Annotated in this window: 60 protein-coding genes (1 of these 60 only partly in view); 32 read left to right on the top strand and 28 right to left on the bottom strand. The window is 49.6% G+C overall.

Annotation, left to right across the window (positions count from 1 at the left end; translation table 11 throughout):
- From MPL1_RS03940 to MPL1_RS03915, 6 genes are all read left to right on the top strand, one after another.
- Window positions 1–182 carry the 3' portion of an inositol monophosphatase family protein gene (locus MPL1_RS03940; protein WP_009725835.1) on the top strand. 685 nt of this gene lie to the left of the window's left edge, so the window shows 182 of its 867 coding nt (coding positions 686–867); its start codon lies beyond the left edge, outside the window; its stop codon occupies window positions 180–182.
- Window positions 179–916: a peptidoglycan editing factor PgeF gene (gene pgeF, locus MPL1_RS03935; protein WP_009725834.1), complete on the top strand. Its 738-nt coding sequence runs from the start codon at window positions 179–181 to the stop codon at window positions 914–916. The genes MPL1_RS03940 and pgeF overlap by 4 nt, the downstream gene beginning before the upstream one ends.
- A gap of 493 nt (window positions 917–1409) precedes the next feature.
- On the top strand, window positions 1410–2219 hold the full coding sequence (locus MPL1_RS03930; protein WP_009725833.1) for a ZIP family metal transporter: 810 nt from the start codon (window positions 1410–1412) through the stop codon (window positions 2217–2219).
- Between the two features lie 4 nt (window positions 2220–2223).
- Window positions 2224–3258, top strand: a complete 1035-nt coding sequence (gene waaF, locus MPL1_RS03925; RefSeq protein ID WP_009725832.1) for a lipopolysaccharide heptosyltransferase II — start codon at window positions 2224–2226, stop codon at window positions 3256–3258.
- A 15-nt stretch (window positions 3259–3273) separates the two neighbouring features.
- A complete protein-coding gene (locus tag MPL1_RS03920; RefSeq protein WP_009725831.1) occupies window positions 3274–4026 on the top strand; it encodes a lipopolysaccharide kinase InaA family protein in 753 nt (250 codons plus the stop codon).
- A gap of 39 nt (window positions 4027–4065) precedes the next feature.
- Window positions 4066–5166: a glycosyltransferase gene (locus MPL1_RS03915; protein WP_009725830.1), complete on the top strand. Its 1101-nt coding sequence runs from the start codon at window positions 4066–4068 to the stop codon at window positions 5164–5166.
- Between the two features lie 20 nt (window positions 5167–5186).
- Here the strand turns inward: MPL1_RS03915 and MPL1_RS03910 are convergent, their stop codons facing one another.
- Both MPL1_RS03910 and MPL1_RS03905 read right to left on the bottom strand, forming a co-directional pair.
- Complete coding sequence (locus MPL1_RS03910; protein ID WP_009725829.1) at window positions 5187–6320, bottom strand: O-antigen ligase family protein; 1134 nt, start codon at window positions 6318–6320, stop codon at window positions 5187–5189.
- Window positions 6310–7431 (bottom strand): glycosyltransferase, encoded by a 1122-nt coding sequence (locus MPL1_RS03905; RefSeq protein ID WP_009725828.1) that lies wholly within the window; start codon window positions 7429–7431, stop codon window positions 6310–6312. Before MPL1_RS03905 ends, MPL1_RS03910 begins: the two co-directional genes overlap by 11 nt.
- Before the next feature lie 266 nt (window positions 7432–7697).
- Here MPL1_RS03905 and MPL1_RS03900 point away from each other — a divergent pair, with 266 nt between their 5' ends.
- Together MPL1_RS03900 and MPL1_RS03895 are read left to right on the top strand one after the other, a co-directional pair.
- A complete protein-coding gene (locus MPL1_RS03900; RefSeq protein ID WP_040576862.1) occupies window positions 7698–8615 on the top strand; it encodes a DUF6625 family protein in 918 nt (305 codons plus the stop codon).
- A 63-nt stretch (window positions 8616–8678) separates the two neighbouring features.
- Entirely contained in the window at window positions 8679–10403 is a 1725-nt protein-coding gene (locus MPL1_RS03895) for a carbamoyltransferase family protein (protein ID WP_009725826.1), read from the top strand.
- Between the two features lie 133 nt (window positions 10404–10536).
- Here the strand turns inward: MPL1_RS03895 and MPL1_RS03890 are convergent, their stop codons facing one another.
- The 4 genes from MPL1_RS03890 to rfaP are packed head-to-tail and all read right to left on the bottom strand — an operon-like array spanning window position 10537 to window position 14514.
- Window positions 10537–11154 (bottom strand): YrbL family protein, encoded by a 618-nt coding sequence (locus MPL1_RS03890; protein WP_009725825.1) that lies wholly within the window; start codon window positions 11152–11154, stop codon window positions 10537–10539.
- Window positions 11151–12293: a glycosyltransferase family 4 protein gene (locus tag MPL1_RS03885; RefSeq protein WP_009725824.1), complete on the bottom strand. Its 1143-nt coding sequence runs from the start codon at window positions 12291–12293 to the stop codon at window positions 11151–11153. The genes MPL1_RS03890 and MPL1_RS03885 overlap by 4 nt, the downstream gene beginning before the upstream one ends.
- A complete protein-coding gene (locus tag MPL1_RS03880; RefSeq protein ID WP_152417574.1) occupies window positions 12290–13720 on the bottom strand; it encodes an RIO1 family regulatory kinase/ATPase domain-containing protein in 1431 nt (476 codons plus the stop codon). Before MPL1_RS03880 ends, MPL1_RS03885 begins: the two co-directional genes overlap by 4 nt.
- A complete protein-coding gene (rfaP, locus tag MPL1_RS03875; protein WP_235045522.1) occupies window positions 13675–14514 on the bottom strand; it encodes a lipopolysaccharide core heptose(I) kinase RfaP in 840 nt (279 codons plus the stop codon). The genes MPL1_RS03880 and rfaP overlap by 46 nt, the downstream gene beginning before the upstream one ends.
- Before the next feature lie 78 nt (window positions 14515–14592).
- Between rfaP and MPL1_RS03870 the strand changes: the two genes are divergently transcribed.
- Genes MPL1_RS03870 through MPL1_RS03860 form a run of 3 tightly spaced genes read left to right on the top strand, consistent with a single transcriptional unit; the run spans window position 14593 to window position 17149 of the window.
- Complete coding sequence (locus MPL1_RS03870) at window positions 14593–15156, top strand: D-sedoheptulose-7-phosphate isomerase (protein WP_009725821.1); 564 nt, start codon at window positions 14593–14595, stop codon at window positions 15154–15156.
- Window positions 15153–16349, top strand: a complete 1197-nt coding sequence (locus MPL1_RS03865) for an FAD-dependent oxidoreductase (protein WP_009725820.1) — start codon at window positions 15153–15155, stop codon at window positions 16347–16349. Before MPL1_RS03870 ends, MPL1_RS03865 begins: the two co-directional genes overlap by 4 nt.
- Entirely contained in the window at window positions 16346–17149 is an 804-nt protein-coding gene (locus MPL1_RS03860; RefSeq protein WP_009725819.1) for an aldo/keto reductase, read from the top strand. The genes MPL1_RS03865 and MPL1_RS03860 overlap by 4 nt, the downstream gene beginning before the upstream one ends.
- Window positions 17150–17884: 735 nt before the next feature.
- Here the strand turns inward: MPL1_RS03860 and MPL1_RS03855 are convergent.
- Window positions 17885–18181 carry a type II toxin-antitoxin system RelE/ParE family toxin gene (locus MPL1_RS03855; RefSeq protein ID WP_009725818.1) on the bottom strand — a complete coding sequence of 99 codons (297 nt, stop codon included), beginning with the start codon at window positions 18179–18181 and terminating at the stop codon, window positions 17885–17887.
- Complete coding sequence (locus MPL1_RS03850; RefSeq protein ID WP_009725817.1) at window positions 18181–18420, bottom strand: type II toxin-antitoxin system ParD family antitoxin; 240 nt, start codon at window positions 18418–18420, stop codon at window positions 18181–18183. Before MPL1_RS03850 ends, MPL1_RS03855 begins: the two co-directional genes overlap by 1 nt.
- 922 nt (window positions 18421–19342) lie before the next feature.
- Between MPL1_RS03850 and MPL1_RS03845 the strand changes: the two genes are divergently transcribed.
- Window positions 19343–20020, top strand: a complete 678-nt coding sequence (locus tag MPL1_RS03845) for a hypothetical protein (RefSeq protein ID WP_152417573.1) — start codon at window positions 19343–19345, stop codon at window positions 20018–20020.
- A gap of 128 nt (window positions 20021–20148) precedes the next feature.
- Here MPL1_RS03845 and MPL1_RS03840 read toward each other — a convergent pair whose 3' ends face one another.
- On the bottom strand, window positions 20149–21018 hold the full coding sequence (locus tag MPL1_RS03840) for a LysR family transcriptional regulator (RefSeq protein ID WP_009725815.1): 870 nt from the start codon (window positions 21016–21018) through the stop codon (window positions 20149–20151).
- A gap of 108 nt (window positions 21019–21126) precedes the next feature.
- Here MPL1_RS03840 and MPL1_RS03835 point away from each other — a divergent pair, with 108 nt between their 5' ends.
- From MPL1_RS03835 to MPL1_RS03815, 5 genes are all read left to right on the top strand, one after another.
- On the top strand, window positions 21127–22011 hold the full coding sequence (locus tag MPL1_RS03835; RefSeq protein ID WP_009725814.1) for a cation transporter: 885 nt from the start codon (window positions 21127–21129) through the stop codon (window positions 22009–22011).
- Window positions 22012–22140: 129 nt separating this feature from the next.
- The gene (gene fldB / locus MPL1_RS03830; RefSeq protein ID WP_009725813.1) at window positions 22141–22668 is read left to right on the top strand and encodes a flavodoxin FldB; all 528 of its coding nucleotides are present in this window, start codon (window positions 22141–22143) and stop codon (window positions 22666–22668) included.
- Window positions 22669–22862: 194 nt separating this feature from the next.
- A complete protein-coding gene (locus MPL1_RS03825; RefSeq protein ID WP_009725812.1) occupies window positions 22863–23732 on the top strand; it encodes an MOSC domain-containing protein in 870 nt (289 codons plus the stop codon).
- A gap of 206 nt (window positions 23733–23938) precedes the next feature.
- Window positions 23939–24970: a hypothetical protein gene (locus MPL1_RS03820; protein WP_009725811.1), complete on the top strand. Its 1032-nt coding sequence runs from the start codon at window positions 23939–23941 to the stop codon at window positions 24968–24970.
- Window positions 24971–24995: 25 nt separating this feature from the next.
- Entirely contained in the window at window positions 24996–26045 is a 1050-nt protein-coding gene (locus tag MPL1_RS03815; RefSeq protein WP_009725810.1) for a DUF2235 domain-containing protein, read from the top strand.
- Between the two features lie 8 nt (window positions 26046–26053).
- Here the strand turns inward: MPL1_RS03815 and hldE are convergent, their stop codons facing one another.
- The 4 genes from hldE to MPL1_RS03795 form a co-directional block, all read right to left on the bottom strand.
- On the bottom strand, window positions 26054–27496 hold the full coding sequence (gene hldE, locus MPL1_RS03810) for a bifunctional D-glycero-beta-D-manno-heptose-7-phosphate kinase/D-glycero-beta-D-manno-heptose 1-phosphate adenylyltransferase HldE (protein ID WP_009725809.1): 1443 nt from the start codon (window positions 27494–27496) through the stop codon (window positions 26054–26056).
- Window positions 27497–28112: 616 nt separating this feature from the next.
- Complete coding sequence (gene waaC / locus MPL1_RS03805; protein ID WP_009725808.1) at window positions 28113–29150, bottom strand: lipopolysaccharide heptosyltransferase I; 1038 nt, start codon at window positions 29148–29150, stop codon at window positions 28113–28115.
- Window positions 29151–29182: 32 nt separating this feature from the next.
- Window positions 29183–30133, bottom strand: a complete 951-nt coding sequence (locus tag MPL1_RS03800; protein ID WP_009725807.1) for a homoserine kinase — start codon at window positions 30131–30133, stop codon at window positions 29183–29185.
- A gap of 25 nt (window positions 30134–30158) precedes the next feature.
- Window positions 30159–30491: a DUF2782 domain-containing protein gene (locus MPL1_RS03795; RefSeq protein ID WP_009725806.1), complete on the bottom strand. Its 333-nt coding sequence runs from the start codon at window positions 30489–30491 to the stop codon at window positions 30159–30161.
- A 93-nt stretch (window positions 30492–30584) separates the two neighbouring features.
- Between MPL1_RS03795 and polA the strand changes: the two genes are divergently transcribed.
- On the top strand, window positions 30585–33314 hold the full coding sequence (gene polA / locus MPL1_RS03790) for a DNA polymerase I (RefSeq protein WP_009725805.1): 2730 nt from the start codon (window positions 30585–30587) through the stop codon (window positions 33312–33314).
- Window positions 33315–33559: 245 nt separating this feature from the next.
- Here the strand turns inward: polA and xerC are convergent, their stop codons facing one another.
- The 5 genes from xerC to lptM are packed head-to-tail and all read right to left on the bottom strand — an operon-like array spanning window position 33560 to window position 37379.
- The gene (gene xerC, locus MPL1_RS03785; RefSeq protein ID WP_009725804.1) at window positions 33560–34465 is read right to left on the bottom strand and encodes a tyrosine recombinase XerC; all 906 of its coding nucleotides are present in this window, start codon (window positions 34463–34465) and stop codon (window positions 33560–33562) included.
- The gene (locus tag MPL1_RS03780) at window positions 34455–35171 is read right to left on the bottom strand and encodes a DUF484 family protein (protein ID WP_009725803.1); all 717 of its coding nucleotides are present in this window, start codon (window positions 35169–35171) and stop codon (window positions 34455–34457) included. Before MPL1_RS03780 ends, xerC begins: the two co-directional genes overlap by 11 nt.
- Window positions 35147–35995 (bottom strand): diaminopimelate epimerase, encoded by an 849-nt coding sequence (gene dapF / locus MPL1_RS03775; RefSeq protein WP_009725802.1) that lies wholly within the window; start codon window positions 35993–35995, stop codon window positions 35147–35149. Before dapF ends, MPL1_RS03780 begins: the two co-directional genes overlap by 25 nt.
- A gap of 6 nt (window positions 35996–36001) precedes the next feature.
- The gene (gene lysA, locus MPL1_RS03770; protein WP_009725801.1) at window positions 36002–37252 is read right to left on the bottom strand and encodes a diaminopimelate decarboxylase; all 1251 of its coding nucleotides are present in this window, start codon (window positions 37250–37252) and stop codon (window positions 36002–36004) included.
- 10 nt (window positions 37253–37262) lie between these two features.
- Window positions 37263–37379, bottom strand: coding sequence for an LPS translocon maturation chaperone LptM (gene lptM / locus MPL1_RS13590; RefSeq protein ID WP_268743747.1), 117 nt, complete (start codon window positions 37377–37379; stop codon window positions 37263–37265).
- Between the two features lie 207 nt (window positions 37380–37586).
- Here lptM and pilB point away from each other — a divergent pair, with 207 nt between their 5' ends.
- From pilB to yacG, 6 genes are all read left to right on the top strand, one after another.
- A complete protein-coding gene (gene pilB, locus MPL1_RS03765; RefSeq protein WP_009725800.1) occupies window positions 37587–39305 on the top strand; it encodes a type IV-A pilus assembly ATPase PilB in 1719 nt (572 codons plus the stop codon).
- A 4-nt stretch (window positions 39306–39309) separates the two neighbouring features.
- On the top strand, window positions 39310–40551 hold the full coding sequence (locus MPL1_RS03760) for a type II secretion system F family protein (protein ID WP_009725799.1): 1242 nt from the start codon (window positions 39310–39312) through the stop codon (window positions 40549–40551).
- 3 nt (window positions 40552–40554) lie between these two features.
- Complete coding sequence (locus MPL1_RS03755) at window positions 40555–41427, top strand: prepilin peptidase (RefSeq protein ID WP_009725798.1); 873 nt, start codon at window positions 40555–40557, stop codon at window positions 41425–41427.
- Window position 41428: 1 nt separating this feature from the next.
- Window positions 41429–42034 (top strand): dephospho-CoA kinase, encoded by a 606-nt coding sequence (coaE, locus tag MPL1_RS03750; RefSeq protein ID WP_009725797.1) that lies wholly within the window; start codon window positions 41429–41431, stop codon window positions 42032–42034.
- A gap of 64 nt (window positions 42035–42098) precedes the next feature.
- The gene (gene zapD, locus MPL1_RS03745) at window positions 42099–42869 is read left to right on the top strand and encodes a cell division protein ZapD (RefSeq protein ID WP_009725796.1); all 771 of its coding nucleotides are present in this window, start codon (window positions 42099–42101) and stop codon (window positions 42867–42869) included.
- Window positions 42870–42877: 8 nt separating this feature from the next.
- Window positions 42878–43057, top strand: coding sequence for a DNA gyrase inhibitor YacG (yacG, locus tag MPL1_RS03740; RefSeq protein WP_009725795.1), 180 nt, complete (start codon window positions 42878–42880; stop codon window positions 43055–43057).
- Here yacG and mutT read toward each other — a convergent pair.
- Genes mutT through MPL1_RS03710 form a run of 6 tightly spaced genes read right to left on the bottom strand, consistent with a single transcriptional unit; the run spans window position 43054 to window position 47531 of the window.
- Window positions 43054–43437, bottom strand: a complete 384-nt coding sequence (mutT, locus tag MPL1_RS03735; protein WP_009725794.1) for an 8-oxo-dGTP diphosphatase MutT — start codon at window positions 43435–43437, stop codon at window positions 43054–43056. The two genes, yacG and mutT, sit on opposite strands and share 4 nt — an antisense overlap.
- Window positions 43434–43628, bottom strand: coding sequence for a zinc-finger domain-containing protein (locus tag MPL1_RS03730; protein ID WP_009725793.1), 195 nt, complete (start codon window positions 43626–43628; stop codon window positions 43434–43436). Before MPL1_RS03730 ends, mutT begins: the two co-directional genes overlap by 4 nt.
- A gap of 13 nt (window positions 43629–43641) precedes the next feature.
- Window positions 43642–44754: a quinolinate synthase NadA gene (gene nadA / locus MPL1_RS03725; protein ID WP_009725792.1), complete on the bottom strand. Its 1113-nt coding sequence runs from the start codon at window positions 44752–44754 to the stop codon at window positions 43642–43644.
- A 17-nt stretch (window positions 44755–44771) separates the two neighbouring features.
- Entirely contained in the window at window positions 44772–46556 is a 1785-nt protein-coding gene (gene aspS / locus MPL1_RS03720) for an aspartate--tRNA ligase (RefSeq protein WP_009725791.1), read from the bottom strand.
- A 47-nt stretch (window positions 46557–46603) separates the two neighbouring features.
- On the bottom strand, window positions 46604–47254 hold the full coding sequence (locus MPL1_RS03715) for a DUF502 domain-containing protein (protein ID WP_009725790.1): 651 nt from the start codon (window positions 47252–47254) through the stop codon (window positions 46604–46606).
- Between the two features lie 7 nt (window positions 47255–47261).
- On the bottom strand, window positions 47262–47531 hold the full coding sequence (locus tag MPL1_RS03710; protein ID WP_009725789.1) for an FmdB family zinc ribbon protein: 270 nt from the start codon (window positions 47529–47531) through the stop codon (window positions 47262–47264).
- 148 nt (window positions 47532–47679) lie between these two features.
- On the opposite strand from MPL1_RS03710, the gene MPL1_RS03705 reads away from it, so the two are divergent.
- The 7 genes from MPL1_RS03705 to MPL1_RS03675 all read left to right on the top strand — a co-directional run bounded on the left by MPL1_RS03705 (window position 47680) and on the right by MPL1_RS03675 (window position 54028).
- On the top strand, window positions 47680–49446 hold the full coding sequence (locus tag MPL1_RS03705; protein WP_009725788.1) for an ABCB family ABC transporter ATP-binding protein/permease: 1767 nt from the start codon (window positions 47680–47682) through the stop codon (window positions 49444–49446).
- 314 nt (window positions 49447–49760) lie between these two features.
- Window positions 49761–50186 (top strand): plastocyanin/azurin family copper-binding protein, encoded by a 426-nt coding sequence (locus MPL1_RS03700; protein WP_009725787.1) that lies wholly within the window; start codon window positions 49761–49763, stop codon window positions 50184–50186.
- 177 nt (window positions 50187–50363) lie between these two features.
- On the top strand, window positions 50364–50960 hold the full coding sequence (gene petA / locus MPL1_RS03695; protein WP_009725786.1) for a ubiquinol-cytochrome c reductase iron-sulfur subunit: 597 nt from the start codon (window positions 50364–50366) through the stop codon (window positions 50958–50960).
- Window positions 50960–52189 carry a cytochrome b gene (locus tag MPL1_RS03690; RefSeq protein ID WP_009725785.1) on the top strand — a complete coding sequence of 410 codons (1230 nt, stop codon included), beginning with the start codon at window positions 50960–50962 and terminating at the stop codon, window positions 52187–52189. Before petA ends, MPL1_RS03690 begins: the two co-directional genes overlap by 1 nt.
- Window positions 52186–52896, top strand: a complete 711-nt coding sequence (locus MPL1_RS03685) for a cytochrome c1 (protein WP_009725784.1) — start codon at window positions 52186–52188, stop codon at window positions 52894–52896. The genes MPL1_RS03690 and MPL1_RS03685 overlap by 4 nt, the downstream gene beginning before the upstream one ends.
- A gap of 101 nt (window positions 52897–52997) precedes the next feature.
- Entirely contained in the window at window positions 52998–53615 is a 618-nt protein-coding gene (locus tag MPL1_RS03680) for a glutathione S-transferase N-terminal domain-containing protein (protein WP_009725783.1), read from the top strand.
- A 2-nt stretch (window positions 53616–53617) separates the two neighbouring features.
- Entirely contained in the window at window positions 53618–54028 is a 411-nt protein-coding gene (locus MPL1_RS03675; protein WP_040576860.1) for a ClpXP protease specificity-enhancing factor, read from the top strand.
- Between the two features lie 86 nt (window positions 54029–54114).
- Here MPL1_RS03675 and MPL1_RS03670 read toward each other — a convergent pair whose 3' ends face one another.
- Window positions 54115–54801, bottom strand: a complete 687-nt coding sequence (locus MPL1_RS03670; protein ID WP_009725781.1) for a hypothetical protein — start codon at window positions 54799–54801, stop codon at window positions 54115–54117.
- A 63-nt stretch (window positions 54802–54864) separates the two neighbouring features.
- Between MPL1_RS03670 and MPL1_RS03665 the strand changes: the two genes are divergently transcribed.
- Window positions 54865–55347, top strand: coding sequence for a DUF302 domain-containing protein (locus MPL1_RS03665; RefSeq protein WP_235045521.1), 483 nt, complete (start codon window positions 54865–54867; stop codon window positions 55345–55347).
- A 30-nt stretch (window positions 55348–55377) separates the two neighbouring features.
- Here MPL1_RS03665 and MPL1_RS13585 read toward each other — a convergent pair whose 3' ends face one another.
- The 3 genes from MPL1_RS13585 to MPL1_RS13400 all read right to left on the bottom strand — a co-directional run.
- Window positions 55378–55590 (bottom strand): hypothetical protein, encoded by a 213-nt coding sequence (locus MPL1_RS13585; RefSeq protein ID WP_152417568.1) that lies wholly within the window; start codon window positions 55588–55590, stop codon window positions 55378–55380.
- Window positions 55591–55597: 7 nt separating this feature from the next.
- Window positions 55598–56269 (bottom strand): MxaJ protein, encoded by a 672-nt coding sequence (locus MPL1_RS03660; RefSeq protein WP_152417567.1) that lies wholly within the window; start codon window positions 56267–56269, stop codon window positions 55598–55600.
- A gap of 144 nt (window positions 56270–56413) precedes the next feature.
- Window positions 56414–56805, bottom strand: a 392-nt coding sequence (locus tag MPL1_RS13400) for an outer membrane protein assembly factor BamB family protein (protein WP_009725779.1), incomplete at its 5' end; no start/stop codon positions are given.

The raw sequence follows: 56805 nt of genomic DNA, 5'->3' as shown, positions 1-56805 counted from the left end.
AATTGCTTTGGGACTACGCGGCAGCGCAGCTCATCATCAGTGAGGCAGGAGGCTATATCACTTCACTTGAGGGAAACAGCTTGTCAGAGCCGAGCCTGCAATCAAAATCGGCCTGTGCTGCCGTTGATGCGGAATTATTGTTGCAGTGGCGTAATTTTCTCTCGGGACATGCCAGCCGATGACCAGCAGTGCATTGATAGTGCCTGACTGGCCTGCTCCAGCCCATATCAAAGCCATCTGCACCACCCGGCAAGCGGGTTTTAGTCCCCCGCCCTATGACAGTCTCAATCTTGGCGACCATGTCGCAGATGATCCCAAAAACGTCCATCGCAATCGGCAGCAACTGATCACACTCGCCGACTTACCTGAAATGCCGCTCTGGCTCAATCAAACTCACAGTACGCGGGTGATTGACAGCGATGAGTGGCAAAGCGGGATCGAGGCAGATGCGATCATCAGTGAGCGGCCCGGCCATGTCTGTAGTGTATTAACGGCTGACTGCCTGCCCTTGCTGGTTTGTGATGTTCGAGGCAACCAAGTGGCTGCGATTCATGCGGGTTGGCGCGGCCTGCTTAGCGGCATTATCGAAACCACTGTCAAACGTTTTAACGCTCCAATGCAGGATTTGCTGGTCTGGCTTGGACCTGCGATAGGACCAAGTGCATTTGAGGTTGGTCCGGAAGTCTATCAGGCGTTTACCGCTCATCATGCCATTGCAGCTGAGGCGTTTACCGCATCTGAAAATGGTCATCATTACGCGGATATCTACCAACTCGCCAGACAGCGACTGCAACTGCGTGGTGTTCACAATATCTTTGGCGGCGAATATTGCACCTTTAATCAGGCGGATCAGTTTTTTTCCTATCGCAGGGATGGCGTGACTGGCCGAATGGCCTCGATTATCTGGCTGGAGTAGATCAACATCCAACTTCATCGTTTTTGCGGAAAATTTGGGGCCTTTGTTTGGAAGCTCTGCTGGCCTCAGATTCTCGCCTGCGCGGGAATGACGGGAGGGGGGATTGCGGGAATGAAAGGTGGGGATCGCGGGAATGACGGGTGGGGTGTCACGGGAATGACTCGGAGAATCGACATCCAACTCCACCGTTTTTGTGGAAAATTTGGGCCTTTGTCTGGGAGCTCTGCAGGCCTCAGATTCCCGCCTGCGCGGGAATGACGCAGGGTGAGTCGCTGGAATGTTGAGGAAGCTCACGGGAGTGTCACGGGAATGACACGGAGAGTCGCGAGAATGACGTGGAGAGTCGAGAGTGGCGGGTTTTGCGGTCATTGCCTGCTTATCGACAAGATCAGCGTCAGCCACGCGGTTGTCATGTCTGCTTGAGCTTGACGCTAGTGATATGGTGTATCAATTTAAGGTATGATCTTCCCCACTCACCCCTGATTGGATTGTTATGGAATTGTTACTCTGGATTGTAGGCTTCAGCCTGCTCGGCGGTCTGTTGAGCGTCATTATTGCTTCCTCGTTTCTTCTTCTTCCCGGCAAAACCCGCCATCATGCGGTGCCCCACTTGGTCAGCTTTGCTATCGGCGCCTTGCTGGGTGCCTCATTTCTCGGCTTGCTGCCTCATGCCATTGAGCATGAATTCATGGTCGACCCGCATGATCTCGGTCTGACCTTGCTGATTGGTTTGCTGGCGTTTTTCCTGCTGGAGAAAATGTTGCTCTGGCGTCACTGTCACAGCCATCACGGTCATGAAAATATTCCGGAACTGGGCACTGACCACCACAGCGAACATGCGCAGCAACACCAGGGCAAAGCCGCAGGGGCGCTGATTCTGGTTGGTGATGGCATTCATAATTTTGTTGATGGTGTATTGATTGCCGCAGCCTTTTTAACTGATGTTCATCTGGGTATCGTCACCGCCATCGCCATCGCCGCACATGAGATCCCTCAGGAACTAGGTGACTTTGTCATTTTGCTGCACAGTGGTTACAGCCGCAAAAAAGCACTGTTTTTTAATATTCTGTCCAGCCTCGGCACCGTGGTCGGTGCGGTGATTGCCTATTTTGCCCTGTCCTCCCTCGATCACCTGCTGCCGTATGTACTTGTTATCGCGGCTTCAAGTTTCATCTATGTCGCCGTTGCCGACTTGATCCCCAGTTTGCATGCCAAAGCGCAGCTCAGTGAAACACTGCAGCAAATGATTCTGATTGTTGCCGGAATAATCTTGATCTTTGTGACCCATTCAGCACTACACTGAGGGGATGACACAGCACAAAATTGACAAAATTCTGATCATCGGCCCGTCCTGGGTCGGTGATATGGTGATGGCGCAATCGTTGTTCATGGCCTTGCGCCAGAATAATCCTGACGTGCAGATTGACGTGCTGGCTCCGGACTGGAGTCGGCCTTTGTTGGAGCGGATGCCGGAAGTCCATCAGGCGATTTCCATGCCGGTCACCCATGGCATGTTTGCCTGGAAACAGCGTAAAGCCATCGGCCTGAAACTGCGCGATGAGAATTATGATCGCGCCATTGTGCTACCCAACTCCTGGAAATCCGCATTAATCCCCTGGTTTGCGAGGATTCCAGTCCGCACTGGCTGGCTGGGCGAAATGCGTTATGGCTTGCTCAATGATGCCCGCAAGCTGAATAAGCAGGCGCTACCTCTGATGGTGCAACGCTTTGTGGCGCTGGCACAACCTGCGGTAGAGGCCAGAAAAGCGCCAAGCTATCAAAAGCCGCACATGATTGCTGGCCAGTCGGCGACAGCAATTGATCCACCGCGCCTCAAACAGCAACAACGGCTGATTTTATGTCCGGGCGCTGAATTCGGGCCAGCCAAACAATGGCCTGCTGCACATTATGCTGATCTGGCCGTTGATTTTATCGAGATGGGTTGGCAAGTGTTGATCATGGGCTCAAAAGCCGATGCCAGCACCGGCGATGAAATTTGCTCACATGTTGACCCGGCGCTCAGATCATCACTGATCAACCTGTGTGGCCGTACCCAGCTGGCTGAAGCGATTGACCTTATTGATACCGCCGATGTCGTGGTCTCAAATGACTCTGGCTTAATGCATATCGCTGCCGCACTACAAAAACCGCTTATCGCCATTTATGGCCCCACCTCAACGGCTTTTACTCCGCCGCTTTCTGAGCTTGCACAGATCGTGCAGCTACCTATCGAATGCTCGCCCTGCTTCAAGCGGGAATGTCCGCTGGGCCACCACAAATGCATGAAAGATATACAGGCAGAAACCATTACCGCTAAAATCAAATATCACTTTGCCAAGTAATGCTCGTATTCCATCATGACTGAATTTCCAGATCGAAAAAGCAAACAGCTGTTAAGCAAACACAAACTGGATGATTTTGATTCACTGTGGACACTGAAAAGCGAATGGTTTGAAGCCCCTAACGAACGTCGCGGCGGCTGGAGTGGTGTCGTTAAATACGCGCTTGAAGATGAGCAAAATAAACAAGTCGTGTTTATCAAACGTCAGGAAAATCACATCACCCGCACCTGGCGGCATCCGTTTCGCGGCATTCCCACGTTTCAGAAGGAATACCGCAACATCCAGCGCCTGATCAACAAGCAGATCCCTACACTCGAACCGCTTTATTTTGGTCTGAATAAAATGCGCTCGATTCTGGTGACCCGATCACTGGAAAAATATCAGTCCCTGGAAACCATTGATCCCAACACATTGACTGGCAAAGAGCGCCGCCGACTGCTGAAAAAACTGGCTCGGGTGATCAGCACCTTGCACACCCACCACTATCAGCACAATTGCCTGTACCCGAAGCACATCTTTGTCCGATTTTCCAAAAAAGGTCGCTGGAAAATCCGCTTGATCGATTTGGAAAAAATGAAATGGACACCCTTAAAACGTCAGGCCATGGTCAGAGATCTGCAAACCCTGCACCGTCACTCAGGGCCTAACTGGAACTTGCGTGATCGGATCTATTTCATGCAAAAGTATTTCAACGAACCGCGTCTGTCTGCAAAAAGCCGCAGAATTTGGCAAATTGTTGACAGAAAAACCAACAAGAAAAACACCTGATCCAAAAGCAATAAAAATCTCTAGATTAAAGCTGAGAATATGAGCAAATACAAAACTCGATATGCCTTGATTCTGTGTAATGACTACAAGCCTCCCTTTTTTTCTGTTGCATGCCAATATGCTAGTTACTTCGACGGCTCTGAAATTCAACCGATAGTTGTCTTTATAAAAGGGGAAAAAAGCGAAAGCATCGCCTCAACACTAAAAGCTGAAGTGATTTTTCTAGAGGCGTCGAATAGAGAAACCAGCGGTCTCAAGCTGAAACTTAGCAAAGAAATCAAGAAGCTTCATGAGAAGTATCAATTTGAATTCGTAGTGGCTCACAGATATAGAGCAATATACATGGCCACCAAACTTAAAAATATACCCGTTTATGGAGTCTGTCACATAGACGGAAATTTTCGTCGCCTATCTCGAAGGCTTTATATCCGTTTTTGTAAAAACTTAACACTAATCGGAGTCTCAAAAGCTATTCGTGATGACATTAGAAAATCTCTTCCATTCATGCCTCGAGAAAGAATAGTACACCTATACAACTCACTAGACTTTCAAGGCATTAGAAATGGCATGCTATCAAGATCAGAAGCTCGAAAACGACTTTGCTTGACAGAAAATTACTCTTTTATAAATGTCGGAAGGCTACACTCCGATAAAGACCAGAAAACACTCATAGAAGCATTCTGCTTGGCATCAAAAAAAATGCCACTAGCACAGCTCTTCATCGCGGGAAAAGGTGAGCTGGAACAAGAATTAAAGGCATTGGTAGATTCTAAAAACATGCAGCACAAGATAAAGTTTTTAGGAGCTGTTCCAGATGTTTACAAGTACTTAAAAGGCTTTGATTGTTTCGTGCTGAGCTCGATTAGGGAAGGGCTTCCAATTGCACTGCTTGAAGCATATGCTGCTGAACTTCCCGTCATAGCAAGCTACTGCAATGGGAATCTCGAGGCAATCGATCAAGTAGCGAAAGGGTTTCCTATTGGTGATGCAGAAAGATTAAAAGAACTGCTTATTATTCAGTACAATGCTGATCTAATCAGTCTTAAATCATTAAAAAACAAAATAAACGATAAGGTTGAAAACAACTTCACCCACAACGTGGTAAGAGACAACTTCTGGAAGATTGTCAATGGCTCATAAAATATGACAAACTCAGTTTTTTATTGCTCTCTTTTTGGTGCATGATCTAAGTGCTTGTTTAAAATCAACCCCATTGGCAACCAGATAAGTAACCACAGCTCGTTTAGACTATTTACCACTAAGTGTCCATCAAAGTTCGATAGCACTAGCGCCATAGCAAGATAAGCGCCCCACCAATTTTTCTGCGCAACAGCCAGATAAAGTGTAGCCGTCATCATCAGGACAAACAGTATTAAAGGTAATATCCCCAGATGCACTCCCAGCGTTAGAAAAATGTTGTGAGGGTGAAGTATCTGTTGACCATTGACTCGATCTGACATCTCAAAGCCCAAACCACAACCACTGAACACACCACAATCTCGCCATGATGAGAGGAAATAAGCCCAAATTTCGAACCTCCCAGCATCTGCTCTAGCCACCAAGTTGAGTAACTTATCACTCTCCACTAACAGCCCACCTGCTAGGACAAAAGCAAAAGTCATCATAATGATTGCAAAAGCTAAACCAGCCAACCTGTACTTATAGGTCAGCCAAATACATACACAGATTGCCCACAGTCCAACGCCAACCAAGCCCGTTCGACTCTGTAAGATAAATCCAACACAAACCAGTACTAGAGTAGCCCCCAAGATAGCTTCAGTGTAATTTTTTCCGCGGACCCAAACAGGTGTTACCAGCACTAATACTGAAACAATTAACATGCTAGTAAATATGGGTCCTTGCAACCGAGAAGGAAGTTCGACTATACGATCGCCAAGCTCGTAAATACCATTTGCAGCATGAAATACCGCAGATAAAATTACATAAGAGATTAGCGCCCAAAAAGCTGTACGAATGACCTTTGGATTTTCAAAGAAATCCACATCTATCAATCTCGAAACAATAAACATAAATAAGGTTAAATACAGACAGTATTTGGCGAAGGAAAAGTCATGTAAAATTCCTATAGTAAAACAATACCCTATAAATGCAGCAAAACATAAATCTACATGACTCCATGATTTATAATTTTTAATATTAACTAGATAGAAAAAAACTGCAGGCACAGCAAGCAGCATATAAAAAATATTGTTAACTGACTTGCTGGAAGGCATCAACAAAAAACCTGCTAAGACCAATAGAATGGCATAACTGAAATATTGTTTAGCGATCATTAATAAGTCTCTCTACCAGCTGTCTATACGTAGCTTGGTAATAGTCAATATTATGATTTTGAATAAGATAATCATAAGCCGCAAGCCCGTTCTGCTTACGCTGTTCTTGGGTCATGGACAGATAAGCATCGAGTGCTTCAGTTAGCTCTTCAATACTACCTGGCGTACATGCGATACCACCTGCGCCATCGATCAATGGACGCATAGCTGGGATATCCGAAGCTATACATGGCAGACCAGCACTCATTCCTTCTAACAAAGCAAGCCCGAGTCCCTCGCTAAGAGATGGCATTGTCCAGATATCAAAAGCCTTGGTATATCTCACGGCACCATCAATTTCTCCCGGCAATTGAACTTTGTCTTGTATATTCAGCGCTCTAGCTGTGTCTTCCAAGGCTTTCCGTTGCGAACCCTCACCAATGATCAAAAGTTGCGCGTTTGGGTAGCGCTCTGTGAGACGTGCGAAAGCCTGGATGAGGTAAACATGACCTTTCACAGTCACTAATCTGCCAATAGCGCCAATAAGGGTTGCGTCGGCTTTTACTCCTAATTTTTTTCTGGCTTCATCCTTTTCATACTGCAGCTTTGCAATAGCAGCCATATCAATTGCATTAGTAATCGTCGATGTGTTTTTGACGCTAAAACCAGAGTTAAGCCTGATGAGATGCTCTCTCAGTGCATCTGAAACAGCAATGAAATGTGAGTGCGAGCTTGCATTTCTGCTGATGAAAGCAAGACGTGATCGGGCTCGATAATCACTAAAACTGTGAATTACGCTGATGCAATCAGGGTTCCCTACCCATTTTGCTAATCGTAAAATCATAGAAGTCGGTCTGAAACGATGACAAATAACGACATCAAACCTCTCCTCTTTCAGAAACTTCCAGAGCACGATTGTCGAACGAATACGTAAGCCACTCAAAGCTGAGCGAGGGAGATTGAAATAAACCGAGCGTTCGGCCAAGCTGGGTCTGTCGTTATCTCTTGGTCGTGAGCCCATGTACGCATTGACAAACTCATACTTGTCTTGAGGAAAAGCTTTAACAATCTGCTCATGCAAGTCTGTAGCAGAAAACATCCTGACGTTGTGATCATGCTGTAACTGCAGCACCTTAACTCTTCTCATTTTTCTAACTACCCAAAGTTCGTTAATAATTCTGGACAAACAACCAGCATCAAGGAAATTTCAAACTTCGGAGACTTGATAGGGAGACTGGCATACAAAGTTCATGTAACCGGATGAAACCAAAGTCACTAGAAATGAAGAATGAGGTTCTTTCACCCCATGAGCCGCGGGACTTATCCTTTGACAAATTGTTACCAGCAAGCCCTGATCGTATACTCAACATAAACTTTTACTGTCATTCGGATTTAGTATTGGCAACTCCATCTATCATCAAAATCATTCCATATTTTGGCCAATGGCCTGAGTGGTTCGACTTATACCTGCTGAGCTGTGAATATAACCCTGATATCGACTGGGTATTTTACACAGATTGCGCTCAACCTAAACACTCACCAGAAAATGTTCGTTTTGTGCAGCTCAGTTTTGCTGACTATAAAAAGTTAGTTAGCCAGCGCTTGGGCATCAAGTTCAATCCATCAAGTCCATACAAGCTTTGTGACTTGAAGCCGGCGTATGGCTTTATTCACAGTGAAGATATTCAAGGATATGACTTCTTTGCCATTGGCGATATCGACATCATCTACGGCCAAATCCGCCAATTTATCACTGATGAGATGCTGGAAGAGTATGATGTCATTGGCACACACAGTCGCCGATTATCAGGTCATTTCAGCCTATTCCGTAACACAGAACAAAACCGCGAAGCCTTTCGCAAAATTCCTGATTGGCAGCAACTGATGACCGCTGATCACCACATCGGCATTGATGAGTCAAAGTTTTCCAAAATTTTTGTTCGTCACAAGAACCACCCGCTCTGGCTGCGCAAAGTTTGGTCACTGACATCCCCCTATCAGAGACGCGTACTCTTCAAAGAACAATACAGCACTATTCTCTCGCCTATTCCTTGGTGTGATGGGCGCATGGATCATCCACAGAACTGGCTCTGGCGCGATGGACACCTCTTCAATGATCGAGATGATCGCGAATTTATGTATCTGCATTTTATGAACTGGAAATCCAGCCGTTGGCTGCCCAAATCGATTCGCGATAACGGCGCAGCATGGGAAAAGCTTGATGAGTTAGTCCATATCGATACACGCACCGCCAAGCTTTCCGGTTTTCAGATTTCGCCAAACGGTTTTACCCAGATTGAATCTGAGTTTCGCTAGGCCGAATCTTTTATCACTTGCTATACTGCCCGCTATTTCGATCACACTATTCAAGAAGCTTCTATGATTGTTTTGGGTCTGTCCGGCGCGGTAAGCCATGATGCTTCCGCTGCGATTTATATTGACGGCAAACTGGTTGCCGCAGCCGAAGAAGAGCGCTTTCTGCGCGACAAACATGCCAAAGGTAAAATGGCCTATGAGGCGACTAAATTCTGCCTGGAACAGGCCGGTATCCGCCCGGATGAAATTGATGTTGTGGCCTTTCCTTATGCGCAAATCGGCCTGAAATCACCCGCTCGCTGGCATTATGCTAAACGTCACTGGTATGCCCCGGATCGCGCCTTGACCGCCTTGTTTGCCGGTAACCGCCGTTACTGGCGTAATCATCGTCAGGTGATGAAATTGCTTGATGATTTGGGCATCGATTCCAAACGGGTCAAGTTCATGCCGGTGGAGCACCATCTAGCCCATGCCAGTAGCGCCTATCATCTAAGTGGCTTTAAGGAAAAAACCGCCATTATCGGCATTGATGGCAAAGGCGAATACGCCACCACGTTCTTTGGCTACGGCGAAAACGGCCAGATCCACAAAATCAAGGAATTCTACGATCCTGATTCGCTGGGCGGCATGTATGGCGCATTGACCGAATACCTCGGCTTTGAAATGCTCGACGGCGAGTTCAAAGTGATGGGCATGGCGCCTTATGGCGATGCCAAACGCTTTGATTTTTCGCCGCTGATTCACTGTAAGGACGGTGATTTTCGCATCAACACCAAACTGGTTAACACCGTCGGCTGGCGGCGTTACAAGAAAGACGGCAAAGGCTATTTCTTCAGCCCGGCCTTGATCGAATGGCTGGGCCCGATGCGTGAAGGCGATGAAAAAGACGAACCGTATATCGACTATGCCGCCAGCATTCAGGATCTGCTGGAAAAAACCGCATTACAGCTGATTGAGTATTATCTGGGCGACATCATTCGCGAAACCGGCAAAATCGCCTATGCCGGTGGTGTGGCGTTAAACGTCAAATTGAACCAGCGCATCATCGCCATGCCCGGCGTCAAGGAGCTGTTTGTACAACCGGCTGCCGGTGATGCCGGTACCGCCATTGGTGCCGCCAGCTATGCTTCACAAGTACTCGGCACGCCGGTCGAAAAAATGACCCATGTCTATCTTGGACCCAGCTACACCACCGAACAGTGTGTTGAAGCCTGTGAGAAATATGAAAAACCAGTCAGCTGGCAATATCTGAGTGATGTTTGTGCCGAGACAGCCAAATTGCTGGCTGATGGCAATCCCGTGGCCTGGTTTCAGGGCCGGATGGAATTCGGACCACGCGCCCTGGGTAATCGCAGCATTCTTGGTTCGCCCAGTCACTCCGGTGTGGCTGATCGCATTAACGAGCAAATAAAATACCGCGAACGCTGGCGCCCGTTTTGCCCGAGCATGCTCGACAAGGTGGCACCGGAGATTCTGCAAACCGCACATCCCAGCCCGTATATGACCTTCACTTTTGATGTGGCTGACAGCTGGAAATCACGTATTCCGGAAGTGGTGCATGAAGACGGCACAGCTCGGGCACAAATTGTCACGCGACACACCAATCCACGCTATTACGAACTGATTGAAGAGCTGGAAAAACTCACCGGCAATGCCGTGGTGCTGAACACCTCACTCAACCGACGCGGCGAACCGATGGTGTGTAGCCCGACCGATGCGCTGAATATGTTCTATGGGTCGGATCTGCAATATCTGGTGATGGAAGATATTCTGGTGACCAAACCATAGGAATAATCAACCACAGAGGCACAGAGGTCACAGAGTTTTTTTGAAGTACACAATCACCGATTCAGATATTGACGACTATTCGCCTGATGTAATCTCTGTGCTCTCCGTGTCTCTGTGGTTTGATTTGCTTTTTTCAGATGAACTTAAGCATGCGCAGCACTGCATCATTCATTGGATACATGCGTTTCAGGCGTCGCTCAAAGTCCTGCCATTTGCGACGAATCTTGATTCGACCGAACAAGGGCACGTAGGTCATCAGCGGGAGCCAGTCAGAATTGCCGATATTGTCGATGATCACGCAGCGCCACTGGTCGTCTTCGAGTCTCTGAAACACAATGTTTTTTGGCTTCAAGGACATGGTGATGATGTTATGTCTTAGCAAATAGCTTTTCAGTTGATTCAGTTCGAATATCAATTCCGCCTGATGTGCTTCGGTGATGGTAATTTGTCCGAAATAATACTCCAGCGTTTTGGAAACTTCGCCATCAGCATCACGGATTAAGTCAAACACCGCCGCCGAGCCAAGATTAGTTTCAACATTACCGTGAAACTTCGGAATACCCTCCCAGGGCACGCCACGCTTTGCCAGTAGCCGATAATAGGCCTGCTCGCGCTGCTCTTCCTGATCGCCACGATTAACCCGGTCACGATCAACACGTACTTTAAGGCACAAACCGGGGTTCTCAGGGTGCTGATACACATCACGGTGCAGTCCTTGGCCGACCAGCAGACTTTTATCGAGCATAATCATTGTTTGTTGCTCGCCTGTTGTTCAACCAGATGTTCAATGAGTGCGGCCGCCTTTTCGGGCATGCTGTACAAATCTTCGGTGCGAGCATAGTTCAATGCATGCTCAGACCATGTCTGCAGTTTTTCCGGTTGCAACATTGAGGTCAACAGCGTTGCATAGGCGGCGGTATTTTCCGGGTCGGCAATCAATTCACCAGCTTGTGATTGCTCAACATGATTGGCATAACCACAGGCTTTGCTGACCAATTGAGGCAAGCCGGCCACCATCGCTTCAAGAATGACTGTGCCGGTATTTTCCGAACGGGCCGGATGCATAAACAAATCTGCTGCCTGCAACCATTGCGGCACATCATCACGACCGCCCATAAAATGCACCTGCCCGGCGACATTCAACTGCTGCGCCTGCTGCACAAACGGTTGTTGCTTATCTTCGCCAACCACATAGATATGGGTTTTACTGCGCAGCGGTGCTGGCAATGCGGCCAGAGCGCTGATGGCAAAATCCACCCCCTTGCGTTTAAAACCAGAGCCTATCATCAGCAATAAAAAGTCATCGTCAGCCAGACCCAGAGTCTGTCTTAATTGCTGACGTTGCTGTTGCCAGTCGGCAGGACGGGTGCGCTGCGGATCAATGCCCGGCGGTAAATCCACCAAGCGCTCGGCGGGTGTGCCGTAATGGTGTTCAAACAAGCGTCGTTGTACCGAGGAAATCATCATCGACACGGTATGACTGTCAGGCCCAAACACCGCCCGCTCCCAGTCGGAATAAAACTTCACCCGGCCAAAATAGCGCGTTACCGGGTAATGCCAGTCCTGTTGGGCTTTGGCCAGATAACAGGGGTCGGCAGCGTAATACAAATCCAGCCCCGGCATCTTGTTAAAGCCAATCACCAGATCGTAGTTGCCGGCATCGAGCTGCGGTTTCACCTGCTGATAAAAGTCATGCACCCGGGCATGATTGCTCAGCCCAGACACCTCAATATCAATGCGGTTAAAGCCAGGCACATCGGCACCGTGCCACTCGATGCAATAGACATCTATCTCATCACCGGCATCGCGGCGTAATTCGAGAATACGGCGAAAATCGCGGGCCAGCCCGCCATAGGCAAAATATTTGTACAGACAAACGGCTAGTTTCATGCGCTCTCAATCAGTGTTTTTAGCTGTGGCTCAATGTCGCGCCCCTGCCAGTTTTGCAAAAAGCGGCGCTGGTCCTGCTGGTGCAAGGGTTCAAAATGCTTATCCGGCACCTGACGCAGGGCATCCAAATCAATCAGCCACAGTTTGCCATCGGCATCCACCAACAGATTGTTGGCTTTCATATCGCCATGTATCAGGTGATTTAAACGCAGCAGATTAAACAGTTGCTTAAGCTGCGCCTGCAAATCGACGGCCTGCAATTCAGCATCAGTCAAATCCAGCAAGGCCCGACCTTGAATCGGCTTGCAGACAAAATAGGCACGATGTCGCAAGCCCAGCCAGCGTTGCTCAACAAAGCCCAAAGGCCCCGGCGTGGCAATGCCTGCGTAAGTCAACAGATTGGCATTCAACCAGGATTGTCGTGCCCGGCTAGGCCGCAAACAACGGCGCAGCCAGTGCCAGACATTTTTCATATTGTAACGCTTGATCACAACCGCCTGACCGGCCAATTCACTCAATACCACCGTTGCTGAATTGCCGGTTTTTAGGGGCTGACCGCTGTGCATGGCGGCTTTTAATTGCTCAAGCGGCAATGCTTCAATCGCGCCTTTACGCCAGGTGGTTTCATGCCAAAGGTTCTTTTGATAGCCGGTCATGGTGCAATTGCGTAACTGTTTTTTCTGATAATGCCACTGATGTTGCTGCCTTGCTTTGGTGTACAGCACTTGCATTTGCTGAGCTAACGCGTCAGTAAATACTTGCTGTCGCGCCGCAAAATAATCGGCCATGGCCGTCTTTAATTCAGCTTGTTGCTGCTCCGGCCATTGCACCCGTAGACGCACCAGATTGCTCAAACAGCTGTGCATTGCCAATGGCTTGTCAGCAATCACAACTGAGGCCAAATCCAGCAAATACAATTTGCCGTCAGACCAGGCAAAATTATCCAGATGCGGGTCCTGCTGATAACAATTCGCCAGATGACACTCGGCAAACAACAGCATCAGCTCACGGATCGGCTGCTCGGCAAACGGCAGTTGAGCCAGGGTCACCGCCTCAGGCAATAATTGATAGGCAATCGCACTAACGCCCCTGTGAGCACTTACTTGCAGGCAGATATCGGCCACATGGATATTGTGCAGGCGGCAATGCGCATAAACCGCCAGTTCACGTTCAAATTCCTGCTGGCCTTTGCCAGTGGCAATAAACAACTTGAGCACCATCGGCTTGCCATCACTGACTCGACGTACTTTCAGCGTCGAACGTCGGCCAGCCAGATGCCGAAGGTTTTCCAGCACTTCAAATTCGGTATTTGCCAGTTGCAACTGTCCAGACACCACCGGCTGGCGCTGTTGCAACAAAGAAGCGGTGATGGCAACGCCGGTCATTCGGCCAAAAGCGCATCGGCGCGCTGTTGCACTTGCTGCCAAAATCGCTGCTGAGTGTTCAGCAGTTGTCTGAGCGGCAAGCCGGAATAGATTTTCATAAAGCGCAATTTATCGCGGCGAGTCAGCGGCACCCGGCTGGCCGAAAAATACAGGCTGCCCAAGTCCTTGATGATCCAACGCTCCGGCGTTTGTTTGCGCAATTGCGCCCGATGCAGATCAATCAGATACACCGGCGTGTCCACGGTGAATTCGTTCGTTTGGGCAAAGCTTTCATCCAGCAGAAAGTGACACAGGTAATAGTCACGATGATTCATGCCGTTGCGGTGCATGATGCGGCTGATGTCGGCCAGTTTGTGAATCAAAGCCTGCTTGCTGGCATAGCTTGGAGGTCGCTGTTGCCACTGTTCGCCGAGCCATTCCAGACTCATGGTCTCGGTCAAATCATCAGTGATCACAAACGACTGCCGCCGTGCCGGATTCCAGCCCCGCTCGCCATAAGCGGCCAGCGTCATGGTATCCAGACCGTGTTGTTGCAAAAACTGAATCGCCTGCCATTCATTGCGGGCGCTGATAATCGGCAAACGCAAAGCCAGCAGGTTCTTGAAGATTTCCAGCCAGCCAACACCGGCGTGATATTTGAGAAAATAGCTGTGATTGTTCAGCGCAAAGCGCAGGGTGCGGCGGCCTTCCTTGCTGCGGAATATCTCACCATCCAGTTTGGCAACCAGATCAAACACCGGCTGGTCAGCCCAGGCCCGTGACAAATCATCTCGCAGATAACAGGAATTAATCTTCATCCGGGCTGTCAGCTTCAGGGCCTGTTTAATTATGTTCATGCGTTTGCGAATGGCGTTTTGTTACACTATCGCACCAAAGCCGTAAATCTTAACACCTGACCCATAATGAGGTAAGCCGTGTCCTTTCACTCTACTCTGCATCGTCACCAGCAAATGGTCGAAAGCCTGTTTGATATGGCCCCGCAACTGGACGCATTACTCGACCGGGTTCGCGATTGTGTACTGGCTGGCAATAAAGTTTTATTTTTCGGCAATGGTGGCAGTGCCGCAGATGCGCAGCATCTGGCCGCAGAATTTGTCGTGCGTTACAAGGATGATCGGCAGCCACTCGGCGCCATTGCCCTGACCACTGACACCTCTATCCTGACCGCGCACAGTAATGACTACAGTTTCGATACCGTGTTTGATCGTCAAATCATGGCGCTGGCTCGCCCCGGCGATCTGGCGTTTGGCTTTTCCACCTCAGGCAACAGCAAAAATGTCATCAACGGCATTAAAACAGCACAACAAATAGGCTGCTACAGCGTTGCTTTCACCGGTGATTCCGGTGGCGCGCTGCTGAATATTGCTGATGAATGTATTCGCATCCAAAGCAGTGAAACTGCTCGCATCCAGGAAGGCCACATCATTGTCGGCCACTGGCTGTGTGAAGCGCTGGATGCCCAACTGAAACAACAATGACCCGAAACATCATCACTACCGATGTCGCCATTATCGGCGCAGGCATTGCCGGATTATGGCTGTACAATCGGCTAACCCAGATGGGCTACCACTGTCTGCTGCTGGAAAAAGACCAGATAGGTCATGCACAAACTCTGAGTGCCCAGGGCATTATTCACGGCGGCAGTAAGTACGCACTTAACGGCATTCTGTCCAATGCGGCGCAAGCCATCAGCCAAATGCCCGCCCGCTGGAAAGCCTGTTTGAACGGCACCGGCGAACTGGATTTATCCCAAGTGCAGCTATTCACCGAACATCAACTGTTATGGTCAACGCAAAGCCTGTCGTCAAAAATGGTGTCGTTTTTTGCCAGCAAAGCCCTGCAAAGCCGGATGCAATCCATCCCCAAAGCTAACCGCACCGGCCTGTTTGCCGATGCCGGCTTTAAAGGCACGCTGTACCAACTGGATGAACCGGTTCTGGATGTGCACAGCCTGCTGAAAGCACTCAGCCAGCAACAGCCACAACGCATTGTCAAAACACCCCATCAGCCCGCTGAATTTATTCGCGAACAAGGCCAGCTGAAACAAGTGATTTACGGCGACACCGAAATTCAAGCGCAGCATTATGTACTCACCGCCGGTGAGGGCATGGCCGAGTTGCTTGAGGCCATCGGCCTGCAAAAACTGCAAATGCAAAAACGGCCGTTACAAATGTTGCTGTGCAAGGCTAAAAATCCGGCCCATGCCCTGCCGCAAATCTATGCCCATAGCCTCGGCAGTGGCAGCAAACCAATTGCCACCATCAGCAGTCATCCCAACGCCAGCGGCAATATCGTCTGGTATCTGGGCGGCAATATCGCCGAACAAGGCGTTGGCAAACCAGCCGATGACTTGATTGTTGAGGCCAAAGCCCTGCTCAAGCAAATCCTGCCCTGGTTTGAGCTGCCAGAACTCGACTGGGCCACGCACAACATCAATCGCGCCGAACCCAAACAAAGCAACCTGACTCGGCCAGACAGCGCTTTTGTTCACTCGGAAGGCAATCTGCATATCGCCTGGCCCACCAAACTGGCCTTATCACCGGATCTGGCCGATCAAGTCATTGCTACACTGGAACAGCAAGGTCTGAATAAAGGCCAACATGCCGAGCCCAGCGGACTGGCACCGGCACAATTGGCCGAACCACTCTGGGATCGGGCTTTTCAATCATGAGCCCGTTAGCTAAAAACCGCATCGCCGGCACCGACCTTGAAGTCTCGGCGTTGGGGCTGGGCACCGTCAAACTAGGCCGTGACAAAGGCGTTAAATACCCAAGCAGCTTTACCATTCCAGATGACGATGCCGCACTGCAACTGCTGCAACAAGCCTGGGAGTTGGGCATCAACCTAATTGATACCGCCCCGGCCTATGGCAACAGCGAACAACGCCTGGGGCAACTGCTGCCGCAACTGCCGCATCCCTTTGTTATTTGCAGCAAAGCCGGTGAACTGTTTGATGCCGACAGCGGCCAATCGTCTTTTGATTTCAGCGCCGATGGCCTGAAACGCAGCGTCGAACAAAGCCTGCAACGACTGAAACGCGATGTGCTGGATATCGTGCTGATTCATTCCGATGGCAACGATCTGACAGTGATTGAGCAATTTCGGGCACTGGACACGCTCAATGAACTCAAATCCCAAGGCCTTATCAAAGCAACCGGCTTGTCTGGCAAAACCGTCGAAGGCGGCTTGCTGGCATTAGAGCAAAGCGACATTGTCATGGTCACGCACAATCTCAGCTACCAAGGCGAACAGGCGGTGCTGGATGCCGCTGCCGCCATGAACAAATCGGTGTTTATCAAAAAAGCCCTCGCCAGCGGCCATCTGGCACTGGAAGGTCAAGATACCGTGCAAGCCAGCTTCGACTTTATCTTTAAAGAACCCGCAGTCAAAAGCGTGATTGTCGGCACCATCAACCCGGCCCATCTGGCGGACAATCTGGCTAAAGCAATACTGGCGATTGAAAAACGATAGTTCACCACAGAGGCACAGAGGGCACGGAGTTTTTTAAGATTTTTATCCGCAGATTTTCGCAGATGGGCGCAGATTTTTTGGGATGAAATACCGATTCGGACTGACCAAACACCCGTCATCGCGAGCTCGCTAGGGCGTGGCGATCCAGTCCCGACCTTAATCAAAAGCTCAAACTGAAATGCTCACCACAGAGACACAGAGGGCACAGAGTTTTTTAGATTTTTATCCGCAGATTTTCGCGGATGGGCGCAGATTTTTTTGGGATGAAATACCGATTCGGACTGACCAAAATCCCATCATGCGAGCCTCGACCTAATACTCCCGTCATCGTGAGCCCCACCCCATTTTCCCGTCATCGCGAGCCCGCTAGGGCGTGGCGATCCAGTCCCGACCTTCAATCAAAAACTCAAACTGAAATGCTCACCACAGAGACACAGAGGGCACAGAGTTTTTTAGATTTTTATCCGCAGATTTACGCAGATGGGCGCAGATTATTTTGGATGAAATACCGATTCGGACTGACCAAAATCCCATCATGCGAGCCTCGACCTAATACTCCCGTCATCGTGAGCCCCACCCCATCATCCCGTCATCGCGAGCCCGCTAGGGCGTGGCGATCCAGTCCCGACCTTCAATCAAAAACTCAAACTGAAATGCTCACCACAGAGACACAGAGGGCACAGAGTTTTTTAGATTTTTATCCGCAGATTTACGCAGATGGGCGCAGATTTCTCGCTAACTCAAATAGCCTTTCGGCAGCATACGTTTATGCAGAATACGGATAATTTCTGGAACCTCACCACTGCCCAGTCGATAAAAAATGACATGACTACCGACTAGATATTGGCGGTAGCCGGGGCTTATCTCATCACAACGTTGACCAAGCTCGGGGTTGTCGGCCAGCAAATGAAAGCCTTGGTCGAGCTGGAGGATATAATGATTTCGTTGCGCTCGCCCCCACTGACGTTCCGTATGTCGGGCGATGTTTTTTAGATCTGCTTTAGCCGTCCTGGAAAGCTTGAATTGAGCCATCAGCGTTGTTCGTTATCCAGCTCATCGAGTAACGATTGATAGGAATAGTCCTCAAATCCGCCAGCTTCGCCATCCTTGAGCATTTTCCGCAGCGTGTTCAGTCGCGTTTCAGATTCTTCCAACAAGCGCAGCCCGGCACGAACCACCTCACTGGTTGAACTGTAGCGACCACTTTTAAGCTGTTCTGCGATAAAGCTATCGAAGTGCTTACCTAAGGTGATGCTGGTATTTTTTTGCATGGTGACACCTGATAAATACCAATAATTGGTATATTTTGCTGCCGCTGATTTCAGAATGCAATTGCTGGCTGGCGGTTGATCACCACAGAGACACAGAGAGCACGGAGTTTTATAAGATTTTTGTCCGCAGATTTACGCAGATGGGCGCAGATTTTTTGGATGAAACATCGATTCGCACTGACCAAAATCCCATCATGCGAGCCTCGACCTAATACTCCCGTCATCGTGAGCCCAACCCCATTTCCCGTCATCGCGAGCCCTCTAGGGCATGGCGATCCAGTCCCGACCTCCAATCAAAAGCTCAAACTTAAATGCTCACCACAGAGTCACAGAGGACACGGGTATTTTGTAAGATTTTTATCCGCAGATTTTCGCAGATGAGCGCAGATTTTTTGGGATGAAAATTAGCCCCTCATCGTAAGCCTCTTCCCAATATTCCCGTCATCGCGAGCCCGCTAGGGCGTGGCGATCCAGTCCCGACCTTCGATCAAAAGCTCAAAGTAGATTGTTTCGCACAACGGCCCAAGTTTGTACCCTCAAGCAAAATGTGATTAAACTCACAAAACCAACAGCCGGTGGAGGAATCATGGAAGCGTTCATTTCATCCCAACAAACAACCCGCATAATCAATCGTAATTCATTCAAGATTAATGCTTCTGGCCAATCTCACCTTCAAATAACTACTCACCAATCAAGTTGGCTGACCCCTTGATAATCCTAAACCGAAGGAGCTTGATTTGCTCTACTCGGATGTCATACCCGAGGATACTCAAAGACATATTGATGAGAGGGATGGAAAATGAGTTCCGGTGTGGCAACCACACATAACCAAGCGCACCAGTTCGCTGCCGCAAGCGGCAGCAGGATGCTCGCAAGCTCGCGCCTCTGTGCGCAACGTTAAGTGCTCAAGTGGTCTATATCTGTGGCTAGCATAAAAAATAAATATAGGAAGCGTTGGTTTGCATACTTTGACTTGCTAGGGTTCTCTGAGCTTGTCAGAAATAATCCAATTTCTAAAGTGTTACAAGTCTATGAAATGGTATTAAAGTCTGTACAGCAGGAACACCCTGATGATGAGACAGTTGGAATTTCGCAAACGTGGTTTTCCGATACATTTATCTTGTACACTCGAGGATCCTCAGAGCATGAATTTGCAAAAATAGAGATGGCTTCTAGACTCTTTTTCCAACGTCTAATCTTGAAGGAAATACCGGTAAGAGGGGCTTTGACTGTTGGCCCTGTCTATACGAATAGGTCTAAGAACACCTACGTAGGAAAAGGGCTAATTGATGCGTATGAATACGGCGAAGATCAAAATTGGCTTGGATTTATATTAACGCCAAGTGTATTCAAACATTTGTCAGGGAGTACTATTCCTATCAATCAAAGGGCTTTTTATAGAAAAATTGATGCCTCAGTGCTAAAGAAAAAATCATCTTCAAATGTTTATGCATTCACCTTTGATAATGGCCGAATTAATGGGAAAAACCCCTTCCTTAACCATCTCAATAATATGAAGATAGAAGTTGATGATAAGATCAAAATAAAGTATGAGAATACAGAGAATTTTATTGAAAAGCATATGCGGCAACGCACTTAACAATCGCAAGCAGTGCGGCCCTACGGGCCCGAACCTCGCTGCGCTCGGCCGCTGTTGCGGTCGTTAAAAGCCCTTCCTCCCTCTCTGTGCCCTCCGTGTCTCTGTGGTCAATCATCAAAACAATCACCCTACCCAGCCTTAAACTCATGCGTTAAAGCATCAGCAACACGATTCTTCAACCAGGTAGCTGCTTTTTGGTTCGCCTGCCTCGACAGGCATTGGAAGAAGGTTGCCGATAAAGCCGTTTCGGTCGCCAGGCTGACTAGTTGTTGTTGACTCAAATACGGCTGAGTCAAAGTGCTGGGCAAGATGGCCCAACCATCACCGCGTAATACCGCGTCTCGGATCAGTTCATACATGGTCAGGCCGGAATATTGTCGGCCAATTTGATTCTGCACCACCAGTTGTCCGCGTTGCAGAAAGGTCAGGCAGATTTGTGTGTATTGGCTGAGGTCGCTTTCTGTCACTTGGGCCAGATTTGCCAGCGGGTGTGTGGGACTGACCACGGTGCGTTGTTCGATCATGCCCAGCCGAAAGGCCGGATCGACGGTGTGATTCACGCCGAAGCTGATATCGACTATGCCGCTATCAATAAACTCTTGGTGTTCTTGTGTCGGTAATAGATACACCGAGGTGGAGGTTTGCGGAAACGCGGCGTGTAAATCGTGCATGCACTGATGCCAGAACACTTCCGGCAGCGCGTCGTCCCGGGCGATCCGCAGTTCTGATTCAATGCCTTCCAGATGTTGTGTGCTGAGTTGCTTGATGCGTGTCGCTGATTGCAATAATCGCTGACTGTCCGCCAATAAAGACTGCCCCACCGGGGTGATTTGCAAGCTGTTGCCGGAACGTTCAAAAAGAGGGATCGCCAGTTCGTCTTCCAGCGAGGAAACGGCTGCGCTGACCGTGCTGCGCTGCATGCCCATTGCCATGGCGGCTTTGGCAAAGGAGCCGTGTTCGGCTGTTTTAACAAAGGCTTCTACTTGTTCAACGCGCATGATTGGCCCCTTTTCAACACCTATCTAGCGCCAATAATATTGGCGCTCAGCAATTTTGTCGAATCGCCCTTGGCCGCTACATTACTCACCATCAATTCAGGAGTAGTTATGCGGACCAATATAGAACGTAGAGTATTGATGGTATCGGCGATTTCGGCCGCCTGTTTTTCTATTTCAGGGCTGATTCTCGGGCTGCTCAGTGGCTCGGTGATGATTTTATTTGATAGCGCCTATTCGTTGCTTTCTTTGGCGCTGGCGTCGTTATCGTTGCTGGCACTGAAATTGGCCCATCAACCGGCCAATAATGATTATCCCTTTGGCCGGATCACCATTGAGCCTATCGCCATTCTGGTTAAAGGCGTGGTCATTGCACTGGTATGTCTGGTGTCGATGGCGTTTTCGCTGGTGAGTCTGTTACAGGGTGGCAGAGAGGTGAATCTGGATCTGGCGCTGTTGTTTGGTGTGGTCAACGTGACCGGTTGTGCGGTGACCTGGGCCTATATTCACCATCGCAAAAAGGATGTGAATACCGCATTGGTCAATGCCGAACAGCGGCAATGGCAGATGGATACCTGGTTGAGTGCCGCCGTGTTGTTGGGCTTTATGGCCACCTTTGCCATGAGTTATACGCAATTTGCCGAGTATGCCCGTTATGCCGATCCGCTGATGGTGCTGGTGATTGCCGGTTATTTTTCCTATATCCCGGTGCGTTTGATCGCACAGGCCTTGCGGCAGATTTTGTTTGCGGCTCCGGCGGGTGATATTCGGGCGCAAATCGACGCCAAGCTTTCTGACCATGGCATTGCGTCTGATAAACCGTTACGGATTGCGCAGGTAGGCAGTTTTCTAATTGCCCAGCTTCCGGCCAGGCTGGATGCCAGTTGTCAGCCACTGATCCACGGTGCGATGTATGAAGTGGCACAACAGCAGCAATTGAGATTGTTATTGGTGCAAGGCGTGCAGGCGGACATCGAGTCGGGTTCGGTCAGATGATTGGCTGACTGAAAGCCTGAGTTTTTTTGGGTGCTCGCAGACCTGATTTACACAAATTAGTTGGGGATCGGTTGATTGATCAAATAGTAATGATTATCATTTTCATCTTATTTATTTATGAGGTGAAAAATGCTTGCCATTATCTATGGGTCGACCACCGGTAATACGGAGGATGCAGCCAAAAAAATTCAGGACTTTTTTGGCGCTGACAATGCTGAGCTGTTTGATGTTAAAGACACCGGTCTGGCGGCAGTTGAATACTTCGACACTCTTGTATTTGCCATTCCGACCTGGGATTACGGCGAGGTTCAGTCGGACTGGGAAGATGTCTGGGACGAAATAGATAGCACCGACTTCACCGATAAAACCGTTGCCATGGTCGGCATGGGTGATCAGTTTGCTTATGCCGAATGGTTTCTGGATGCGATGGGCATGCTGCATGACAAAGTCGTTGCTCGTGGTGCCAAAGTAATCGGATATTGGCCTGTGGATGGCTATGATTTTGAAGCTTCCAAAGCGCTCACTGAAGACAAAACTGCCTTTGTTGGTTTGGCACTGGACGAAGACTGCCAGCCTGAGCTGACCGAGCAACGGGTAAAGCAGTGGTGTGAACAGATTAAAGCTGCTTTGAGCGAAAAGTGCAGCGTTGATGGCTGATGTTCGTCTTGTCTGCTCAGGTAAAAATGATTAGACTCACGGTGGCTTTGATTTAATAATCGGCAGTTAGAAAGCGGCGGCAACGTAAGATCTGCAAGCTGTCGTCGCAGCCACTCAACACACCATGAATTGCAATGACGTGATCATGAAATCGCACTCCGCAGGCATCGCCTGCGCTTTGTTCTGGAGTCATCATGATTAAAGTCGGCACAGTTCAACAAATCTGGCGCTACCCGGTAAAAGGCATGGCCGGTGAAAGTCTCGACGCTTGTTATCTTGGCGAGATGGGCTTGCAGGGTGATCGCATCTGGGCGTTAAGAGATGTCCAACGTCAGGAAATTCAAAGCTGCAAATTCCGGCCCCAATTACTACGCTGTGTGGCGCAGTTTCGTCAGTTACCATACTCAGGATCAGAACAGCATGTCGATATTTTGTTTCCTGATGGTCAGACTGTCGGTAGTGATGACCCTCAAATCCATGAGCGATTATCTTCGCTGACAGGCCATGACTCGACACTGGAATCATTAAGACCGATTTCGCAACTGGACTTTTATCGTCGTCACAAAAAAGATGACCATACCTGGCTGGCAGAATTAAAAGCGACCTTTGATCGTGAAGAAGGCGAACCGCTGCCCGAGATCCTTGATGCATTGCCGCCAGACGCCGAAGATTTTGTCTCATTGCCCGGCACCTTCTTTCTGGTCACACCCTTTCATTTACTCAGCACGGCAAGTCTTGCCCATCTGCAACAGCTAAACCCTGAAGCCAACTGGGATGTGCAGCGGTTTCGGCCTAATCTGGTGATAGAGACGCTGCCGGGTATGGAGGGTTTGGTGGAACAGGCATGGGTCAATCACAAGCTGTATATCGGTGAGGCTTTGATTGACTGTAACAGCACTACACCTCGTTGCGGGGCCGTCACCCGTGAGCAGCAATCGCTGCAATCTGACACCAGCATCTTGCGAACCATTGTGCAAAAAGCCGATCAGAATCTGGGCATTTATGGGGTCACCAAAAAAAGCGCGCTGATTAAGCTTGGCGATGAAGTGTTTCTGGATGCTTAAAGGTTAGCCCTCCTTTTTTAAATTGGTTTATTTATTGGCTTTAATTCAAACCGCGGCTAATACGCTAACAATCTGTGTGCATCTGCGTAATCTGCGGATAAATTGCTTTGATCCGGGTCTGCCGTCTGTGGATTCAATTGAGCCGCTTCCAATCTTCGGTGTTTGCTCTAAGATAGGCAAATCATTCAGGCCAAAGGAATGCGCGCATGAAAATCACCAAAAACCAGCTTGATTCTGCCGTGGCGCAAGAAATTCTCTCGCAGGAGCAAGCGACCCGGTTGTTTGATTTCTTGAAATCCCACCCCGCGACTGGCCCCAGTTTTGATTTCACCCATGTGCTTTATTATCTCGGCGGGCTGATTGCCATTGGCGCGATGACCTTGTTTATGACACTCGGCTGGGAACGTTTTGGTGGTTGGGGCATTTTCTTTATCAGCCTGCTTTATGCCGGTGTCGGTTTGAGTTTGGCGAATCATTTTCAGGCAAAAGGCCTGGCGATTCCGGCAGGCATTTGCGCTGCTTTTGTCGTGGCACTGACGCCGCTGGCCATTTATGGCCTGCAACAGGCCATCGGGTTTTGGCCAGATAGCAGTGTTTACCAGGAGTATCATCGTTATATCCGCTGGCACTGGCTGTATATGCAGTTGGGTACACTGGCCGTGGGTGCCATCATGGCTTATCGCTATCGTTATCCGTTTTTGCTGATGCCGATTGCCGTGACGCTGTGGTACTTGTCGATGGATATTGCCGCGATACTGGTTGGCGGCTGGGCAAGTTTTGAATTGCGCGCCTTGGTGTCGATGTATTTTGGGCTCACTGTGATGCTGCTTGGCTTTTGGATCGATATGCGCAGCCATCGCTCGGGAGATTATGCCTTCTGGTTGTATCTGTTCGGGGTCATTGCTTTCTGGGGTGGCTTGTCAGCCCAGTATTCCGATAGTGAACTGGCCAAATTCACATACTTCTGCATCAATCTGTTACTGATCGGCATCGGCGTATTGATCGTGCGGCGGGTCTTTGTAGTTTTTGGTGCACTGGGCACAACTTTTTATCTCGGCCATTTGGCGAATGTCGTATTCAAGGACAGTCTGATGTTTCCCATCGCGCTGACCGCCATCGGGCTGGGACTGATTTATCTCGGCATTCTGTGGCAAAAACATGAGTTGCAGGTCAGCGACAAGATTCATCAGTTGCTGCCGACGGCATTCAGCGACTTTTTGAAATCAAAACGCAGTTAAAACCCTCAATGGATAGGAGCTTGAAATGACACCTCCTAAACAACGACTGGTCATTTTATTCGACGGCACATGGAATGACCCGCAAGATCGCACCAATGTCTATCAAATGAGTCGTCATATTGAACCGGTTGATGGCGAGATTCGTCAGCGTTTTTATTACGAACCGGGCGTGGGCACAGGCCGGTTTGAGAAGTTTCGCGGCGGTGTGTTTGGTTATGGCTTAACCAAAAACCTGTTGCAAGGCTACGACTGGCTGATACGCAATTATCACGACAATTTTGAAGTGTTTATTTTTGGTTTCAGCCGTGGTGCCTACACCGCGCGCAGTCTGGCCGGGCTGATTAACAAATGTGGCTTGCTGGAAATTTCCAGACCCGACTTGTTGCAGCAGGCTGAACAGTTGTATCGCAACAAATCGCTTGGTGCCAATAGCCCGGAATGTGTCGAGTTTCGCGCTCAATACAGTCGCAGGATCAAGATAGATTTTCTTGGTGTCTGGGATACCGTGGGCGCACTGGGCGTACCCGGCACCATGATTTCTGAACGCGGCCGTTATGCCTGGCACGACACCGAATTATCCAATATCGTACTGCGCGCCTATCAGGCAATGGCACTGGATGAACATCGTGCTGCCTATGACTCGGTGCTGTGGACCAGCCATGATGGCATTAAAGACAACGAACAGATTGATATTGAACAACGCTGGTTTATAGGTGCACATGCCAATGTGGGCGGCGGTTATGGCGATGATCTATTGGCTGATATTGCTTTTGCCTGGATGCATCAAAAAGCCGACGCGGCTGGCTTAAAGCTAAAACCCTACAGTCCGCCCGTTGATGCCTTCCAAGGCGAGCCGCGTGATTCTTTCGCTGAGTTTTTGCGTGGCAGTTATGGCTTTTTTCGGCGAATCACCCGCCGTGGTGATGGCCGATTTATTCGCGCCTTCGCCAGCAATCATCTGGGCGAACCGGCGGTAAATGTCACCATTGACCCGAGCGTCTGGCAACGCTGGCAAGCGGTTTCAGACTATCGACCTGCAACGCTTGTTAATGCTGAACAATCACCGCCAGACTAGGTCTTCCGTTATTTTTGGTTGATCTTATTCACAATCGCTGTGGTCGAACAGTTATCGACCAAGCCCATGACTTTGACTTCGCCGCCGTAGCCTTCGACGATTTCCCAGCCGACCACACCTTTTTTATCGTAATCGCCGCCTTTGACCAGCACATCGGGTTTAATTTCGCGTAACAAATCTTCCGGTGTGTCACCTTCAAAACAAGTCACCCAATCGACATCAGCAAGACCCGCCAGCACGATCTTTCGGCGCTCTGCCGGATTGATCGGGCGTCCCGGGCCTTTGAGTTTTGTCACCGACTCATCGGTGTTGATGGCGACAACCAGACGGTCGCCCTGGGCGCGTGCCTGATGTAAATAACTGACATGTCCGGCATGCAAAATATCAAAGCAGCCATTGGTGAAGACCACTTTTTCGCCACGTTTTTTGGCCTGTTCCACTGCAATTTTCAGTTGCTCAACGGTCACAGCACCGGCAAAGGAATGATCACTGTTGTGATCACCTTGATGACGGGCAAACTCAGAGTTTAATTCCGGAGCGCTGACGGTGGCTGTGCCCAGTTTGCTGACCACAATACTGGCAGCAACATTGGCAAGCGTTACCGATTGTTCAAGCGTCTGCCCTGCGGCCAAGGCACTGGCCAGTGTGGCAATAACCGTATCACCAGCACCCGTCACATCAGCGACTTCCTTGGCAATTGCCGGTAAATGAAATTCGGCCTCACCATCGCTAATCAGCGTCATACCATGCTCGCTGCGGGTAATGAGCAGCGCCTTGATGTCAAACTCCGCCAGCAGTTGTCGGGCCTTTTCAACCAGCTCCGCTTCGGAATGCACTGCGCCGACGACAGCTTCAAACTCCGCCATATTGGGCGTAATCACATCCGCGCCGCGGTATTTGCCAAAATCATTGCCTTTAGGATCCACCAATACCGTCATGCCCTGTTGGTGCGCTTGTTGAATCCAATATTGTGGCTCGGCTAATGTGCCTTTTTGATAATCAGATAACACCAGCACCCTGGCATCGGCCAGCAAGGATTTGCTCAGCGACTGCATGCCCTGCCAGACATCTGCAGCAAAAGGTGTTTCAAAATCCAGTCGCAGTAATTGCTGATGCGCACTGATAACGCGTGATTTGATGATGGTCGGGTAATCAGGGCTTTGATGGAACAGGCAATCCACCCCCACCGAGAGCAGACGCTGCTGTAACACGGCGGCAGCCTCATCCTGACCGGTAATGCCTGACAACCGACAGTTGGCGCCCAGCGAAGCAATATTCATCGCCACATTAGCGGCGCCGCCGGGAATATCTTCCAGTCGTTCAACATTGACCACTGGCACTGGTGCTTCTGGCGAGATACGTTTGGTTTTACCGAAGTAAAAACGGTCCAGCATCAGGTCGCCAACGACCACGACTCGGGCTTGATGAAAGTCTGGAGATACATGTTTCATAAAGATTTGCCTGTGTTTTGCTGGTTTTTTTGCGTGTTCATTTTTTACTTTTCGGTTCAATTGCCGCGCTGCATCAAGTACCCGTCATTGCGGAAATCGTCTGACGATTGTCCGCAATCTCTGCACGGCCTCAAGATTCCCGCCTGCGCGGGAATGACGGTGCTTTGGTGCTTCACACCTTTCCAGTCCCCTCCGTCATTGCGGAAAACGCTTAACGTTTGTCCGCAATCTCTGCACGGCCTCAAAGATTCCCGCCTGCGCGGGAATGACGGTGCTTTGGTGCTTCACACCTTTCCATCCCCTCCGTCATTGCGGAAAACGCTCAGCGTTTGTCCGTAATCTCTGCACGGCCTCAAGATTCCCGCCTGCGTGGGAATGACGGTGCTTGTTGCTTCACTCCTTTCCAGCCTCCGAGATTCCCGCCTTCGCGGGAATGACGAGAGAAAAGCATCGAATCCTCCCCGCTCCGTCATTGCGGAAAACGCTTAGCGTTTGTCCGCAATCTCTGCACGGCCTCAAGATTCCCGCCTGTGCGGGAATGACGGTGCTTTTGTGCTTCACACCTTTCCAGTCCCCGCGATTCCCGCTTGCGTGGGAATGACGGTGTCTATTGGTTTTATTTTGCGGTTAAAAGCGTTTGTAGTCCATGCCAGACTTGTTCGGGCGTTAATGCGTTCATGCATACCGGGGCTTGATCAATTGCTTCCGGCAACGGACACGCCCGTTTGTAACAGGGCGCACAGGCAAAGTCTGACACCAGATGTTGTTGATGTTTGCCATAAGTGCCAATCAGATCGGTATCAGTGGCCCCATACAAGGTGAGTGCAGGCGTTGAAGCCACCGCCGCCAGATGTGCAAGACCAGTATCGCTGCATATCGCACCACTGGCACGCTGCATTAAGGCTGCCACATGATTCAAGGATAGTCTCGGCAGTGCAAACGCCTGCTCATCGACCAAGGCAATCTGGCGGGCGCGTTGCCACTCTTCGTCATTACCGCAGGGCAGCAGCACAGAAAATCCCTCCGCGCGAGCCAGCAGAACCAGCTGTTGCCAGTAATTGACCGGCCATAATTTGGTCAGCCAACTGGCATTGTGCACAAACATCAGATATCGCTCGGGCAAGTCAAAGTCGAGTTCTGGTAAGGCATAGTTGCGGAAATCTGCTTTGTAATTGGCTGCGCTGCTGGGCACCTGATAGCCGAGTGCCTGTGCCAGGATTTGCCGCATTCTGACTACAGCATGCTGTTGCGGTTCGACTGAAATCGGGAATTTATAGGCCAGATGCGCCGGGCGCTCACGACAGGAGGCCTTGTCCAGCCCGTAGACCGGCCCTTTGCGCAACACACTGACCAGCGCACTTTTCAGATTGTTTTGCATATCGACCACAACATCGTAGTCATCGGCGTTCAAATCTCGGTAAAAAGCGCGTAACTCACCGCCGGTCAGGGTCTGCCAGGTATTTTTTTTCCAGCGACGGTGTGAGGTGGTAATGACTTTTTTTACCGCCGGATGCCATTGCGGCACCGCTGCGAAGGCTTCATCGACCACCCAGTCGAACTCAATACCGGGGATCTGCTGTGCCGCATCGGTCAGTGCGGGCAAGGCATGCATCAGATCGCCCATTGAGGTCAGTTTGATAATCAGCACTTTCATATTAACTATCCGCCGGTGCCACGGCTGGCCGGTTATTGCAGCTCATCAACACTGAACGGCTGATGACGATGTTGCTGCAGGATTTTCAGAAAAGCGTCCGGGTTTTTGATCTGGGTGATCTCGCCTTCACGAGGAAATAATTTATCCTGCAACCGTGATAACCAGAATCGCAACGCAGCGGCACGCAGGACCAGATTCCAGTTTGCCTGCTCAGCATCAGTCAGTTGTCGATGTTGCAAATAACCACTCATCAATGCCTGATAATGTCTCAGCGCCAAAGTACCGGATTCATCAACGCACCAATCATTTACCGCGACTGCCAGGTCATAAAGCAGATATTCATCACAGGCATAATAAAAATCAATAATGCCTCTCAGCTCTTCACCGTCAAACAAGGCATTGTCGCGAAACAAATCTGAATGAGTGACTCCCCAGGGCAGGTCAAGATCGGCATAGCCTTTCTGAAAAGCCAGCTCGTTTTTCAGTAAGGCGGCTTGATCCGCCTCCATCATAGGTAGCAATCGTTGTGCAGTTTCCTGACGCCATTCAGGACCACGTTGGCTGTGGCGGCGCGACTGAAACTGCTGCCCGGCAATATGCATCTGGCCAAGAATATCGCCGATGGCTTCACACTGCGCCAGACTGGCAACATTGGCCACTCCACGACCGTCAAGTCTCATCACCAATGCCGCCGGACGGCCACAGAGTTTTTTCAGATAACGACCTTGCCGATCAGCGGCCGGGTGTGCCGACGGAATGCCATGCTCGAAGAAAAACGTCATCACATCAAGAAAATAGGCTAACTCACCAAAGTCGTGATGTTCAAACAGGGTCAGGACAAATTCGCCCTTGTCTGTGGTAACGAAGTAATTGGTATTTTCGATGCCGTCACTGATGCCCTGATAATGAACCAGTTCTCCGACCGCATAGTCTGCTAGGAACGCGATGAGTTGGTCGCGCCCGACTTCAGTGTAAACCGACATGCAACTGCTCAGATATTAAGGATGATTACCACTCAAACAGGATCCAGTTTGGCACCAGCAGTTTGGAATCGAGGTCATGCCTGCGAGTTTCCAAACGTCCATCACCATCGGTATCCATCAGGTAGTATGAGGGGCCTACAGAGGGTGTGACCTTGATCATGTAGAGCTGACCATTGACCCGGTATTCTTCAATCGTCCGATCTTCCTGCTGGATGATGGTGATTTCAGGCTCGATACTGTCGCCGTCTGCCAGCGGTGGCGGGATCACTGGCGGCTGCTCGAGGTATGAAGTATCTGCCACAGCAGTGCCCGTGATAAATAAACCGGCTGCGCATACAATAGCGAGATGTTTAGACATGATCATGCTCCACAACAATTGCGCTTAAGATAGCACTTCCGCAATCACTATTAAAGCAACCCGTTAACACTTCAAAATTGGCCATATATCGCTATGACGCAGACCAAACCTTTCATCCTTGTTGATGGCTCTTCGTATCTCTACCGTGCCTATCATGCAATGCCCCCCCTGACCAATCGTTCGGGAGAAGCCACCGGCACCATCTACGGCGTTATCAACATGCTGCGCAAACTGCTGAAAGACTATGATCCGGAGCATATGGCCGTGGTGTTTGATGCCAAGGGCAAAACCTTTCGCGATGACTTGTATGCTGAATACAAGGCCAACCGGCCGCCAATGCCGGATGACTTGCGTGAACAGGTCGAACCCATCCACAACATTGTCAAAGCCATGGGCCTGCCGTTACTGATGATTGATGGCGTGGAGGCAGATGATGTGATCGGCACCCTGGCCCAACAAGCCACCGAGCAAGGCATCGACACAGTGATTTCCACCGGTGACAAGGATATGGCGCAACTGGTCAATGCGCATGTGACGCTGGTCAACACCATGAGCAATACCATCACCGATATCGAGGCGGTCAAGGAAAAATACGGTATCGAACCGGCGCAGATCATCGATTATCTGGCACTGATGGGCGACAAGGTGGATAACATTCCAGGTGTGGCCAATGTCGGACCGAAAACCGCCACCAAACTGTTGCAACAATATGGCAGTCTGCAAGGGGTTATTGACCACGCCGATGAGGTCAAAGGCAAGCTGGGTGAAAACCTGCGCAATGCACTGTCGGATCTGCCGCTGTCCTATGAACTGGCCACCATCAAGCTGGATGTGCCCCTGGATTTCGAACCCAAAACACTGAATCTGCAACCCGCAGACAACGCCGCTTTGCTGGAATTATTTGAACGCTACGAATTCAGAACCTGGACGCAGGAAGTGCGAAATGCACCGGCTGAAAGTCCACAGGTCAGCAATACAAGTACAGCAGCCGATATTGAGACTGCAACTGCCGAACAACACTATCAGGCCATTGTCAGCGAGGCCGAATTTGCAGACTTGCTCAAACAACTGGAGGCAGCCGAGCTGTTTGCCTTTGATACCGAAACCACCAGTCTGAATTATCTGGAAGCCCGACTGGTCGGCATGTCGTTTGCCATCAAGGCTGGCACCGCTTTTTACTTGCCGCTGGCCCATGACTATCCGGGTGCGCCCGAACAACTGGACTTTGACAGCACCCTGGCCCGGCTGAAACCACTGCTGGAAAACCCGAACAAACTCAAAGTCGGTCAGAATCTCAAATATGATCGCCATGTGCTGCTCAATCATGACGTTGATCTGCAAGGCATTGCCCATGACACCATGCTGCAGTCCTATGTACTCGACAGCACCGCCACCCGCCACGATATGGATTCGCTGGCCGAGAAATACCTGAGTCGCAGCACCATTCACTTTGAAGATATTGCCGGCAAGGGCAAAAAACAGCTGACTTTCAATCAGATTGGTCTGGATGAAGCTACGCCTTATGCCTGCGAAGATGCCGACATCACCCTGCAACTGCATCAGAAGTTGTGGCCACAGATTCAGGCGATTCCCAGTCTGGCCGAAGTCTATAAAAACCTGGAAATGCCATTACTGCCGGTGTTGAATACGCTGGAGCGTAACGGCGTGCATATCGATATTTTTATGCTGCAACAGCAAAGCGATAACCTTGCACATGATATCGACCGGCTGGAAAAACAAGCGCATGAATCGGCGGGTGAGGTATTCAATCTGGGCTCGCCCAAACAATTGCAGGCGATCCTTTACGACAAGCAGCAATTGCCGGTGCGTAAAAAAACTCCAAAAGGCCAGCCATCGACTGCTGAAGAAGTGCTGCAGGAGCTGGCTGATGATGGTTATGAACTGCCGCAAATCATCATGAACTACCGCAGTCTCAGCAAACTCAAATCGACCTATACCGATAAACTGCCGCAGATGGTCAACCACAGCACAGGCCGAGTGCACACCTCATACCATCAGGCCGTAACCGCTACCGGACGCTTATCTTCGTCGGATCCCAACTTGCAGAATATTCCGATCCGCACCGAAACCGGCCGCCGTATCCGTGAGGCTTTTGTTGCCGCTGACGGGGCCAAGATCCTCGCTGCCGACTATTCCCAAATCGAGCTGCGTATCATGGCGCATTTGTCTGGAGATGCCAGTTTGCTCAAGGCGTTTGCCGAGGGAGAAGATATTCACCGACACACCGCCTCGGAAATTTTCAATGTGGATCTGCAAGCGGTCACTGCCGACCAACGGCGCAGTGCCAAGGCCATCAATTTTGGCCTGATCTACGGCATGTCAGCACATGGTCTGTCCAAACAACTGGGCATCGAACGGCATCAGGCGGCAGCCTATATGGATACCTATTTTGAACGCTATCCCGGCGTCCGGCAGTATATGGACAACACCCGCCAGCAAGCCAAAACCGATGGCTATGTTGAAACGATATTTGGACGTCGGCTATATCTGCCGGAAATCAATTCCAGCAACGGTATGCGCCGCCAATATGCCGAACGCACCGCAATCAATGCGCCGATGCAGGGTAGCGCCGCCGACATTATCAAACGGGCGATGATTGCCATTCACGACTGGTTGCTCAGTGAAAACACCGGCATCCGCATGATCATGCAAGTGCATGACGAACTGGTATTTGAGGTGCCCGACAACCAACTTGAACTCGCCAAAAAAGAAATTGAGCGCTTTATGATCGAGGCGGCTGAACTCAAAGTGCCGCTGGAAGTGGGTATGGGTGTTGGCGATAACTGGGAGCAGGCGCATTAGCCCCGTAGGTTGGGTTGAGCCTGCGAAACCCAACACCAACATTCCGACGATAAACACGGTTTGTTGGGTTTCATTGCATTCTACCCAACCTACCATTCATGCGGTTCGAGCCAATCACCAAGCCTCATGCCCCGTGGATGTCCCTGTAGGTTGGGCTGAGGCACGAAGCCCAACATTGTAATGGTGGTTGGGTTGTTGGGCTTCGCAAGCTCAGCCCAACCTACGCTCGTGTTTAATTCAACAATTCAAGAACGCTTCTTGGCACGCGGATGCGCCGCATCATACACCTTGGCCAGATGCTGAAAATCGAGATGGGTGTAGACCTGGGTGGTGCTGATATCAGCATGGCCCAATAACTCCTGCACTGCCCGTAAATCACCGCTGGATTCGAGCATATGTGAGGCAAAGGCATGGCGCAGCCGATGTGGATGCACCTTGTCGGAGATGCCCAGTCGCTTGCCCCAATATGACAGTCGCTGTTGAATTGAACGAACACCGAGGCGGCGTCCCTGTTGACTGACAAACAGGGCTTGCTCACTAAAAAAACCACGCCGGTCACGCATTTCCAGCCAATGCTTGATCGCATTGATAGCCTGACGACCCATCGGCACAATACGTCCCTTGCCGCCCTTACCTGCGATGACATGCACCAGTTGTTCGGCAAAATCGATATCGCGCAGATCCAGTGCCGCCAGCTCAGATACCCGCAGGCCTGACGAATAGAGCAGCTCCATAATGGCCCTATCTCTTGACGCCACAAACGTATCTTCCGGGGTGGCGTCCAGTAAGGCATTGGTTTGATCAACATCCAGCGTCGATGGCAAGCGTTTTTCTGTTTTGGGTGCCTGCACGGCGACGGCTGGATTATGTTCAGACAAACCTTGTCGAACCAGATAACGGTAAAAACTGCGAATCGCGGATAGTTGACGATGAATTGAGCGAGCCGATAAACCACTGCGATGGTTTTCGGCGATAAATTTTCTTAGCTGTTTGCTGGAAAGCACCGCCCAGTCGGTCAGAGACTCACGGCCAGCAAAACCGAGCAGTTGTTGCAGATCCCGGCGGTAGTTTTTGATGGTATGTTCTGACAGACGCTGAGCAGCCAGCGATTGTAAAAAAGCTTCGGTAACTTCTGCCAGTTCAGCCGACATGATGATGCAAATCGAAGCGTCGCAACATTCGCATAAAGACATCGCCTAAAAAGCTCAGATAGGTGGTGCCCATATCGGCATGAAAACGATTGGCATCCTCACTGGCAATCGCCAGAATTCCGGCACAGGGTTGATGACCCAGTGGCAGGCAAGCCACGGACTGCACTGAAATATCCACATCACTGAACAACACTTGTTTTTGCGCTTTGGTCAGACGACCACAGACCGGCTTTTGCTTGTTGAGCAGGCTGTCAAATGCTTTCAGAGCACTATCATCAGCATGCAGCTGGGCGATGTTGGCCTTGATGTCCGGGATTTTGGGAGCCTTGTCTCCGGCATAAAACAACCTGAGCGCGACCGCATCGGCGTTAAATTCCTGTTTCAGATCCTGCATCAAGACCTTGAGCAATGATTCCAGATCATCACAGTCAAGGAAGCGTAAACATAATTGATGAACCCGATCCTGCAAAGCCGAATTGCTGTGAGCGTTATCGATCAGCGCGCGCAGCTGCTCATCCAGATGTTTGACCTTGTCTTCCAGGCGTTCACGTTGCTTTTGTGCCAGAGAAATAATGTTGGCCGGAGCCTGATCTTCATCAAGTTGCAACAGGGCCAATGTGTCGGGATTTTTCAGCAGAAAGTCCGGGTGCTCGGCAAGATAATCGTGAATTTTGTCCGCAGTTAGCTTTGAGTCGGTATCGGCCACTCAATTTCTCCATCAAAAACGTGTTGTGCAGGCCCGGTCATCATGACATTGGATGCTTCATCAGGCCAGCTGATATGCAAACATCCGCCGGGCAGAGCTACTTGAACATCTCGAGCCAGCAATCCTCGACGAATGCCACTGACCACAGCGGCGCAGGCACCGGTTCCACAGGCCTGAGTCTCTCCGACACCGCGTTCGTAGACTCTCAGACGGATATGGTCATGATCGACGACTTGCATAAAACCCGCATTGACGCGTTCAGGAAACCTTTCATGAGCCTCTATCTGAGGACCCCACTCCGCAACAGGTGCAGCACTGATGTTTTCCACCCGAACGACCGCATGTGGATTACCCATCGACAAAGCGCTGATCTCAACGTGCGGGCCAGAGGGTAAGGTCAGCATATAGGTGTTGGAAAGTTCGTTGGCAACAAAGGGAATCGCGGCGGGTTCAAACCGGGGCGGCCCCATGTCCACACGCACCTGACCATCTGACTGTAGCTCTGGGTAAATAAGCCCGGAGGCTGTCTCGACGGCAATCACGGTTTTGTCGGTCAAACCTTTGTCATGAACAAATCGAGCGAAACAGCGAGCACCGTTACCACATTGGGCAACCTCGCCTCCATCTGCGTTGAAGATACGATAACGAAAATCTGCCTCGGCTGATTCGGCTGGTTGCACCAGCAGCAACTGATCACAGCCAATGCCCCAATGCCTGTCCGCCAGCATCTGTATTTGCTGTTTGCTTAGTTCTACTGATTGATGAATGGCGTCGATGACAATAAAGTCATTTCCCAAACCATGCATCTTGCTGAATTTCAACATGACCTTCTAGTCCTGCAGTACTCGCTCGCCAGCATAAAGTGAAGCGATTGATTCACGTTCACGCACCAGATGCAGCTCAGCACCATCCACCATCACTTCAGCCGCCCTTGGCCGTGAATTGTAGTTAGAGCTCATAGTAAAACCATAGGCGCCTGCCGAGCGAATTGCCAGTAAATCACCTTCAGCGATTTTCAGCTCACGTTGCTTACCCAGAAAATCACCGGTTTCACAGACAGGGCCCACCACGTCGTAGATCTCTGCGACAAGATCGCTGCGCAGTTTTGCTGGCACGATTTCCATCCACGATTGATACAAGGCAGGGCGCAGCAAGTCGTTCATTGCGGCGTCAATGATGGCAAAGCGATGCGCTTCTGTGGTTTTGATGTACTCAACGCGCGTCAACAATATGCCCGCATTGCCGGCAATGGCTCTGCCTGGCTCCAGAAAGATTTCCAGGTTTCGGTCAGTCAGCACATCTCGCATGGCTGCCGCATATTCAGCCGGGCTTGGTGGCGTTTCGTCTTTGTAGCGAATGCCCAAACCACCGCCAATATCAAGATGTTTGATCTGGATATCGAGTTCGGCCAGTCGGTCAATCAGGGCTAATACCCTATGCAAAGCATCAACAAACGGCGCAACCGTGGTGAGCTGCGAACCAATATGACAATCGACGCCGACGACATTAAGTCCAGGCAGTTGGGCTGCGGCTTGATAAACATCCGGCGCACTTTCTATGGCGATGCCAAATTTGTTTTCTTTGAGCCCGGTTGAAATATAAGGATGGGTTTGCGCATCCACATCAGGATTCACCCGAATAGAAATTGGCGCAGACTTGCCAAGCCGGCTGGCTACTTCGCTGATTCGCTGTAACTCACTTTCGGACTCGACGTTGAAACAGCGAATGTTTTGTTCGAGGGCGTATTCAATCTCATCGGTGGTTTTGCCAACACCGGAAAATACCGTCCGCTCAGCTTTGCCTCCGGCCGCCAACACTCTGGCCAGCTCGCCGCCAGAGACGATATCAAAGCCAGAACCAAGTCGAGCCAGGACATTCAGTACCGCCAGATTGGAATTGGCTTTTACCGCGTAACAGACCAGATGTGGCATACCGGAAAACGCTTCATCAAACGCACGCCAGTGTCGCTCCAATGTGGCTCGGGAGTATATATAAGTTGGCGTGCCATATTGCGCTGCAATGTCACTGACCGGCACATCTTCGGCACGAAGACTGTCCTGCTGATACTGAAAAAAATCCATCAAAAACCTTCTAAGCTACCATTGTTGAAATTGCCTTTCCCTCAGGCAAATACAAATCACCACTTTGACCACATGCGGATATCACCGCTAGCATTCCTGCCAACAATGCGACTCGCAACCAGCCCATCATTTGTTTCATTGTTATCCTCCGCTGACACCAAGCAGGCAGTATACAGGTTTGCTGCGAAACACTATTGCCAGAAATAGTCTGCTTATTGTCGACAAGTCATACAGTTACATAGCCAGACTGTGAACAAATCCTGGAATTTATACGGTAACTTACATACTATTGGCTGTGCGCAATGATTAACATGTTAAGGAAACAGAATCCGTCATGGCAAATACCGCAGCACCCGTCAGGCTGAGTGGCTTGGCAAGACGTCTTGTCAGTGAGGGCTTGCTGGATGAAGAAGCAGCTCATACGGCACAAACCGCCGCCAAGGAAGCGCGGCAATCATTTGTTACTTATCTGGTAAACCACAAAATACTCGCCAGCGCTGATATCGCCGCCATCGCCTCAGCAGAATTTGGCGTGCCCTTGTTTGATATCGACACCATGAACCTCGAAATGGCGCCCACCAGCCTGTTTCAGGAAAAGTTGATTCGTCAGCACAATGCGCTGCCACTTTATCAACGGGGCAAACGACTCTACGTTGCCGTATCCGACCCAACCAATCTGCAGGCACTGGATGAATTTCAGTTCAACACTGCACTGAATACTTTTCCTGTGCTGGTCGATGAATCAAAACTCAGCGCCATTATCGAAAAAGCCCTCGATAAGCAGGACCAGCAACTTGATGACTTTGAAGATTCTGATCTGGACGATATCGATCTTGGCCCGGATGACACACTCGACAAGGAGCCCAACCTTAACGAAGCCAATATCGACGACACGCCGGTAGTTCGCTTTATCAATGGCATACTCACCCATGCTATCAAGGCCGGTGCGTCGGATATTCACTTTGAACCATACGAGAAGAAATATCGCGTGCGTGTGCGTATCGATGGTATTTTGCATGAGACCAAAACGGCACCTGTTGCACTGGGCGGCCGGATTGCAGCCCGTTTGAAAGTCTTGTCCAGAATGAACATCGCTGAACGGCGAGTGCCTCAGGATGGACGGATGCGGCTAAAACTTTCCAAGTCCAAAGCCATTGACTTTCGTGTCAACACCTGTCCGACTTTGCATGGCGAAAAAATTGTACTGAGGATTCTGGATCCGACCAGTGCACAGCTGGGCATTGATGCTTTGGGTTATGAAGATGACCAGAAGAAAATCTTTATGGAGACCATGCACAAACCTTATGGCATGGTGCTGGTCACCGGTCCAACAGGTAGTGGTAAAACGGTGTCGCTGTATACGGCTCTGAATATTCTCAATACTGATGATCGTAATATTTCTACTGCTGAGGATCCTGCAGAAATCACACTGCCCGGCATCAATCAGGTGAATGTCAACCCGGCCATCGGACTGACTTTCTCTGAAGCTCTCCGGGCTTTCCTGCGTCAGGATCCCGATATCATCATGGTCGGTGAGATTCGTGATCTGGAAACGGCAGAAATTGCTATCAAAGCCGCACAGACAGGGCATATGGTATTCTCAACCCTGCATACCAACGATGCACCACAAACGCTGACTCGTCTGGCGAACATGGGAGTTCCGGCATTCAATATCGCCTCAGCGGTATCGCTGATCATTGCTCAACGACTGGCTCGACGACTCTGTCCTCAATGCAAGACAGCCGAGACACTGCCGACGGAAGCCTTGTTGAAAGAGGGATTTACCGAGGAACAGATCAACAGCGGATTTAAGGTATATCGTGCAGTCGGCTGTGATCATTGCACCGAAGGCTACAAGGGACGAGTCGGTATTTATCAGGTGATGCCAGTCTCTGAAGCCATGGGACGTATCATCATGGAAGGTGGCAACTCCATACAGCTTGCTGACCAAGCCAAAAAAGAAGGTATCGCTGACTTGCGAGCTTCTGGCCTGAAAAAAGTCATGGCTGGATTGACCAGCCTGGAAGAGATCAACCGGGTGATCAAGGAGTAGACCAGTGGCCCAGGCGCGCGCAAGAAAGGCAGCAAAAGCAAAACTTCCAACCATTTATCTATGGCAAGGCACCAACCGCCAAGGCCGAAAAATAAAAGGCGAGATGGTCGGCGAAAATGTCAACGAGGTGCGCAATGAATTGCGCCGACAATCCATCACACCGACCAAGGTCCGCAAAAAACCCAAAGATTTGTTTGCAGCACGCAAGCCTCCGATCAAGTCTTCAGATATCGCTCTGTTCAGTCGAATGCTGGCCACCATGATGTCGTCGGGTGTACCGCTGATGCAATCCATTGAAATTATCGGTCAAGGCCATGAAAACCAGAGCATGCAGGAAATGTTGCTGGCCATTAAAGCAGATGTTGAGTCGGGTACCAGCCTTGCAGAGTCACTGGGCAAATATCCGCTACACTTTGATGACCTCTATGTCAGCCTGATTCATGCCGGTGAACAGTCTGGTACCCTTGAAACTCTGTTGAATGAAATCGCGACTTATCAGGAAAAGACAGAAGCACTCAAAGCAAAAATCAAGAAAGCACTTGTCTACCCGGCGGCGATTATTGTCGTCGCGTTCATTGTGACCGCCATCTTAATGATTTTTGTCATACCGCAGTTTGAAGAATTGTTTCAGGGCTTTGGCGCTGATCTACCGGCACTGACCAAACTGGTCATCACCATCTCACAGGTGTTTCAGGAAATATGGTGGCTGATTTTCGGGGTGTTAATTGGCTCGGTGACAGGCTTCATGGCGATGAAGAAACGATCCCGAAAACTACAACATCTGCTGGATCGCACACTTTTAAAACTGCCTGTGGTCGGCAACATTTTGCACAAGGGAGCGATTGCGCGATTTGCCAGAACTTTTGCGGTTATGTTCAAGGCCGGTGTGCCCATGGTTGAAGCAATGACATCTGTGGCCGGCGCCACCGGCAACATCGTGTTCAGTGAAGCCACGCTGATCATGCGGGATGATGTGTCCACCGGTACCCAGCTCAACAAATCCATGCAAGAAACAACACTGTTTCCGAACATTGTCATTCAGATGGTGGCGATAGGTGAGGAATCTGGCTCACTGGATGCCATGCTGGCAAAAGTCGCCGATTTTTATGAGCGTGAAGTCGATGATGCCGTCGATAATATGACAGCCTTATTGGAGCCGTTAATCATGGCCTTCCTAGGCGTGGTCATTGGTACGCTGGTCATTGCCATGTACCTGCCAATTTTCAAACTTGGTGCGGTTATCTGATACATGGCCTTATTTGATGTACTGGCTCACTCACAATCTTTTTTATTGTTAGCGACGGGCCTTCTGGGGCTGCTGGTTGGCAGCTTTCTCAATGTGGTGATTCATCGCCTGCCAATTATCATGCAGCGTGACTGGCAGTCACAATGTAATGAACTGAACGGTATCAATAACCCTCAGCCGACAGAAGCGTTTACCCTCAGTCGCCCCTGCTCCCGCTGTCCACATTGTGGACATGCGATCACCGCGCTGGAAAATATTCCGGTGTTGAGTTACCTGCTGCTGCGAGGTCGATGCAAAGAATGTAAATCACCTATCAGCCTGCGTTATCCACTGATTGAAGCACTGACCGGCATACTATCGGTGGTGGTTGCCTGGCATTTTGGTTTTACCCTTGCCTGTGCGGGTGCGTTGTTGATGACCTGGGCACTGATTGCGCTGACATTTATAGATGTTGACCATCAATTGTTGCCAGACAATATCACCCTGCCGCTGCTCTGGCTGGGCTTGTTTTTCAATCTGTTTGGCACTTTCACCTCTCTGAACTCGGCCGTCATTGGCGCCATCGCGGGTTATTTGTCGCTGTGGCTGGTGTTTCATGGATTCAAATTACTCACCGGCAAAGAAGGTATGGGCTATGGAGATTTCAAACTGTTGGCCGCATTGGGTGCATGGCTGGGCTGGCAATTTTTGCCCGCCATTGTGCTGTTATCCTCATTGGTCGGTGCGGTGGTCGGCATCACCTTGATGCTATTGAAGAAGCAACAACAGGATCAGCCTATTCCATTCGGACCTTATCTTGCCGTCGCTGGCTGGCTGGCGTTGGTCTGGGGTGAAGCCATCAATCAATGGTATCTGTCATTGTCGGGGCTTGCCTGATATGACTTTCAAAATCGGCCTGACCGGCGGTGTTGCCAGCGGCAAATCAACGGTATCAGAGTTGTTTGCGGCGCATGGCGTTGCAATTATTGATGCGGATGAGATTTCCCGTGAACTGGTCGAGCCCGGCATGCCCTGTTACCGTGAAATCGTCAGTTATTTTGGTAATGCAGCACTGATGCCTGACAACACGCTAAATCGCGCCTGGTTGCGTGAAAAAGTATTCACCGATGAGCAACATCGACAGCGACTTGAGCAAATTCTCCATCCCGCCATCAAGCAACAACTGCGGATTCGGGCTGATAATTGCCGTTCGGCGTACTGTATCCTGTCTGTCCCTCTCTTGATCGAAGCCGGTTTACAAACGACGGTAGACAGAATTCTGGTGATTGATTGCACTCCATCCACACAAATGGAGCGCTTGTTGCAACGACCTGGAATCGACGCTCAGATGGCAGAGGCCATTATCGCTACCCAAGTGACACCAGAACAAAGGCTTAACTTTGCTGATGACGTTATTCGAAATGACGACACTCGAGAGAGTCTGGTGGCTGCGGTTGAACAATTGCACTTCAAATATCTGAATCTGTCCGAGCAAAGTCTGTGAGTTGCCACGCTGATGAATGTCAGAGACAATAGCTTTTTTTGGCGTCCTTCAAGATTGTTGAACTGTGTCTGAATTCATTGTTTACGAACAGCCCCTGAACGAACGAATCCGTACCTTTCTGCGTCTGGAGTTTCTGTTTGCCAGAGTTGATCATGCACTCAGCGGTACGTCAGAAATGCATCATCGTGACGCAATTGATGCCATGCTTTCGATGCTCTCTGTCTTTGAACGTAGTGATATCAAGGCTGAAATCATCAAAGAAATTGAAAGGTTGATATCCAATCTTACTGCCCTTGAAAACATTCCTGGTGTCGACAGAAGTATGCTGGACAGCTTGTTGGCAGAGCTTGATCAAACACTGGATGCACTGCATCTGAAAAAATCGATCATCGGTCAGGCACTAAAAGAAAATGACTTCCTTTACAGCATTCGCCAGCGTTCGAGCATTGCTGGTGGCACCTGTGACTTTGACTTACCGGCTTATCATTTCTGGTTACAGCACAGCAGCGCCGAGCAACGGCAACAACAAATTCAGCTCTGGCTGGAACACTTTGTCGCGGCCAGAGCGGCCATTGAAATCACGTTACGGCTGATTCGTCAAAGCATTGGATTTAATCCTGCTCAGGCAGAAGCAGGCTTTTATCAACGTTCGCTGGATGCCAATCAACCGCATCAACTGATTCGAGTCAAACTCCCCGAAGGCAGTCCTTTTTACCCGGAAATCAGTGGCGGTAAACATCGCTTTACTGTTCGTTTCATGCAGTTTGATATCGATAGTCGTCCACAGCAGATTGCTGATGATGTCGATTTCGAACTCAGCTGCTGCGCGATGTAAGTAACGCTATGGTGAATGTTGTGCAGTGCCCGACCTGTGGCAAAAACGTTATCTGGAATGATGAAGCGAAATGGCGCCCGTTCTGCTCAGAGCGTTGCAAACTGATTGATCTGGGGGACTGGGCGGCTGAAAACCACCGTATTGCAGGTGAGCCAACATTCGAACCGGAAGACGAACCCAGACACTAAGCTCTGGAGACCACCGCAATAATGGGCTGATTGGCTGCCGGAAAATCATAATCCTCAAGTGCATTTATATCGCACCAGTGCATGGCTTGACCTTCACGACCTTGTGCATCGCCGACAAACTCGGACACCCGCCAAACATCCAGTAACACTTGTCGATCGCCATAATCAAAGGGTACTTTGATTAACGGCTCGGCTGACATCACCGATAAACCAACCTCTTCGAGAATCTCTCTTTTCAAGGTGTCTATGACCTGTTCACCTGGCTCGCATTTGCCACCAGGAAACTCCCACAGATTACCTTGATGCTGATGTTGATGGCGGCGAGTGATCAAGACTTGCTGCAAGTCGTTGACGATAACGGCAACTGCGACATGGATCATGATGCAGGACGCTGCAATGTGTAATGCGTGCCGCAATAAGGGCAGATCACCTCACCATGACTTTCAATATCCAGATACACCCGCGGATGGGCATTCCAGAGAGCCATGGAGGGTAACGGACAACTCAACGGCAAATCACGCTCGGTGATTTGATAACTGCGCTCACTACAGGCTTGAGTTGACTCCGTCATTGCTCTGATCTCCTCAGATTGGCAAATCCAGCATACGATCCAGTGCCAGCTTGGCTTCAGCAGCCGTTACAGAATCGACAGAAATCTGGTTGACCACATGGCCTTCAAGCAGGTTTTCCAACACCCAGAGCAAATGCTGAGGGTCGACGCGGAACATGGTCGAACACATGCAAACAGTCGGTGACATGAAATGTACCGATTTGCCCTCGTGCTGAAACCGCTCATGTAAGCGGTTCACCAGATTCAGTTCAGTACCAACCAGCCAACGTGTATTTGGCTCACTGTTGGCAATGGTATTCACGATAAACTCGGTTGAGCCGACAAAATCAGACTTCTGGCAGACTTCAAAGCTGCACTCAGGATGAGAGATCACTTTAGTCTCAGGATATTTCGCCAGGAAATTGTCAATTTGTTGCGGCTGGAACATCTGATGTACTGAACAAAAACCTTTCCAGAGGATGATTTTTGCTGCTTTGAGTTGCTCCGGGGTAAGCCCGCCCAGTGGTTTGTCAAAATCCCAGACCACCATCTCATCAAGTGGAATACCCATTTTGTGACCGGTATTTCGTCCCAGATGCTGATCGGGGAAAAACAGGATTTTCTCTCTTCGCTCGAAAGCCCACTCCAAGACATGCGGCGCGTTGGTTGAGGTACAGACAATCCCGCCATGCTTGCCGCAAAATGACTTCAAATCAGCAGCAGAGTTAATGTAGGTAATCGGGGTGACCATCTCTTCCGGGTCAAACACTTCAGCCATTTCCTGCCATGCCCGGTCAACATTGACCCGGTTTGCCATATCGGCCATCGAGCAGCCCGCAGCCATGTCAGGCAAAATCGAAATCTGATCCGGGCGGGAAAGAATATCCGCCACTTCAGCCATGAAATGAACACCACAGAAAACAATGTATTTAGCGTCGGATGAGGCCGCATTGCGTGACAACTTCAGCGAGTCACCCGAATAGTCCGCATGCTTGAAGACTTCATTTCGCTGGTAGTGATGTCCGAGAATGACCAGATCATCGCCAAGTTTTTCCTTGGCAACTGCGATGCGCGCATCGCAGGTTTCATCGTCCAGTGAGAAGTACTGTTCAAACGGTATGGCTTTTTCGAGTGCTTGTGTGGCCACGAGCTTTCCCCCTGAGTTTAGGCTTCTGCGCCAGGCAACTTTCGTAAACGGATATTCAGTTCTTTCAGTTGTTCATCACTGACAGCACCTGGTGCATCTGTCAGTAAACAGGCCGCCGACTGGGTTTTTGGAAATGCCATGACATCTCGAATCGACGCCGAGCCCGTCATCAGCATTGCCAGACGATCCAGACCGAACGCCAAACCGCCGTGTGGTGGGCAACCATACTTCAGAGCTTGTAACAGGAAGCCGAATTTTTCTGCCGCCTCTTCATCACTGATACCCAGCATTCTGAATACCTTTTGCTGAAGTTCAGTTTTGTGGATACGCATTGAGCCACCACCTAATTCCGTCCCGTTAAGCACCATATCATAGGCACGTGACAAACAACGGCCCGGATCTGTTTCAAGTAACGATTCATCTTCAACACGCGGTGCGGTGAATGGATGATGCAGTGCATACCAGCGCTGGGTTTTGTCATCCCACTCAAACATCGGAAACTCAACGACCCACAAAGGTTTCCAGCCGTGCTCGACCATATTGAGGTCATGGCCCAGTTTGACACGCAGTGCACCAAGTGCCTCGTTGACGATGGTCGCTTTGTCAGCACCAAAGAACACCAGATCGCCAGTTTGAGCGCCTGTTCTTTGTAAAATAGCTTCGACCACATCATCCGGTAGGAATTTCAAAATCGGTGATTGCAAACCCTCACGGCCTGCGCTGATGTCGTTGATTTTGATGTAGGCAAGTCCCTTAGCACCATAAATGCCAACATATTTGGTGTAATCATCAATTTCTTTACGGCTCAGTTCATTACCGCCAGGCACTCTCAATGCGGCAACACGACCACGCTCATCACTGGCAGGGCCTGAAAAAACCTTGAAGTCCACGGCTTTCATCAGATCGCTGACTTCGACCAGCTCAAGCGGGATTCGCAAGTCTGGTTTGTCACTGCCAAAACGATCCATCGCTTCTGCGTAACTCATGCGCGGGAAAGGTTTGGGTAAAGCCTGCTCCAGCACATTGGCGAACAGATCCCGGATCATTTCTTCCATCAAATTCATCAGCTCTTCTTCCTCGACAAACGAGGTTTCTATGTCGAGCTGAGTGAACTCCGGCTGGCGGTCGGCACGCAAATCTTCATCACGGAAGCAGCGAACCACCTGGTAGTAACGATCCATGCCAGCCACCATCAGCAATTGCTTGAATAGTTGCGGTGATTGCGGCAGCGCAAAAAACTCACCTTGGTGAGTTCGGCTTGGTACCAGATAATCACGCGCACCTTCCGGTGTCGCCTTGGTCAGAATGGGGGTTTCGATATCCAAAAACCCTTTGGCATCCAGGTACTGTCGTAACTGGCGGGTAATCATTGATCGGAAACGCAGTTTTTGCAGCATTTCCGGTCTGCGCAGATCGATATAACGATGACGCAGGCGAATATCCTCGTTGACTTCTGCCTGCTCATTCAGTGGAAATGGCGGCGTTTCAGAGCTGTTGAGAATTTCAACTCGCTTGGCAATCAGTTCAATTTTGCCACTGCGCAAGTCGGTATTTTCGCTGCCCGCAGGGCGCGGTTTAACCTCGCCTTCAATTTGCAGGACGAATTCGCTGCGGACTTTTTCGGCGACAGCAAAACTTTCAGCATCTTCAGGATTACAGACCACCTGCACCAACCCTTCACGGTCACGCAGATCGATAAATATGACACCGCCATGGTCACGCCGACGATGCATCCAGCCTGCCACTGTGACTGTTTGTCCCACCAAAGATTCGTTCACATCGCCGCAATAATGGCTACGCATAAAATTTCCAAAGTTATCTGATTGAATGAATTAACAGCCAGTTGCTATTACTGGCGCTCGGTATCCGGTTGCACTGCTGCGCCGGATTGCTGTTTTAGTCGATAGAGCGTGTTGTCTGGCACCACCACACCCATCGAGATAATCATCTTCAAGCCATCTTCGACACTCATGTCCAGATAGATGACTTCGTGTTCCGGCACCATCAACACAAAACCCGATGTCGGATTTGGTGTGGTCGGCACAAACACGCTGACCACATCGGCTGCCGTTTTATCTTGCACCTCACCAAGGTCTGAAGAAGTCATAAAAGCGAGACTCCAGACGCCCTTACGAGGGTATTCAACGAGTAATACCTTGCGAAAGGATTTGGCATCGGCTGCCAGTACAGCCTCCATAACTTGTTTGACGCCGGTGTAGATACTACGTACCAGCGGAATCCTGGCCAGCACAGATTCCCAAGCATGGATCAGTCTTCGCCCCAGCAAGTTGGCCATGAACATGCCTGTCGCCAATACCAGTGCGATGGCAATCAGCACGCCCAGCCCGGGAATGTTAAAACCGAAAAGGTTACTGGGCTGGTAGGCATCAGGCAAGACCAGCACCAGTTTATCCAGAAAGCCAACCACGGCTCTGACCACCAGGAAAGTAATCCCCAGCGGCATCCAGACCAGCAAGCCGGCTATCAGATATTTACGCATTTAATAATCAGTGGCAGGCACAGCCCGTACCGCAGGATGCGGCAGAAGCGCTTGAGCCTGAGTCTGGCGAACCCTCAGCAAGGTTCTTCTTGCTACCGGATTTAAAATCTGTCTCGTACCAACCTTGGCCTTTCAATCTGAAACCTGCCGCTGAAACCAGCTTTCTCAGTTGTGGGGCCTCACAGGCAGGGCAATGTTTGAGTGGTTCATCACTGATCTTTTGCAAAGCTTCAAAACCGTGTCCACACGCATCGCAGCGATACTCATAAAAAGGCATCTTTCAATCCCTCTGAACGTTTGATTCACACAAGGAATCGGTAATATGCGGCAACGTTGCTGCATTTCAAGTGATTCAACTAATGAATTATACCTAAAATGCTTGTCAACGACCTTTCATTTCCCGCTTTAGGCTAAACTGAACGGTTATGAAAAATAATCGCGACTGGAAGGCTATTCGCAGCCTGCTTCCGTTCATCTGGCAATTTCGGGGCCGAGTGTTATTTGCGCTGGCCCTGCTATCACTGGCAAAACTAGCCAATGTTGGTGTGCCTGTTGTGCTCAAAGGCGCAGTTGATGCGCTCGACCCCCAACAACAGGAAATCATCTATCTTCCCGTTATTTTGTTACTGGCTTACGGTGCGCTGCGATTAGCCAGCAGTGTGTTAAGCGAACTGCGCGATGCCTTATTTGCCAAGGTTATTTTCCGTTCGGTCAGACAAATTGCCGGCAAAATATTTCAGCATCTGCACAAGCTGTCGTTGAGGTTTCACCTGCAGCGCCAGACAGGAGGGATCTCCAGAGATATTGAGCGAGGTAGCCGTGGCATTACCTTTCTGCTCAATTTCATGATCTTTAACATTCTGCCTACGATCGTCGAAATTGCATTGGTCACTGTCGTACTGCTGATTTACTACGACAGTATTTTTGCCATCATCACCACCGGCACAATTGTCCTGTTCATCATTTATACGCTTGTGATTACGGAATGGCGTATGCGATTTCGACGTGCGATGAACGAAATGGATTCACAAGCCAATAACCAGGCGATAGACAGCCTGCTCAACTACGAAACCGTCAAATACTTCAACAACGAAGCTTTTGAAGCGGAACGCTACGACCAGAAGCTGGCTCGCTGGGAACACTCGGCCATCAGAAATCAAACTTCACTTTCTGTGATGAATATTGGACAGGGGGTGATCATCGCTGTCGGCCTGACCTTACTCATGTTACTTGCAGCCCAGGGGGTGATTGATGGCGAACTGACTTTGGGCGATCTGGTTCTAGTCAATGCCTATTTATTGCAGCTCTATTTACCTTTGGGTTTTTTAGGCTTTGTCTATCGTGAAATCCGACATTCACTGGCTGACATGGAAAGGATGTTCAGTCTTCTGGAACAGTCAGAAGATGTTAAAGACTTACCAGATGCAGCTGACCTGCAACTCAAGGGCGGCAACGTTCGCTTTGATAACGTCAATTTCGGTTATGACAGTGACCGCAAGATACTCAAAAACATCAGCTTTGAGGTCGCGGCAGGGCAAAAGCTGGCCATTGTTGGTGCCAGCGGCTCGGGTAAATCCACATTAGTCAGGCTGTTGTTTCGTTTCTATGCGCCAACATCGGGTCGTATCTATATTGATGGTCAGAATCTGGCAAACGTCAGCCAGCATAGTGTGCGTCGGGCAATTGCGGTGGTGCCGCAAGATACCGTTCTTTTTAACGACACGCTTTTTCACAACATCCACTACGGTAATCCTCAAGCCAGCGAGCAGCAGGTTTATGCGGCCGCTCGACAAGCGCAGCTGCATCGTTTTATTGAGCAGCTGCCACAGGGTTATCAAACACTGGTCGGTGAACGCGGTTTAAAACTGTCGGGCGGTGAAAAACAACGTGTGGCCATTGCCCGTGCCCTGCTCAAGAATCCATCTATATTGGTATTTGACGAGGCTACATCGGCGCTTGACAGTCATGCAGAACAGGCCATCGTTCATGAGCTGCAACAATTAAGCAGCAACAAAACAACACTGGTCATTGCACATCGCTTATCGACTATTACAGATGCAGATCAGATCCTGGTCATGGATCAGGGACGCATCATCGAGGCAGGCTCACACGAACAACTACTCGCAAGCCAGGGCCGATATTTTGAAATGTGGACCTTGCAGCTTGCCGAAAACAACGGCGAACAAAACTGACTTTTCACGTCTCAGGTGAGTGATTTCACACACCCTGATAATTGCCCTGCTGATGCGATTTTCACCGACTATGCCGCCTCGCACAAGCAAGTGAAATTTCATCCCGACCCAGGCACAAGCAACCTGCTCTAAATCACATTTTTTTGGACAATAACAGAATGTTCGGGTTAGTATCAGCGGTTTGATGTGGCTTAGCCATTTCCAAAAAAATGCATCAAAGTGGCATCAGGTTGCGTTCAGCTTTGGTTCAGTTTTGATGTGACAGACTGAACCCGCACTGAGTCAAATAACCTAAAAATTTGAGAGGAAATATAATGAAATTCGGTAAAACTGCTATCGCCGCTGTTTTTGGCGCCTCAACAATGTTCTCTGCAGCAGTGATGGCTTCTGAAAACCACACTGTGACAGCAACACTGACAACTTTTGAACCTACAGTAATCAACATTGCTGTTGGTGACAGTGTCACCTGGACTCAAATGAACGGTCATGACACACAGTCACTGGAAGGCTACATCCCAGAAGGTGCCAAAACGTGGCATTCACAAATGGGTGCTAACCACACTCAAACTTTTGACCAAGAAGGCATCTACTTCTACATCTGTACACCACACTGGGGTACAGCCATGGGTGGTGTGATCATCGTTGGCGAACCTACCAACTACGAAGCTATCGCTGCTAACAACCCACGTGGTGCAACTCGTCGTCTGATGAGACAACTGGATGCCCACCTCGGCAACTAAGCTCCACCTGAGCTAACCTTCAAAAAGCCCGCGTTTTCTGCGGGCTTTTTTGATCCATGGGCTCTCAGCATGTGTTAAAATCATCTGGTTTATTCAGAACGCGTCTGTAATGGGCAATATATTTAGCCACAACATAAAAGACGCATAAGTTATTGAAATTCAGAGGGTCTCCTTCAGATGAGTAGCGATATTGATACCGGCAAACGGCGATTTCTTACCGCCGCAGCCAGTGTTGTAGGGGGTGCGGGAGCCGCAGCTGTTGCCATTCCGTTTGTAGCATCAATGGCACCGAGTGCCAGAGCTGAAGCTGCAGGTGCTCCTGTCAGGGTGGACATCAGCAGGTTGGAACCCGGCCAGTTACTGACCGTTGAGTGGCGCGGAAAGCCTGTTTGGCTGTTTCGCCGTTCCCCGGAAATCATTGCCGATTTAGCTTCACTCAATGATCAGTTGCGTGATCCACTCAGCAAACAGGCCTCACAGCAACCGCAATACGCTCAAAACGAAACACGCGCGATTCGTGACGACCTGATGGTCATGGTCGGTATTTGTACCCACCTTGGCTGCTCACCTACTTTCCGCCCAGAACTTGCGCCAGCGGACCTCGGCGCCAACTGGAAGGGTGGATTCTTCTGTCCTTGTCATGGTTCCAGATTCGATTTGGCTGGCCGTGTATTCCAAGGCGTTCCGGCCCCGACTAACCTGGAAGTTCCGCCATATCACTTCCTGGGCGACGATGTCGTGATCGTCGGCGAAAGTGCAGAAGGAGCCGCTTAATGTTTGCCAACATGATGAACTGGATTGACGCCCGCTTCCCGGCAAGCAAGATGTGGCGTGAACATCTTTCCGAATACTACGCACCAAAAAACTTTAACTTCTGGTATTTCTTTGGCTCACTGGCGCTGTTTTTGCTGGTGCTGCAGATTGTCACCGGAATTTTTCTGACAATGAATTACAAACCGGATGCCGAAATGGCATTCGCCTCGGTTGAATACATTATGCGTGATGTGCAGTGGGGATGGCTGATTCGTTACCTGCATTCCACAGGGGCTTCAGCATTCTTTATCGTGATTTATCTGCATATGTTCCGCGGGCTGATGTATGGCTCCTACAAGCAACCACGTGAGCTGGTCTGGATATTCGGTATGCTGATTTATGTGGCACTGATGGCAGAAGCCTTTATGGGTTATCTGCTGCCATGGGGGCAAATGTCTTACTGGGGTGCCCAGGTCATCATCTCACTGTTCGGTGCTGTTCCCTTCGTCGGCGAAAGTCTGGCATTGTGGATTCGCGGTGACTTCGTTGTTGCAGACGCGACACTGAACAGATTCTTTGCCTTCCACGTGATTGCTATTCCTTTAGTGCTGGTCGCACTGGTGGTGATGCATATCATTGCCCTGCATGAAGTCGGCTCGAACAACCCAGATGGCGTGGAAATCAAGAAATACAAGGATGAAAATGGCAAGCCGCTTGATGGCATTCCTTTCCACCCATACTACACAGTGAAAGATATTGTCGGACTGATTGTTTTCCTGTTCCTGTTCTCCCTGGTTGTGTTCTATATGCCAGAAGGCGGCGGCTGGTTCCTGGAAGATGCTAACTTCGTCCCGGCTGATCCGCTGAAAACGCCAGAACATATTGTCCCAGTATGGTACTTCACACCTTTCTACGCGATTCTCCGGGCAGTACCATCTATCGCGGGTTCGTCATTCCCCGGTGTAGCCGCGATGGGGCTTGCGATTGTCATGCTGTTCCTGCTGCCATGGCTGGATCGCAGTCCAGTGCGTTCCGTACGCTACCGCGGCCCTTACTTCCGCATCGCACTTGCGGTATTTGTTGTCACCTTTGTAATGCTTGGATTTCTTGGCACACAGCCGGCAACACCTACCTACACAGTGATGTCACAAGTTTTCACCATTTTGTATTTTGCGTTCTTTATTCTGATGCCGTTCTACACCAAGTACGACAAAGATAAACCAGTGCCAGATAGGGTGACAGACCAATGAAACATATCGTATTAACATTTTTCTTGAGCCTGGGCTGGCTATTGTCTGGACAAGCAGTTGCCGCCCCATCTGGAGCAAAACTTGATTCTGCGCACATCAACCTGAGAGATCAGGCCTCATTGCAGCGTGGAGCACAGACCTTTGTCAATTATTGTATGGGTTGCCACGCGGCATCATTCATGCGCTACAGCCGCATGGCTAAGGACCTTGGCTTATCAGAAGACATGGTGCGCCAGAACCTGATGTTTGTCACCGACACCATCGGTGACACCATGACTATCTCGATGCGTGCAGAAGATGCTCAGAAATGGTTTGGTGTAACGCCGCCAGATTTATCTGTGATTGCACGTTCACGCAGTGTTGACTGGTTGTACACCTATCTGCGTACCTACTACCTCGACGACAGCACAGTGATGGGCACCAATAATCTTGCCTTCAGCAATGTAGGTATGCCACACGTACTCTGGGAGCAGCAAGGTTACAAAACTATGGACGCAGACGGCAATCTTGTCTCTGCAACGCAAGGTAATCTGAGTAGCCGTGAATACGACTTAATGGTCCGTGATTTGGTTAATTTCCTCGCCTACGTCAGTGAGCCGTCAAAACTCCAGCGGTTGGATCTTGGTAAGTGGGTCCTGTTGTACCTGTTTATTTTCTTCCTGGTTGCATACCCGCTGAAGCGCGCGTACTGGAAAGATGTCCACTAAATCTAATCTAACGGTGGTTGCTTGATGTCATTACTGATGCCAATGCAACCGCCGTGTCTTAGTTCTCACTGCCAACTATCAGCGCAGACGGGCATTTCATCATGACTAATGCCAATCATCGCTCATCAATCAGTCTTTATTCTGCGCCAGATTGTCCCCAATCTCACAAGGTGAGACTGGTACTTGCTGAAAAAGGCGTTGACGTTGATATTCATCAAATTGTCGACAACTGGCCCGAGAAGATCGCCAGTTTGACACCCTATGGTGAGGCACCTGTACTGGTTGAACAGGACACAGTTCTGTTCAACAGTAATATCATCATGGAATATCTGGAAGATCGCTTTCCTCACCCAACCTTAATGCCGGCCGAACCACTGCAAAAAGCTCAGATGAAGCTAATGCTCTACCGAATTGATCGAGATTGGTACTCACTATGGCCGGATCTGGTTTCATCACGTCATGCACGTGCCAGCAAAGCACGTAAACAATTACTCGAAGATTTGATTGTGCTTTCACCAGTATTTGAGCAACAACCGTTTTTTATGAGTGATGAGTTTTCATTGATTGACTGTACCCTGGCGCCTTTGTTGTGGCGATTGCCGTCACTCAAAGTCAAACTTCCTGCCAAGGCTAAGGCCATTGAGGACTATGCAAATCGATTGTTTGCCAGAGACAGTTTCATCAACAGTTTGAGTGAATCTGAGAAACAATTTCGCTAATGATGACACCACAAAAGCCCTATCTGATTCGTGCTATCTATGAATGGCTGGTCGATAACCAAACGACACCCTACCTTTTGGTCAATACGCTGCATGATGGCTGCCAGGTTCCCAAAGAATATGTCCGAGACAACCGGATTGTATTGAATATCGCGCCAGACGCGGTGCAGGACTTGACACTCGATAATGAGTGGATAAGCTTTTCAGCAAGGTTTGCAGGCAAAGCTATGGATTTGTTTATTCCAGTCATCGCCGTCCAGGCAATTTATGCCAAAGAAAACAACGAAGGCATGTTTTTTCCTGATCATCACACCCCAGAACCAGATGAGCCCGATACTGACTCCGGTCCTGAAAAACGCGCACCCTCTACAGAGCCAGCACAGAAAAAACCTACGCTGAAAATTGTTAAGTAGCGACTTATCTCAGTTTGCAGGCAATAAAAAAGCCGGTCAGCTTTTCAGCTGACCGGCTTTTTTGTCGTCACTAATTGTGTTTGAAGTTACTCTGCCATCGGCTCAAAACCCACAAAGGTGATTGATTCATCTACCAGCGGCTGCTCGCCTTCTTGCCAGGTGCGACCATCGGGAACGATGGTTCTGACCTGGTAGATTTCACCTGGAATTTCTTCAGACATAGTGAAGATATAGTATTTACCCTCGTAAAGTGCAAAACGACTACGCTGGGGGTCATTTAAATATGGCTGAACAGTGTACTGATAACCCGGCACTTTCTTGCCGTTATAGTCAATCTCAACCGCTTTCTTGTCTGCCCCTTCTGCAAAGGCCCAACGTATTTTGCGTTGGAAGTAGCGTCTGTCACCAGAGGTCAGTCGTTCCATTTCTGAGATATCGTATTCAAGGTACAACACAAATACGCCATTGCCCTGCTGGTTAGGCCGGTCTTCATAGGGACGGTTGTAGTTGCCGGTAAAGAACCTGAAATGAGTATCAGCTCTCCCTGTGTTACGAATATTGGTGACTTCTACATCAATGGTATCTTCACGGTTACCCTCCAGAAAGCTGTCTTTTCTGTATACGTAACTCAAGGTGCCTGGTTCAGTCACATTTTTGAGATGAGCCTTGTCAAACAGCTCATTGTTAATTTCTGAGAATCCTGTTGTCGCAGATGCCTGACCGATAAACAATGTCATCAATCCGGCCATCATTGAAAGCCATGGTTTTTTCACTTTGTCCTACCTCTCATGTTTACTTTATTTTAATGATATTCTGACCGTTCAATGTATCAAAAAATGCCGATCAACACTATGACTATCTCTTTTGCCTCAAAGATTCTTGGCTGTATGTTTTTTATGTTTTTCACCGTAGCCTGTTCGGCTGAACAGGTGAATTCTGACCCTGAAATCTATCAGGTCACCAGTCCATATGATTTTGAAGAAACGCTGATGAATCTAGACATTGCCATTTCTGAATACAACTACAGAATTATTCATCGAAGTCATATTGGCCAGGCAATCAGAGACCGGGGTCATGAAGACTTTCCTCTGGCGACAGTGACAAATTTCTGTAATATCAGCTATGCCCATGAGCTATTGCTGATGGATATGCAGATGATGGCAAGGATGTCTTGTGAGATTGCCGTCTGGGAAGCAGATGAAGGCGTGCAGGTTGCATCGAGGCTCATGGATGAGCACTATGGTTCTGAAGAAATGCGCCAATTTGCGCTCAGGATGAACCGCAATATCAGAAAAATAATCGAGGCTACAACACTGTAGCCTCGATAGTGGTTTTACTTGCTGAGGTGATTACTCAAATACACGTACGCGACGTTCCGATTGAGGAACAACATTATCAAGCGACGGTAAGTGATACTCAGCCAGAATGGCTTCAATATCATCTTTACGTTTTTCAAAGATAGCATTGACCACATCTCTCCAACGCTTGTCGGCACGACGGAAACCTGCCGAAAACTCGAATACATAACGATCGGTCAGCTCATTCAGCGGTACAAACTTCATCGGTACTTCAGTGGATGTGTTTGCGTAATAGGAACCGATGGGCCAATATCATCACTACATCCAGATCACCACTGGCGATTGAGTTTTCAGAACCTATCAAGGTACGCCCAGGATTATCAGCAACGCCGCCCGGCTGGATATTGAAATAAGTCAGTTGTTCTCTCAGTCCCAAGTCAATTAATGGTTTTGTAGTCAGGGCCCGATCAAAAATACCAATTCTCAGAGGCTTCACTTCCTTACTGACTTTTGCAATATCTTCCATTGAGTTGAGTTCATATCCGTCATCGGCGCGATAGACCATGCCTTCAATCGAACGGAAATAAGGATCGGAAGTCAGATACATATCCGATTTGGTGGGAATGTTGAATGCGATATCACACATGTAACCGCCCCCTTCCGGGTTTGGACGGTTGATCGTATTTCGCGCAAAGCCCATACGCTGTGGAAACCAATAATACTCCACCGGCAGCCCCAGCTCTTCACCAATGATTTCAGCGATCTTGTTATCAAAACCTTGCAGTTCTTTGTTTGAATACGGCAAGTTGTAGGCGTCAGCACAGACGCGAACTGCCTCTTGACCACGTAACGGTTTGATCTCAACATCAGCTGCCTGGACCCCCAGGGTCACAGCACCAAGAATGCCCGCCAGCGTTGTTTTCCAGCAATTCATTTTATTCATTCTCTCTCCTTATTATGGTTTACCAAAGAAATACAGACTGCTCAGCCTCCATTTTAGTTCAAATAAAAAAGCCCGGTATCAAAAGATACCGGGCCTTTAGTCTTACCAGTTTGTATATAGCAAGCTATATACGCACCTTGGGTCTTACAGGCTGAATACGCTCAGTACACCACCCAGGTTAGTCCAGTTAGACAGTGCACGGTAGGCACCTACTGCACCCAGACCGTCAGAGTCGTCTTCCAGACTTGGGATAGCCATACCGATACCAGCCCAACCACCGATACCAGACAGAACGGAGATGTACTGCACGCCGTCATGTTTGTAGGTGTTGACGTTACCGATTACGCCTGATGGGTTTTTGAATCTCCACAGTTCACGACCTGTGTGAGCGTCAACTGCTTTGATGAAACCTTCCAGAGTACCGTAGAACACTACGTCAGAGGCAGTTGCCAAAGCACCTGACCAGACTGAGAAGCGCTCTGGGTTAGACCAGACGATTTTACCTTCACGTGCATCCCATGCAATGAAGTTACYGA

It is taken from the genome of Methylophaga lonarensis MPL, assembly GCF_000349205.1.
GTDB lineage: Bacteria > Pseudomonadota > Gammaproteobacteria > Nitrosococcales > Methylophagaceae > Methylophaga > Methylophaga lonarensis.
The sequence above is the reverse complement of the archived record's forward strand: the minus strand, read 5'-3'. Positions and strand labels throughout refer to the sequence as shown.

What these genes read in the sequence shown, in the direction of transcription:
- pgeF (WP_009725834.1), top strand. Translation starts at nt 179, where the DNA reads ATGACCAGCAGTGCATTGATAGTGCCTGACTGGCCTGCTCCAGCCCAT.
- MPL1_RS03930 (WP_009725833.1), top strand. Translation starts at nt 1,410, where the DNA reads ATGGAATTGTTACTCTGGATTGTAGGCTTCAGCCTGCTCGGCGGTCTG.
- waaF (WP_009725832.1), top strand. Translation starts at nt 2,224, where the DNA reads ATGACACAGCACAAAATTGACAAAATTCTGATCATCGGCCCGTCCTGG.
- MPL1_RS03920 (WP_009725831.1), top strand. Translation starts at nt 3,274, where the DNA reads ATGACTGAATTTCCAGATCGAAAAAGCAAACAGCTGTTAAGCAAACAC.
- MPL1_RS03915 (WP_009725830.1), top strand. Translation starts at nt 4,066, where the DNA reads ATGAGCAAATACAAAACTCGATATGCCTTGATTCTGTGTAATGACTAC.
- MPL1_RS03910 (WP_009725829.1), bottom strand. Translation starts at nt 6,320, where the DNA reads ATGATCGCTAAACAATATTTCAGTTATGCCATTCTATTGGTCTTAGCA.
- MPL1_RS03895 (WP_009725826.1), top strand. Translation starts at nt 8,679, where the DNA reads ATGATTGTTTTGGGTCTGTCCGGCGCGGTAAGCCATGATGCTTCCGCT.
- MPL1_RS03890 (WP_009725825.1), bottom strand. Translation starts at nt 11,154, where the DNA reads ATGATTATGCTCGATAAAAGTCTGCTGGTCGGCCAAGGACTGCACCGT.
- MPL1_RS03885 (WP_009725824.1), bottom strand. Translation starts at nt 12,293, where the DNA reads ATGAAACTAGCCGTTTGTCTGTACAAATATTTTGCCTATGGCGGGCTG.
- rfaP (WP_235045522.1), bottom strand. Translation starts at nt 14,514, where the DNA reads ATGAACATAATTAAACAGGCCCTGAAGCTGACAGCCCGGATGAAGATT.
- MPL1_RS03865 (WP_009725820.1), top strand. Translation starts at nt 15,153, where the DNA reads ATGACCCGAAACATCATCACTACCGATGTCGCCATTATCGGCGCAGGC.
- MPL1_RS03860 (WP_009725819.1), top strand. Translation starts at nt 16,346, where the DNA reads ATGAGCCCGTTAGCTAAAAACCGCATCGCCGGCACCGACCTTGAAGTC.
- MPL1_RS03855 (WP_009725818.1), bottom strand. Translation starts at nt 18,181, where the DNA reads ATGGCTCAATTCAAGCTTTCCAGGACGGCTAAAGCAGATCTAAAAAAC.
- MPL1_RS03850 (WP_009725817.1), bottom strand. Translation starts at nt 18,420, where the DNA reads ATGCAAAAAAATACCAGCATCACCTTAGGTAAGCACTTCGATAGCTTT.
- MPL1_RS03840 (WP_009725815.1), bottom strand. Translation starts at nt 21,018, where the DNA reads ATGCGCGTTGAACAAGTAGAAGCCTTTGTTAAAACAGCCGAACACGGC.
- MPL1_RS03835 (WP_009725814.1), top strand. Translation starts at nt 21,127, where the DNA reads ATGCGGACCAATATAGAACGTAGAGTATTGATGGTATCGGCGATTTCG.
- fldB (WP_009725813.1), top strand. Translation starts at nt 22,141, where the DNA reads ATGCTTGCCATTATCTATGGGTCGACCACCGGTAATACGGAGGATGCA.
- MPL1_RS03825 (WP_009725812.1), top strand. Translation starts at nt 22,863, where the DNA reads ATGATTAAAGTCGGCACAGTTCAACAAATCTGGCGCTACCCGGTAAAA.
- MPL1_RS03820 (WP_009725811.1), top strand. Translation starts at nt 23,939, where the DNA reads ATGAAAATCACCAAAAACCAGCTTGATTCTGCCGTGGCGCAAGAAATT.
- MPL1_RS03815 (WP_009725810.1), top strand. Translation starts at nt 24,996, where the DNA reads ATGACACCTCCTAAACAACGACTGGTCATTTTATTCGACGGCACATGG.
- hldE (WP_009725809.1), bottom strand. Translation starts at nt 27,496, where the DNA reads ATGAAACATGTATCTCCAGACTTTCATCAAGCCCGAGTCGTGGTCGTT.
- waaC (WP_009725808.1), bottom strand. Translation starts at nt 29,150, where the DNA reads ATGAAAGTGCTGATTATCAAACTGACCTCAATGGGCGATCTGATGCAT.
- MPL1_RS03800 (WP_009725807.1), bottom strand. Translation starts at nt 30,133, where the DNA reads ATGTCGGTTTACACTGAAGTCGGGCGCGACCAACTCATCGCGTTCCTA.
- MPL1_RS03795 (WP_009725806.1), bottom strand. Translation starts at nt 30,491, where the DNA reads ATGTCTAAACATCTCGCTATTGTATGCGCAGCCGGTTTATTTATCACG.
- polA (WP_009725805.1), top strand. Translation starts at nt 30,585, where the DNA reads ATGACGCAGACCAAACCTTTCATCCTTGTTGATGGCTCTTCGTATCTC.
- xerC (WP_009725804.1), bottom strand. Translation starts at nt 34,465, where the DNA reads ATGTCGGCTGAACTGGCAGAAGTTACCGAAGCTTTTTTACAATCGCTG.
- dapF (WP_009725802.1), bottom strand. Translation starts at nt 35,995, where the DNA reads ATGTTGAAATTCAGCAAGATGCATGGTTTGGGAAATGACTTTATTGTC.
- lysA (WP_009725801.1), bottom strand. Translation starts at nt 37,252, where the DNA reads ATGGATTTTTTTCAGTATCAGCAGGACAGTCTTCGTGCCGAAGATGTG.
- lptM (WP_268743747.1), bottom strand. Translation starts at nt 37,379, where the DNA reads ATGGGCTGGTTGCGAGTCGCATTGTTGGCAGGAATGCTAGCGGTGATA.
- pilB (WP_009725800.1), top strand. Translation starts at nt 37,587, where the DNA reads ATGGCAAATACCGCAGCACCCGTCAGGCTGAGTGGCTTGGCAAGACGT.
- MPL1_RS03755 (WP_009725798.1), top strand. Translation starts at nt 40,555, where the DNA reads ATGGCCTTATTTGATGTACTGGCTCACTCACAATCTTTTTTATTGTTA.
- coaE (WP_009725797.1), top strand. Translation starts at nt 41,429, where the DNA reads ATGACTTTCAAAATCGGCCTGACCGGCGGTGTTGCCAGCGGCAAATCA.
- yacG (WP_009725795.1), top strand. Translation starts at nt 42,878, where the DNA reads ATGGTGAATGTTGTGCAGTGCCCGACCTGTGGCAAAAACGTTATCTGG.
- mutT (WP_009725794.1), bottom strand. Translation starts at nt 43,437, where the DNA reads ATGATCCATGTCGCAGTTGCCGTTATCGTCAACGACTTGCAGCAAGTC.
- MPL1_RS03730 (WP_009725793.1), bottom strand. Translation starts at nt 43,628, where the DNA reads ATGACGGAGTCAACTCAAGCCTGTAGTGAGCGCAGTTATCAAATCACC.
- aspS (WP_009725791.1), bottom strand. Translation starts at nt 46,556, where the DNA reads ATGCGTAGCCATTATTGCGGCGATGTGAACGAATCTTTGGTGGGACAA.
- MPL1_RS03715 (WP_009725790.1), bottom strand. Translation starts at nt 47,254, where the DNA reads ATGCGTAAATATCTGATAGCCGGCTTGCTGGTCTGGATGCCGCTGGGG.
- MPL1_RS03710 (WP_009725789.1), bottom strand. Translation starts at nt 47,531, where the DNA reads ATGCCTTTTTATGAGTATCGCTGCGATGCGTGTGGACACGGTTTTGAA.
- MPL1_RS03705 (WP_009725788.1), top strand. Translation starts at nt 47,680, where the DNA reads ATGAAAAATAATCGCGACTGGAAGGCTATTCGCAGCCTGCTTCCGTTC.
- MPL1_RS03700 (WP_009725787.1), top strand. Translation starts at nt 49,761, where the DNA reads ATGAAATTCGGTAAAACTGCTATCGCCGCTGTTTTTGGCGCCTCAACA.
- petA (WP_009725786.1), top strand. Translation starts at nt 50,364, where the DNA reads ATGAGTAGCGATATTGATACCGGCAAACGGCGATTTCTTACCGCCGCA.
- MPL1_RS03690 (WP_009725785.1), top strand. Translation starts at nt 50,960, where the DNA reads ATGTTTGCCAACATGATGAACTGGATTGACGCCCGCTTCCCGGCAAGC.
- MPL1_RS03685 (WP_009725784.1), top strand. Translation starts at nt 52,186, where the DNA reads ATGAAACATATCGTATTAACATTTTTCTTGAGCCTGGGCTGGCTATTG.
- MPL1_RS03680 (WP_009725783.1), top strand. Translation starts at nt 52,998, where the DNA reads ATGACTAATGCCAATCATCGCTCATCAATCAGTCTTTATTCTGCGCCA.
- MPL1_RS03675 (WP_040576860.1), top strand. Translation starts at nt 53,618, where the DNA reads ATGACACCACAAAAGCCCTATCTGATTCGTGCTATCTATGAATGGCTG.
- MPL1_RS03665 (WP_235045521.1), top strand. Translation starts at nt 54,865, where the DNA reads ATGCCGATCAACACTATGACTATCTCTTTTGCCTCAAAGATTCTTGGC.
- MPL1_RS13585 (WP_152417568.1), bottom strand. Translation starts at nt 55,590, where the DNA reads ATGAAGTTTGTACCGCTGAATGAGCTGACCGATCGTTATGTATTCGAG.
- MPL1_RS03660 (WP_152417567.1), bottom strand. Translation starts at nt 56,269, where the DNA reads ATGAATAAAATGAATTGCTGGAAAACAACGCTGGCGGGCATTCTTGGT.